General features: G+C 71.7%; 46 protein-coding genes and 1 pseudogene (2 of these 47 cut by a window edge). 25 read left to right on the top strand and 22 right to left on the bottom strand.

Going from position 1 to position 57,671, the window contains the following annotated elements; translation table 11 throughout:
• Positions 1-170, bottom strand: the 5' portion of a protein-coding gene (locus tag C8E87_RS32525) for an RNA-binding S4 domain-containing protein (RefSeq protein ID WP_133877290.1). The gene continues 43 nt to the left of window position 1, outside the view; only the first 170 of its 213 coding nucleotides appear in the window; it begins with the start codon at positions 168-170; its stop codon lies beyond the left edge, outside the window.
• Positions 171-240: 70 nt separating this feature from the next.
• Here C8E87_RS32525 and C8E87_RS32520 point away from each other — a divergent pair, with 70 nt between their 5' ends.
• The gene (locus C8E87_RS32520) at positions 241-1,074 is read left to right on the top strand and encodes a DUF1775 domain-containing protein (RefSeq protein WP_133877289.1); all 834 of its coding nucleotides are present in this window, start codon (positions 241-243) and stop codon (positions 1,072-1,074) included.
• Positions 1,075-1,221: 147 nt separating this feature from the next.
• On the opposite strand, the gene C8E87_RS32515 is transcribed toward C8E87_RS32520, so the two are convergent.
• Positions 1,222-2,160, bottom strand: a complete 939-nt coding sequence (locus C8E87_RS32515; RefSeq protein WP_133877288.1) for a DHH family phosphoesterase — start codon at positions 2,158-2,160, stop codon at positions 1,222-1,224.
• Between the two features lie 154 nt (positions 2,161-2,314).
• On the opposite strand from C8E87_RS32515, the gene zwf reads away from it, so the two are divergent.
• Positions 2,315-3,808 (top strand): glucose-6-phosphate dehydrogenase, encoded by a 1,494-nt coding sequence (gene zwf, locus C8E87_RS32510; protein WP_133877287.1) that lies wholly within the window; start codon positions 2,315-2,317, stop codon positions 3,806-3,808.
• 56 nt (positions 3,809-3,864) lie between these two features.
• On the opposite strand, the gene C8E87_RS32505 is transcribed toward zwf, so the two are convergent.
• On the bottom strand, positions 3,865-4,335 hold the full coding sequence (locus tag C8E87_RS32505) for a peroxiredoxin (protein ID WP_133877286.1): 471 nt from the start codon (positions 4,333-4,335) through the stop codon (positions 3,865-3,867).
• 134 nt (positions 4,336-4,469) lie between these two features.
• Here C8E87_RS32505 and C8E87_RS32500 point away from each other — a divergent pair, with 134 nt between their 5' ends.
• Positions 4,470-4,802: an STAS domain-containing protein gene (locus C8E87_RS32500; RefSeq protein WP_133877285.1), complete on the top strand. Its 333-nt coding sequence runs from the start codon at positions 4,470-4,472 to the stop codon at positions 4,800-4,802.
• Between the two features lie 30 nt (positions 4,803-4,832).
• Here C8E87_RS32500 and C8E87_RS32495 read toward each other — a convergent pair whose 3' ends face one another.
• The 3 genes from C8E87_RS32495 to C8E87_RS32475 form a co-directional block, all read right to left on the bottom strand.
• Positions 4,833-6,803 (bottom strand): PPC domain-containing protein, encoded by a 1,971-nt coding sequence (locus C8E87_RS32495; protein ID WP_133877284.1) that lies wholly within the window; start codon positions 6,801-6,803, stop codon positions 4,833-4,835.
• Positions 6,804-9,750: 2,947 nt separating this feature from the next.
• Entirely contained in the window at positions 9,751-10,938 is a 1,188-nt protein-coding gene (locus tag C8E87_RS32480) for an MFS transporter (RefSeq protein ID WP_133877283.1), read from the bottom strand.
• 61 nt (positions 10,939-10,999) lie between these two features.
• Positions 11,000-12,043, bottom strand: a complete 1,044-nt coding sequence (locus C8E87_RS32475; RefSeq protein ID WP_203720621.1) for an ROK family protein — start codon at positions 12,041-12,043, stop codon at positions 11,000-11,002.
• Between the two features lie 115 nt (positions 12,044-12,158).
• On the opposite strand from C8E87_RS32475, the gene C8E87_RS32470 reads away from it, so the two are divergent.
• From C8E87_RS32470 to C8E87_RS32460, 3 genes are all read left to right on the top strand, one after another.
• Positions 12,159-13,685, top strand: coding sequence for a DUF1800 domain-containing protein (locus tag C8E87_RS32470; RefSeq protein ID WP_133877281.1), 1,527 nt, complete (start codon positions 12,159-12,161; stop codon positions 13,683-13,685).
• The gene (locus C8E87_RS32465) at positions 13,682-14,920 is read left to right on the top strand and encodes a DUF1501 domain-containing protein (RefSeq protein ID WP_239080172.1); all 1,239 of its coding nucleotides are present in this window, start codon (positions 13,682-13,684) and stop codon (positions 14,918-14,920) included. The genes C8E87_RS32470 and C8E87_RS32465 overlap by 4 nt, the downstream gene beginning before the upstream one ends.
• A gap of 81 nt (positions 14,921-15,001) precedes the next feature.
• Positions 15,002-16,414, top strand: coding sequence for a DUF2252 domain-containing protein (locus C8E87_RS32460; RefSeq protein WP_133877280.1), 1,413 nt, complete (start codon positions 15,002-15,004; stop codon positions 16,412-16,414).
• A gap of 359 nt (positions 16,415-16,773) precedes the next feature.
• On the opposite strand, the gene C8E87_RS32450 is transcribed toward C8E87_RS32460, so the two are convergent.
• Positions 16,774-16,929, bottom strand: coding sequence for a hypothetical protein (locus C8E87_RS32450; RefSeq protein WP_166661353.1), 156 nt, complete (start codon positions 16,927-16,929; stop codon positions 16,774-16,776).
• A gap of 300 nt (positions 16,930-17,229) precedes the next feature.
• On the opposite strand from C8E87_RS32450, the gene C8E87_RS32445 reads away from it, so the two are divergent.
• Positions 17,230-17,634, top strand: coding sequence for a TIGR03618 family F420-dependent PPOX class oxidoreductase (locus tag C8E87_RS32445; protein WP_133879083.1), 405 nt, complete (start codon positions 17,230-17,232; stop codon positions 17,632-17,634).
• Positions 17,635-17,799: 165 nt separating this feature from the next.
• Here the strand turns inward: C8E87_RS32445 and C8E87_RS32440 are convergent, their stop codons facing one another.
• Entirely contained in the window at positions 17,800-18,237 is a 438-nt protein-coding gene (locus C8E87_RS32440; RefSeq protein ID WP_133877279.1) for a hypothetical protein, read from the bottom strand.
• 128 nt (positions 18,238-18,365) lie between these two features.
• A complete protein-coding gene (locus C8E87_RS32435) occupies positions 18,366-19,319 on the bottom strand; it encodes a pirin family protein (protein ID WP_239080173.1) in 954 nt (317 codons plus the stop codon).
• 690 nt (positions 19,320-20,009) lie between these two features.
• Between C8E87_RS32435 and C8E87_RS43940 the strand changes: the two genes are divergently transcribed.
• Entirely contained in the window at positions 20,010-27,047 is a 7,038-nt protein-coding gene (locus C8E87_RS43940) for a hypothetical protein (protein ID WP_166661358.1), read from the top strand.
• Here the strand turns inward: C8E87_RS43940 and C8E87_RS32405 are convergent.
• The 5 genes and pseudogenes from C8E87_RS32405 to C8E87_RS32385 all read right to left on the bottom strand — a co-directional run bounded on the left by C8E87_RS32405 (position 27,031) and on the right by C8E87_RS32385 (position 32,274).
• Positions 27,031-28,074 (bottom strand): GGDEF domain-containing protein, encoded by a 1,044-nt coding sequence (locus C8E87_RS32405; protein WP_239080174.1) that lies wholly within the window; start codon positions 28,072-28,074, stop codon positions 27,031-27,033. The genes C8E87_RS43940 and C8E87_RS32405 overlap by 17 nt on opposite strands.
• A 147-nt stretch (positions 28,075-28,221) precedes the next feature.
• Positions 28,222-29,091, bottom strand: a complete 870-nt coding sequence (locus C8E87_RS32400) for an EamA family transporter (protein WP_133877273.1) — start codon at positions 29,089-29,091, stop codon at positions 28,222-28,224.
• Positions 29,088-30,272: an ABC transporter permease gene (locus tag C8E87_RS32395; protein ID WP_133877272.1), complete on the bottom strand. Its 1,185-nt coding sequence runs from the start codon at positions 30,270-30,272 to the stop codon at positions 29,088-29,090. The genes C8E87_RS32400 and C8E87_RS32395 overlap by 4 nt, the downstream gene beginning before the upstream one ends.
• Positions 30,272-30,940, bottom strand: a pseudogene (locus tag C8E87_RS32390) (ABC transporter ATP-binding protein); the annotation flags it as partial. The gene C8E87_RS32395 and the pseudogene C8E87_RS32390, both read right to left, overlap by 1 nt.
• Positions 30,937-32,274, bottom strand: a complete 1,338-nt coding sequence (locus tag C8E87_RS32385) for an efflux RND transporter periplasmic adaptor subunit (RefSeq protein WP_239080175.1) — start codon at positions 32,272-32,274, stop codon at positions 30,937-30,939. The gene C8E87_RS32385 and the pseudogene C8E87_RS32390, both read right to left, overlap by 4 nt.
• 88 nt (positions 32,275-32,362) lie before the next feature.
• Between C8E87_RS32385 and C8E87_RS32380 the strand changes: the two genes are divergently transcribed.
• Positions 32,363-32,542, top strand: a complete 180-nt coding sequence (locus C8E87_RS32380) for a hypothetical protein (RefSeq protein ID WP_133877269.1) — start codon at positions 32,363-32,365, stop codon at positions 32,540-32,542.
• Positions 32,543-32,613: 71 nt separating this feature from the next.
• On the opposite strand, the gene C8E87_RS32375 is transcribed toward C8E87_RS32380, so the two are convergent.
• Positions 32,614-33,354: a L,D-transpeptidase family protein gene (locus C8E87_RS32375; protein ID WP_239080176.1), complete on the bottom strand. Its 741-nt coding sequence runs from the start codon at positions 33,352-33,354 to the stop codon at positions 32,614-32,616.
• 166 nt (positions 33,355-33,520) lie between these two features.
• Here C8E87_RS32375 and C8E87_RS32370 point away from each other — a divergent pair, with 166 nt between their 5' ends.
• Positions 33,521-33,796, top strand: coding sequence for a hypothetical protein (locus tag C8E87_RS32370; protein ID WP_133877267.1), 276 nt, complete (start codon positions 33,521-33,523; stop codon positions 33,794-33,796).
• Positions 33,793-34,137, top strand: coding sequence for a hypothetical protein (locus C8E87_RS32365; RefSeq protein ID WP_133877266.1), 345 nt, complete (start codon positions 33,793-33,795; stop codon positions 34,135-34,137). The genes C8E87_RS32370 and C8E87_RS32365 overlap by 4 nt, the downstream gene beginning before the upstream one ends.
• Positions 34,138-34,550: 413 nt before the next feature.
• On the opposite strand, the gene C8E87_RS32360 is transcribed toward C8E87_RS32365, so the two are convergent.
• Positions 34,551-34,994 carry a CAP domain-containing protein gene (locus C8E87_RS32360; RefSeq protein WP_133877265.1) on the bottom strand — a complete coding sequence of 148 codons (444 nt, stop codon included), beginning with the start codon at positions 34,992-34,994 and terminating at the stop codon, positions 34,551-34,553.
• Positions 34,994-35,401 carry a hypothetical protein gene (locus tag C8E87_RS45885; RefSeq protein ID WP_239080179.1) on the bottom strand — a complete coding sequence of 136 codons (408 nt, stop codon included), beginning with the start codon at positions 35,399-35,401 and terminating at the stop codon, positions 34,994-34,996. Before C8E87_RS45885 ends, C8E87_RS32360 begins: the two co-directional genes overlap by 1 nt.
• Between C8E87_RS45885 and C8E87_RS46855 the strand changes: the two genes are divergently transcribed.
• The 9 genes from C8E87_RS46855 to C8E87_RS32315 all read left to right on the top strand — a co-directional run bounded on the left by C8E87_RS46855 (position 35,313) and on the right by C8E87_RS32315 (position 46,583).
• Positions 35,313-35,858, top strand: a complete 546-nt coding sequence (locus tag C8E87_RS46855) for a hypothetical protein (RefSeq protein ID WP_369076863.1) — start codon at positions 35,313-35,315, stop codon at positions 35,856-35,858. The genes C8E87_RS45885 and C8E87_RS46855 overlap by 89 nt on opposite strands.
• Positions 35,859-36,013: 155 nt before the next feature.
• On the top strand, positions 36,014-37,351 hold the full coding sequence (locus tag C8E87_RS32350) for an acyltransferase family protein (protein WP_133877263.1): 1,338 nt from the start codon (positions 36,014-36,016) through the stop codon (positions 37,349-37,351).
• Between the two features lie 44 nt (positions 37,352-37,395).
• A complete protein-coding gene (locus C8E87_RS32345) occupies positions 37,396-37,890 on the top strand; it encodes a chemotaxis protein CheW (RefSeq protein WP_133877262.1) in 495 nt (164 codons plus the stop codon).
• Positions 37,887-39,308: a CheR family methyltransferase gene (locus C8E87_RS32340; RefSeq protein ID WP_133877261.1), complete on the top strand. Its 1,422-nt coding sequence runs from the start codon at positions 37,887-37,889 to the stop codon at positions 39,306-39,308. Before C8E87_RS32345 ends, C8E87_RS32340 begins: the two co-directional genes overlap by 4 nt.
• Positions 39,305-39,856 (top strand): chemotaxis protein CheW, encoded by a 552-nt coding sequence (locus C8E87_RS32335; RefSeq protein WP_133877260.1) that lies wholly within the window; start codon positions 39,305-39,307, stop codon positions 39,854-39,856. The genes C8E87_RS32340 and C8E87_RS32335 overlap by 4 nt, the downstream gene beginning before the upstream one ends.
• Positions 39,853-41,325, top strand: coding sequence for a HAMP domain-containing methyl-accepting chemotaxis protein (locus C8E87_RS32330; protein ID WP_239080180.1), 1,473 nt, complete (start codon positions 39,853-39,855; stop codon positions 41,323-41,325). The genes C8E87_RS32335 and C8E87_RS32330 overlap by 4 nt, the downstream gene beginning before the upstream one ends.
• Before the next feature lie 37 nt (positions 41,326-41,362).
• Positions 41,363-43,522 (top strand): hybrid sensor histidine kinase/response regulator, encoded by a 2,160-nt coding sequence (locus C8E87_RS32325; protein ID WP_133877259.1) that lies wholly within the window; start codon positions 41,363-41,365, stop codon positions 43,520-43,522.
• Entirely contained in the window at positions 43,522-44,592 is a 1,071-nt protein-coding gene (cheB, locus tag C8E87_RS32320; RefSeq protein ID WP_133877258.1) for a chemotaxis-specific protein-glutamate methyltransferase CheB, read from the top strand. Before C8E87_RS32325 ends, cheB begins: the two co-directional genes overlap by 1 nt.
• Positions 44,589-46,583, top strand: a complete 1,995-nt coding sequence (locus C8E87_RS32315) for a response regulator (RefSeq protein WP_133877257.1) — start codon at positions 44,589-44,591, stop codon at positions 46,581-46,583. Before cheB ends, C8E87_RS32315 begins: the two co-directional genes overlap by 4 nt.
• Positions 46,584-46,592: 9 nt before the next feature.
• On the opposite strand, the gene C8E87_RS32310 is transcribed toward C8E87_RS32315, so the two are convergent.
• Genes C8E87_RS32310 through C8E87_RS32300 form a run of 3 tightly spaced genes read right to left on the bottom strand, consistent with a single transcriptional unit; the run spans position 46,593 to position 50,550 of the window.
• Positions 46,593-47,225 carry a GNAT family N-acetyltransferase gene (locus C8E87_RS32310; RefSeq protein ID WP_133877256.1) on the bottom strand — a complete coding sequence of 211 codons (633 nt, stop codon included), beginning with the start codon at positions 47,223-47,225 and terminating at the stop codon, positions 46,593-46,595.
• A 41-nt stretch (positions 47,226-47,266) separates the two neighbouring features.
• On the bottom strand, positions 47,267-49,801 hold the full coding sequence (locus tag C8E87_RS32305) for an FtsX-like permease family protein (protein ID WP_133877255.1): 2,535 nt from the start codon (positions 49,799-49,801) through the stop codon (positions 47,267-47,269).
• The gene (locus tag C8E87_RS32300) at positions 49,798-50,550 is read right to left on the bottom strand and encodes an ABC transporter ATP-binding protein (protein ID WP_133877254.1); all 753 of its coding nucleotides are present in this window, start codon (positions 50,548-50,550) and stop codon (positions 49,798-49,800) included. The genes C8E87_RS32305 and C8E87_RS32300 overlap by 4 nt, the downstream gene beginning before the upstream one ends.
• A 151-nt stretch (positions 50,551-50,701) precedes the next feature.
• Here C8E87_RS32300 and C8E87_RS32295 point away from each other — a divergent pair, with 151 nt between their 5' ends.
• From C8E87_RS32295 to C8E87_RS32280, 4 genes are all read left to right on the top strand, one after another.
• On the top strand, positions 50,702-51,895 hold the full coding sequence (locus C8E87_RS32295) for a sensor histidine kinase (protein ID WP_133877253.1): 1,194 nt from the start codon (positions 50,702-50,704) through the stop codon (positions 51,893-51,895).
• A complete protein-coding gene (locus C8E87_RS32290; protein ID WP_133877252.1) occupies positions 51,892-52,530 on the top strand; it encodes a response regulator in 639 nt (212 codons plus the stop codon). Before C8E87_RS32295 ends, C8E87_RS32290 begins: the two co-directional genes overlap by 4 nt.
• Before the next feature lie 157 nt (positions 52,531-52,687).
• On the top strand, positions 52,688-53,347 hold the full coding sequence (locus C8E87_RS32285; protein WP_133877251.1) for a PilZ domain-containing protein: 660 nt from the start codon (positions 52,688-52,690) through the stop codon (positions 53,345-53,347).
• Positions 53,348-53,434: 87 nt separating this feature from the next.
• The gene (locus C8E87_RS32280) at positions 53,435-54,406 is read left to right on the top strand and encodes a hypothetical protein (protein WP_166661357.1); all 972 of its coding nucleotides are present in this window, start codon (positions 53,435-53,437) and stop codon (positions 54,404-54,406) included.
• Here the strand turns inward: C8E87_RS32280 and aceB are convergent.
• Positions 54,340-55,965, bottom strand: a complete 1,626-nt coding sequence (gene aceB / locus C8E87_RS32275; protein WP_133877249.1) for a malate synthase A — start codon at positions 55,963-55,965, stop codon at positions 54,340-54,342. The two genes, C8E87_RS32280 and aceB, sit on opposite strands and share 67 nt — an antisense overlap.
• Positions 55,965-57,254, bottom strand: a complete 1,290-nt coding sequence (gene aceA / locus C8E87_RS32270) for an isocitrate lyase (protein ID WP_133877248.1) — start codon at positions 57,252-57,254, stop codon at positions 55,965-55,967. The genes aceB and aceA overlap by 1 nt, the downstream gene beginning before the upstream one ends.
• A gap of 130 nt (positions 57,255-57,384) precedes the next feature.
• On the opposite strand from aceA, the gene C8E87_RS32265 reads away from it, so the two are divergent.
• Positions 57,385-57,671, top strand: partial view of an XRE family transcriptional regulator gene (locus tag C8E87_RS32265; RefSeq protein WP_239080181.1) — the 5' portion only. Its footprint extends 1,153 nt past the window's final position; 287 of the gene's 1,440 nt are visible here — the first part of the coding sequence; the start codon lies at positions 57,385-57,387; its stop codon lies off the right edge, out of view.

The following is a 57,671-nucleotide window of genomic DNA, read 5'->3' as shown; positions in this document are numbered from 1 at the left end:
ACGTCACCCGGGTGCAGCTGGCGGCCCCGGCGGGTGTCCACCTCGCCGTTGACCGCCACGTCGCCCGAGGCGATGAGGACCTTGCCCTCGCCACCGGTGTCGATGAGGTCGGCCAGCTTGAGGAACTGACCGAGTCTGATCATGTCGCCGTCGATCGCCACGTCACGCATCGGGACATCATCCGGCAAAACTTTTCCGGACGCGTTGAACCTTTGCGGCCTGTGATCCGAACTACCCCCCGTGAGGCACTCTCAGCTGGCCCGTCTTGCGGGCGTCCCGGTCGCCGCCGCAGCCCTCGGCATGCTCGTCGCCACCCCGGCCCTGGCCGACGTGACGGTGTCGCCGACAACCGCGTACCAGGGAAGCGGGCAGAACCTGACCCTGCGCGTCACCAACGACGGCGACAAACCGCTGCACACGATCACGCTGAAGTTCCGCGACGACACCCCCCTGGCCGAGGCGTACCCGCTCTCGGTGCCGGACTGGGCGCCAAGGATCACGATGCGGAAGATCTCGACCGCGCTCAAGACGGTGCACGGCGACACGACCACGACCGACGTCGCCGCGTCGATCACGTGGCTCGCCATGCCGGGCAAGGATCTCGCGCCCGGCAAGAGCGCCGATCTCTCCGTGGCGGTGGGTCCGCTGCCGACGCTCAGCTCCATCCAGCTCGACGTCGCCAGCACGTACGCCGACGGCAAGCCCGGCCCGGCGCTGACCCCGCCCACGCTGACGCTGACCCCGGACCCGACCGGTGAGAAGGCCGCGCACGCGCACAGCATCAACGGCGGCTCCGGCCCGGCCGCGGGCGAGCAGGCCGCTCAGGAGGCCCAGCTCTTCAAGAACGCGATCGAGGAGGCCGAGCGCGGCCCGTCGGTCTGGTCGATCGGCGGCTGGGTGGTCGCCGGCCTGGCACTGCTCGGCGGCGCGTTCGTGATGTGGCGCAGCCGGCACCGTGCCGACGACGAGTCCGACTCCCCGGTCGAGGACCTGCCCGACGAGGATCCCGCGGAGGAGAAAGAGCCGGTCACGGCGGGCAGCGGCACCAGCAGCAAGTGGGCCTTCAAGGGCTGAGAAAGACGCTCCCGCGCTGGTGGACGCGGGACGACAGTCGTGTTGACGCGCGTGGGGCGCGGCGCACGACCGGCGGGTGGGGTCAATGGGCATGATCCACGATCCGCGAACGGGGGGCGGGAGTCATCTTCCGCCCCCCGAGTATCGTCAGACCGAGACCGTACGCGGGGAGTTCAGCGCCTCGACGATCTCGCGCTCGACCCGCTCGGAGTCCTCGTGCGGCACCTGACACGTGCCGGCCGCGATGTGCCCGCCCCCGCCGTAACGCAGCATGACCTCACCCACGTCCACCGGCGACGTCCGGTCGAGGATCGACTTGCCGCAGGCGAACACGGTGTTGAGCTTCTGCCGGCCCCAGATGATGTGCACCGACACGCGGGCCTCGGGGAACAGCGCGTACACCATGAAACGGTTGCCGGCGTGGATCACGTCCTCATTCCGCAGGTCGACCACCACGACGTCGCCCTCGACGTGACTGACCCGCTTCAGCTGCTCGACGAAGAGGTCGTGCTGCGCGCGGTAAAGATCGGCCCGCTCGGCCACGTCGGGCAGGGCCAGGATCTCACGTACGTCGTTGTGCTGGATGCAGGCGTCGATGAGCTGCATCATCAGCTGGTAGTTGGAGATCCGGAAGTCGCGGAACCGGCCCAGGCCCGTACGGCTGTCCATCAGGAAGTTGAGCAGCGTCCAGCCCTGCGGGTCGAGGACGTCCTCGAGGGAGTAGTCGGCCGAGTCGGCCTGGTCGACGGCGTACATGAGGCCGTTGGAGACCTGGGGGAAGCGCTCCCGGCCGCCGTAGTACTCGTAGATCACCCGGGCGGCGGAGGGCGCATCGGCGTCGATCACATGGTTGCTGAGGTTGCCCTCGTTGCGCAGCGTCTCGGAGTGGTGGTGATCGAAGACCATGTACGCGCCCGGGGCGTACGGGAGGTTGGTGAGGATGTCGTTCTCGGTGACCTCGACCTCTCCGTCCTGCACGTCCTTGGGGTGGACGAACTTGATGTCGTCGATCATGTCGAGGTGGCGCAGCAGCACGGCGCAGACCAAGCCGTCGAAATCGCTGCGGGTCACGAGCCGGTACTTCACGGGGTCCCCCTATTAAGCGCATGGGTACAACCCAGTTTGCCACTTTTGTCGGTGTATCCCGGGTCGCATCGGGGGATGGATGTGAACCTTTCCGGCCCCACGCTGCGTAAAGTTTCCCCGGACGGTCCCAACGGTCGGAGGACACGCAGAAACCATGGACAACGCCCCTCAGCTCATTCAGGAGCGCAGCGCCCCACCCGCCACACTGGTGATCTTCGGCGCCTCGGGCGACCTGACCCGGCGCAAGCTCCTGCCGGCCGTGGAGAGCCTGGCCCGGCACAATCGCCTGCCCAGCCAGTTCGCCCTCGTCGGCGTCGCCCGCACGCCGATGGCCGACGAGCAGTTCGCCGCCAGCGCGCTCGGCGACCGCACCCTCAGCGACAAAGCCCAGCTTCAGGGCGGAATCAGGTACGTTTCGGGCGGCTACGACGACCCCGACACGTACAAGCGGCTCGCCGAGACCCTCGACGAGCTCGACGCCGTACGCGGCACGAGCGGCAACCGCCTGTTCTACCTCTCCACCCCGGCCGAGGCCTTCGAGCCGGTCATCCACGGGCTGGCCGGCGCCGGGCTCAACCGCGCCCGCGAGGGCTCCTTCGCCCGCCTGGTCATCGAGAAGCCGTACGGGCGCGACCTCGCCTCGGCCCGCGAGCTCGACGCCGTCGTGCACGGGGTGTTCGACGAGCCGCAGGTGTTCCGCATCGATCACTACCTCGGCAAGGACACTGTGCAGAACGTGCTCGCGCTGCGCTTCGCCAACTCGATCTTCCAGCCGATCTGGGACCGTTCCTGGGTCGACCACGTGCAGATCACGGTGGCCGAGACGCTGGGCGTCGGCACCCGCGGCGGCTTCTACGAGCACGCCGGCGCGATGCGTGACATCGTGCAGAACCACGTGCTGCAGGTGCTCGCGCTCGCCCTCATGGAGCCGCCCGCGTCGTTCGAGGCCGAGGGCCTGCGCAACGAGAAGGTGAAGCTGCTCCAGGCGATCCGGCTGCCCACCAACCGCGACATCGCCGACCTGGCCGTCCGCGGGCAGTACACGCGCGGCGGCACCCGCGACGACCTGATGGCCGGGTATCGCGAGGAGGTGGGCGTCGACCCGCTTTCCCGTACGGAGACGTACGCGGCCATGCGGCTCAACGTCGACAACTGGCGCTGGGCCGGGGTGCCGTTCTACGTCCGTACGGGCAAGCGGTTGCCGGCCCGTGTCACCGAGGTGGCCCTGCAGTTCCAGCGCCCGCCGCACCTGCCGATCCCGCAGGACCAGCTGACCGGGCTCGAGGCCGACGCGCTCATCCTGCGCATCCAGCCCAACGAGGGCATCTCGCTGCGGTTCGGGGCCAAGGTGCCGGGCCACTCGTTCCGCGTACGGACGGCTTCGATGGACTTCTCGTACGAGCAGACGTTCGCCGAGGAGTCGCCCGAGGCGTACGAGCGTCTGCTGCTGGACGCGTTGCTGGGCGACCCGACGCTGTTCATCCGCAGCGACGAGGTCGAGCACTCGTGGCGGATCGTCGACCCGATCATCGAGCACTGGGCGTCGGACAACTCGCCCATTCCCACGTACGAGGCTGCCTCGTGGGGACCGGCCGACGCCGACCGCCTGATCGGGCGGTCGGGCCGGGCCTGGAAGAACAGTATCTGAGCGGGCTTACGCGCCCTTTCTCGCTGCGAGGGCTAGCACAGTACTTGTAAGCGGGCTTACGCCTTTTTTCGCGCTGCGAGGGCAAGCAGAGCCCTCGCAGCGTGGTCGTTCATGTTCGTCTCGGAGTGGATGACCTCGAGGACGCGCCGGTCGGTGTCGATCACGAAGGTCATCCGCTTCGTGCTGAGCGGACCCAGCGGCAGCCTGCGCTTGACGCCCATGCGGGACGCGACGGCGCCGTCCGGGTCACTGAGCAGCGGATAGTCGAACGAGTGCCGGTCGGCGAACTGCTTCTGCTTGTCCGGCTTGTCGCGGCTGATGCCGACCCGCTGCGCGCCCGCCTCGCGGAACTCGGCGCCCAGGTCGCGGAAGCTGCACGCCTCGACGGTGCAGCCGCTGCTCATGGCGGCCGGATAGAAGAACAGGACCACCGGGCCGTCGGCGAGCAGGGCGCTCAGCCGGCGCGGCACGCCGTCCTGATCATCCAGTTCGAAATCGTCGACGACGTCACCGGCGTTAAGGCTCACATCTGCAACTTACTCCCGAGTAGCCGATTCGGCCATCGGGGCCCGGCTCGCCTAGGCTGAGAGCCACACCGATCCCGTCCGCCCCGACCCAGCAAGATTCACCTCCCGACGGCTCCACAACTGAAGGCGACACAATGCAGGTCTCGGTCGCGCACCACCCACCGAACACGGCCGTGCTGGTCCTGCGCGGTTCCCTCGACATCGACACCGCGCCCGTTCTCAAGGCGAACCTCGCCCGGCTCGTCGACCGCCCCTCCCCCCGGGTCGTCGTGGACGTCTCGGGGCTGGACTTCTGCGACTCGATGGGGGTCGGGGTCCTGGTCACCGCGCACGGCCGCGCCACCGAGCGTGACGGCTGGGTGCGGCTGGCGGCGCCGTCCGGATTCCTGCGGCGCCTGTTCGACACCTTGGGGCTCACCGACTACCTGGCGCTGTTCCCGGACGTGGAAACGGCTCTCAAGGATTAACCCCTCAAGAGCCGTTTCCCCGTACGTTTGTCAGCTCGTCACGGTGAACACGATGCGGCCGAGGGTGTCCTCGGTGCCGGTGAAGCCCTCGGCGGGCAGGAACGTGCTGTCGCCGAAGTCGACGTCGATGTCGTCCGCCGTGCCGCCGACGCCGTCCGGGCCCACGCCGAACAGGGTGCCGAAGCCGGTGCCGCCCGCGTCCATCAGGTTGGGCAGCGCGTCCTGGTTGTCGGTGTGGAAGTTGCCGAAGAAGTGCCCGGCCTCGTGCGCGATCACGTTGCTCAGGGCCTGCGCCACGAACGCGAGGCGGTCACTGGACGGCTCCAGGTACGTGTTGAGCGAGGCCGGCGTCGAATCGGCCGGCGAGCTCAGCACGTCGAGCAGCACCAGGGCGGTCTCCTCGGTTTCGAAGTTGCCCGGGTCGATGCTCTGGGCGATGCCGATCGTGTCGACACCCGACTCGTCGATCGTGCCGCCCACGACGACCCGGCTGACGTTCGCCTTGCCCCACGGGTCGGCGTTGTCCTTGCTGTTCGCGATCTTGATCTTGAACTTGGAGTTGAGGCCGCTCTCCTCGAGGTCCCGCTTGAGGCTCTCGCTGACCCCGTCGACCACCGCGTCGATCAACGCGTCCTCGTCGGCGCGCGTCAAGCCCCAGCTGGTCAGGAACGCCGCCAGCGGGCTCAGGTCCCGGTTTCCGCCGCCACCGAACACACCGGTGTTCACCCGGGCGCCGTCGAAGTCCAGATACAGCGTCTGCACGGGCTTGGCGCCCTGCAGCACCGGGCGATAGGCCTCAACAGTGATCCCGTACGCCCCGGAACCGCTCGCCACGCCGACGTAGTGCCATCCGGCCTTGGTGGCGACGTAATCGGTGACCGCGTTGCCACCCGCGGGCAGCGGCGAGTCGACCGGGTAGATGAACGACGCGTCCTGGCGCGAGCCGTGCGCCTCACGCGGCGCGGTGTCGTAAACCGTCAGGTACGTCGCCGAACCGGCCACCGAGGCGCCGATGATGTCGCCGGCCTTGAGCTTGATGGCGAAGAAGTCCTCGTCGACGCCGCCCGCGGTGGCGGTCAGCGTGTACGGGCCCTCGGTCGGCGGGGTCGGGTCGCCGATGCCGCCGCCGCTGCTCGAGTCGAACGGGTCGGCGGGCAGGCCACCGTACGCCGCCACGGCCGCGTAGAAGTCGCCACCGGCCGGCACCTTGAACGTGATCTTGCTGTCCAGGCCGTTGAAGTCGTCGTTCACGGCCAGCAGCGTGCCGTCCGGCGCGAACAACTGCAGGACGGTGTCCAGCGGCCCGGTCGGGGTGGCGGTCTGGACCGTCAGCACCTTGCCGGCCGCTGCCGTGATCTTGAAGAAGTCGAAGTCGTTGCTGCCGTCACCGGTCTGCCGGCCGTGCGGCCCGTCGCCGATCTGCGAACTGATCAGGGCGCCGCGCTGCGTGCCGACGCCGATCCCGGTGGCGCCGGCAAGCGTGATCGAGCCGTCGTCCTCGGGCGCCGGGGCAACCGTCGGCGTGCCCACCGTCTCGTTGTCCAAGCTGCCCAGCACGCGGATCTTCGAGTACTGGCCGGAGCCGGTGCCGAAGCCGGTGACGCGCTGCGCGTTGACCGGGATGTCGTTGCCGCCCGAGGTGCCGGGCAGCTCGTCCTCGTCGACCACGACGGGTGGGGTGGCCGCGGCCGCCTTCGCTTGAGCGCCCTTGGCCTTCGTACGGGTCGCCGCCTTGGCCTTGGACTGGGTCTTCATGTAGTTGGCCCAGCCCGAGTAGTCGACCTTGGCCGGATCGGCGACCTCGGCCAGGAACGGGTTGGGACCCTTGGGCTTCGCCCCGTACGGGGCCTTGGGCACGATCCCGACACCCGCGGCGAGCGAGGCCCGATCGGCCGGGCTCAACGAGTCACCGGGCGGCGCGGGTTCGGCGTGAGCGGCCCCCGGCGTGATCAACGCAAGGCCCAGAACAGCCACGGAGACGGTCGCGATGCTTCTTCGCATCAATTTCCCCCTTCAGCCCATCGGCGGCCCCCCGGCCGCGGACGGCACAACCGAACCTACTGAAGAAGATCGTCAATATCTACATATGTCGATCAGATGTAGCGACCCTTTACAAAGTCGCTTCTGTACGACAGAGCCCGTTGTGTGCGGTCCTCGTGACGAGGCCGGGCTCCGCGCCGGGTCGCTTGAGGAAGCCGGCCTCCACGCCAAGCCGCTCGACGCAGCCGGCCTCCACGCCAAGCCGCTCGACGAAGTCGGGCTCCGCGCCGGGTCGTAGCGCTCACAGAGGCGCCGTTCGCGGCGGCGTACTGGACGGCGGCGGAACCGACGCCCGGTCGCGCCGCTGACAGCAAGGTCTCACCCTGCTGCGGGGCAACTGTGTCGAGCGCGTCCACGGCAGCGGTCCCGGCCAGGCCCAGCGCACCTGCGACGGCCACGTCGACGCTCGGGCACCGCACCCTCGGGACGGCGGCCTGCACGTCAACCCGAACGTCGGCAGCGCATCGTCACCACGAGGTTTTCGCCTAACTCGGCCCGGACGGGCCGGTGGAGGACATCGCCCGTCGGGCCGGGGCCGGCGTCGGCACCCTCCACCGCTGCTTCCCGACGCGCGCCGACTCGTCGCCGCCGCGTTCGAGGCGAAAATGGCCGAGTTCCCCGCGACGGCCCGGCAGGTTTGCGAGTACTCACCCACATCAGCCCGTGCTGGCCCAACGCCTCCCTCGCCACCGGGTTGGATCTGGTCCTCAACGCCGGTGATCGGGTCGGGGTCGTCAGCCCGAACGGGTCCGGCAAGTCGACGCCGCTTGCCGCAAACGCCTCTTCGTGAACGGCTCTGCGCATCGGAAACACGGCGCAAACGGCGGAATTTGCACTACGAGCATAGAGCGTTCCTCCCCTTCTGAAAATTCTTGCAGCTGCGAAAACGTGCCATTCGGGCGCCGCCAGAATGGCACGATCGAATACTGACATCGCGCCCGGGGGATGGGGAAGAATAATGGCATGCGGCAGCTGTCATTGTTCAGCCGAGCAGAAATAACGTCGATGCGAGACCGAACGCGGCGCCGCAATTATTCCGCGGCCGCCGAAGAATTCCGGCGTGAGCACGAACGCCGCCGCGCATGGGGTCTGCAACAACGGCACGCGCGAAAGCTGAGCCGGCTCCGCCGCCAGGGAAAAGGCACTTCCCCCGCCGCGGGTTTGCCGCCGCACGCGTCAGAGCCGGCGTCACCGGCTGCGGCCGCTCACCCTGTCGTCCGGTTCCGCAAGACCAACGAGCACCGGTCGAGAGCCCCGCTGGACCCAGTCCTGTGCGGGTGGGACACCCCGCCTGAGCCGGGCACGAACACGCCACCTCAACACCACGTGCCCAAGCAGCAAGCCCGGCAGACTGAGGAACAGAACGCGGAAGTTAGGCCCGATTCCGTGCCCGCCGCCCCCGGAGCCTCACGTCCCCTGCCCAACCGCGTCCTCCCACGGCGCGCCGCCGGCAACCGCTGTCTGCAGCGACAACCGCCCGCCACCTGCTGCCCGCCGCGCCTGACCCACGACCAGCCATCTTCTGTCCGGCACGTTCCATCCACTATCAGGCGCCAACTACCCCGCCACGAGGCCCACCGCGGGGCACCCACCCCGCTTCACCACTCGCCGCCCGCCCCACCCCGCTTCCACTCGCCGCCCGCCCCTACCCCGCTTCCACTCGCCGCCCGCCCCTACCCCGCTTCAGCCTCCGCCACCTCGGGTGCGCAGTCCGGCCCCTGCCCAAGGCCTGCCGTCTGCTACCTTCCGCGGCACCTGGGGTCCACTGCCCGCGACCGAAATACCACCGTCGGGGTTGGCTCCCAAGTCCCGCGGGCCGACGGCTGCCACCCCGACGCCCGCTACGGCTGGCCGCCCCACCGATGTCCGCTACGTCCGGCCAGCCACCAACGGCCATCGCACCCCAACGGCCGCTTCGTGCTGCCGGTCAAAGAGGACCGCCGCCCCGCCCTGTTCGACGCCGTGCCCTGGGCCACCATCGCGATCGGGACACGAGAGCGCCGAGGCCGGGCACGGCCGCATCACCCGCCGGACCATCGGGCTCTGTCCCCGCCGCGCCCGGCCCGCCGTTCCGCACGTCAACCAGGGTCTGGCCGATCGAACGCCACGTCACCGCCGGGGACGCCAAACAGTCCGCCGCGGCGCGACTCGGCGTCACCAGCCACCCCGCCTTGAACGCTGGACCAGCCAAGATCGCCGCGTTCAACCGCGGCCAGGTGGGCTATCGAAACCCTGCACTTCGTCCGCGACACCTGCTACCAAGCGGGCCACTCCCGCGTCCCCACGAGCGGAACGTGTGTATTCGGGGTCCGGCCGTCCAAATCTCCGAGCCGATTGCGTCTTCCTGGGGACGTTCGTGTGCTTCCGCGGTGAAGGCCTTGGAGCGCTTGTGGCGGGGTTGGCGGGAGCACGTGTTGAACAGTTGCGCCCTTGTGCATTTTGAGAGAATTACTCTGGTTACTCTTCGAGGGTGGTTGCGGTGAATTTCCAGGCCGTTTATTGCCGGCGGCTGGGTGCAGCTCGTCATGCTGTGGTCAAGGCCGCATAACCAAAAGGCAAGTCCGCTATTTGGCACAGGTGGGATGAGAGCCACACCCTTGTGCATTGCCGAAAGGACTACTTTGGTTGCTCTTCGAGGGTGGTTCCGGTGAATTTCCAGGCCGATTATTGCCGGCGGCTGGGTGCAACTCATCATGCTGTGGTCAAGGCCGCATAACCAAAAAGCAAGCCCGCCATTCGGCACAGGTGAGATGGGGGTTGCGCCTTGAAAAGTTGCGCCCTTGTGCATTGCTGAACTTCTTTGGCTGCTCTTCGGGGTGGTTGCAGTGAATTCCAGGCCGTTTATTGCCGGCGGCTGGGTGCAACTCGTCATGCTGTGGTCGGGGCCGCAAACCCAAAGGCAGTTCCGTCATTTTGGCAGAAGGGGGGTGGGGGTGGTGGCGACGTTCGAATGTGTTGTGGGCAGGTGCCGTAGGGCGCGGACCACCGGGACTGTGAGCAGCAGGCCCAGCACGGGGATCAGGAAAGCCCAGCGCAAGCCGACCGGTTCGGAGAGGGCGCCCAGCAGCACCGCGCCGAGCAGGGCGCCCGCGTAGTTGAAGAGGTTGACTCGGGCCAGGACGGCGTCGCTGCGGCCGGCGGCAGCTTCGCCGGCTGCGCTGAAGGCGATGGGGATGAGCAAACCCACGCCGAGGCCGGTCAGGGCGAAGCCGGTGATGGCGGCGGGGACGGTGGGGACGAGGGTGACCATGAGGCAGCCGGCGGCGCAGACCAGCAGGGCCGCGGTCACCGCCGTGGTGCGGCCTACTCGGGGGACCAGGTGGTCGCCGGTCAGGCGGGAAAGCAGGACCATGGCCTGGTAGGCGGCGTAACCGAGGGGGACGATCGCGGCGGGGGCCGACAGGGAGTCGTCCAAGTAGATGGAGCTCCACGTGCTGACCGCGGAGTCGGCCAGGAAACCGGTGAGGACGAAAGCTCCGCAGATCCAGATGATGTGGCGGGTGCGGTCGGTGAGGGAGGCCGGCTCACCGGCAGGAACAACAGTGCGGTCCGGCACGAGGGCGTGCCAAGCGGTGAGGGCGTACGCGGCGGCGAACAGGGCTGCCACGCCCACGGCGAACGAGGCTCCGGCCCCGCCCGCGGCGAACGCTGACATGAGCAGGGCGGCCGTGATCGCGGCGGCGGTGTAGGCGGCGAACAGGCGGTTCATCACGCTGCGGCCCATGCGAACCTGCGCGAGGACGCCCTGCATGTTGAGGCTGGCGTCGACCGCGCCCAGGCCCACCCCGTACAGGATCAGGATCGCGGTGAAGGCGACGGTGGGGGTCCGTACGGTGATCAGGGCCAACGCCACCGCGATCGTGAGCAAGCCGCCGGCCAGGGCGTAACGGCTGCCCAGGCGGGCGGCCACCCGGTCGGCCACGACGGAGCCGGCGGCCGCGGCGACGCAGACCAGCAGCAGGATCACCGAGACGAACGTGTCGTCGACCTGCTGCCTGTCCTTGAGCTGCGGCAACGCCGTCACCAAGGTGGCGTAGCCCAGGCCCTGGGCCGCGTAACCCCCGGCAACCCAGGCCGCACGACGTCCACCTGTCACGTGACGCCCCCTTCAGCGAAGCAGGGAGACAGCATGGGGCAGCGCGGCCCCCGCGGCAAGATCAGGCGGACTGTACGGCTTCCAGCGCGGCCACCGCGGCACCCCGGGCGCCCGCCATGTCGAGGTCGGCGACCAGGGCGAACGTGGCCGCGGCCTGCTGCTCGGCGCGCAACTGCGTGTTCTCCCGTACGGTGTTGAGGAACCACTGCCGGAACTTGGGCGCCGCTTCCACGACTCCCCCGCCCAGCAGGTACGCGTGGGGATCGGTGAAGTTGGCGGCGATCGTGAACAGCTTGCCGATCGCCTTGGCCTGCTGCTCGAAGACCGCCAGGGCCAGCGGGTCCTCCTTCTCGGCGTACGTGCGCAGTTGTTTGGCCGCCTGCGGCAGGGGCTCCGAAGCGAGCGGGTGGCCGGGGAAGCGGGTCAGCCAGTACGGCAGCAGGTTCTTCTTGATGCCGGTGAGCGACGCGATGCTCTCGACATCGCCCTCGAAGCCGCAGTTGCACACGGGGACGGGCTGGCCCTCCTCGAGCACGCCGTGCAGCGGGACCTGCACATGGCCCAGCTCGCCCGCCATGCCCGCGGCGCCGCTGACCACCCGGCCGTCCTGCACCACGCCGCCGCCCAGGCCGGTGCCGACGATGGCGGCGACCGACGACCTGGTCATCGCCTCGGCGCCGAACAGCTGGTGATGCGCGTACAGGGCGGCCGCGTTGGCGTCGTTGAGGTAGTGGACGGGCAGGCCGATCCGCGCCTCGAGCGCGCTGCGGATGTCGAAGCCGTGCCACGAGACCATGCTGAAGTTGGTCGCGCCCTTGGACGAGATGACGCCGGTCGCGCTGGCCGGGCCGGGGGTGTCCAGGCCGACCGCGCGTACGAGGGTCAGCGGGGTCCTGGTGAGCTCGAGGATGTTGTGGAAGGCCTCGGCCAGCTGCTCGATCGCCGACTCGGGGCCCTCGGTGACCAGGCTCGGATTCTCGACCAGGCTGTCGACCAGATATCGACCGGTTGCGTCGAGAACGGTGGCGTTGTTGCAGGTGCCGCCGTTGTCGAGCCCGACGACGACCCAGGAGGCGGGGGTGCGTACCGATTCAGCCTGATCCACAGGCTTGAGGGTACGTCCGACTTCGTCCCGGCGGTACGGGTGCGAGGCGATTGCGGCGCCGTTAGTCATGGTTGCAGAAGCGACGGTCACCCCCGTACGGGCCGAAGGGTCGAGCATGACGACCCGACGCACGCTTCTCGCCGCCGGTGCCGCCACCGCTGTCGCCACTGCCGTTGCCACCGCCGTCGCCGCTCCAGCCGTGGCTGCCACCGCCCCCCTCGACGCCGCCACGCTGGTGGGCGCCGACCCGATCGCGCATCTGGTCCGCCGCGCCACGTTCGGCCCCACCCAGGAGTCGCTGGCCGAGGCCCGCAAGCTCGGCGCCGCCGCCTGGCTGGACCGCCAGCTCGACCCGGCCAAGATCGCCGACCCGGTCTGCGACGAGCTGATGACGCGCCTGCCGCTGGCCGGGATGAGCATCGCCGGCGTACGGGGAAAAATCGCCAAGAACTCGTACGACGGTTTCAAGCAGCTGGGCCGGGCCGCCGTGGCCCGTGCCGCGTGGAGCAACCGGCAGCTGTTCGAGACGACCGTCGCGTTCTTCGCCAACCACCTGCACGTGGCCGCGCCGTCGAGCCAGACCTGGGACAGCCGCTGCGACTACGACGCCCAGGTCATCCGCAAACACGCGTTCGGTCGGTTCGCCGACATGCTCAAGGCGTCGATGAAGCACCCGGCGATGCTGACCTACCTCGACAACCGCTCGTCGACCAAGTCGCACCCCAACGAGAACTACGCCCGTGAGCTGATGGAGTTGCACACCGTCGGGCTGATCTACAGCGAGGCCGACGTGGCCGCCGGCGCGCGGCTGCTGACCGGCCTGACCGTCGACAAGACCAACGGCACTTACCTGTACGACCCCAAGGCGCACGTCACCGGCGCGGTCTCGATCCTCGGGTTCAAGCACGCCAACGCCACCGCCGCGGTGGGTGAGGCGGCCGCCCTGGCGTTCGCCGACCACCTGGCCAAACACCCGGCGACCGCGCAGCGCCTGGCCACCAAGCTGTGCCAGCGGTTCGTGGCCGACGTGGCGCCCGCCTCGCTGGTCACCAAGCTGGCCAAGGTCTACCTGGACAACGACACCGCGATCAAGCCGGTGCTCAAGGCTCTGTTCACCTCGCCCGAGTTCGCCGCCGCGATCGGGCAGAAGACCCGTACGCCCCTGGAGGACCTGACCGCCACGATCCGGACGCTGGGGCTGGGACCGGAGAAGTCGGGCCAGCAGCTGCTCGACGCGCTCTACAACGGCCTGGTCAACGCGGGCAACGCGCCGTTCCGGTGGGCCCCGCCGAACGGCTACCCCGACGTGGCCGCGGCCTGGGCGTCGCCGTCCGGGTTCCTGATGCGCTGCAACAACCACCTGAACCTGGCCGCCGGCTGGTACCCGAGCTGGTTCACCCGTCCCGCCGACCTGCTGAAGTCCCTGGTCCCGACGTTGCCGGGCACCTACGGCGCGCTCGTCGACGCCCTCGCCGTACGGCTGATCGGGGCGAAGCTGCCGGCCCAGCACACCGCGGCCGTGCTCAGCGTCGCGGGCAAACTGCCGACCAGTCCTCTGACCGCATCCGACAAGTCGCTCGCCGGCCACGCGCCGTACCTGATCGCGCTGGTCCTCGACGCCCCTTCCTTCCAGGTGAGGTGATCACGATTTTTGACTGCGGAGAGACCACTCTGTCGCGACGTGGCCTGCTCGGCGCGGCCACCCTGGCCGGTCTGGCCGGGGCGGGCGTGTCGACCCAGCTCGCGTACGCCGCCCCGGGCTACACCGGCGACACGCTGGTGGTGCTGTCGCTGCACGGCGGGTTCGACGGCCTGTCGGCGCTGGCCCCGATCGGCGACCCCGACTACTACAAGGCGCGCCCCAACATCGGGGTGCCCAAGGCGCAGGTGATCGCCGGGGACGGCACGTTCGGCCTGCACCCGGCGCTGGCCCCGCTGCTGCCGCTGTGGAAGAGCGGCCAGCTGGCCGGCGTGCACGCGGTCGGCCAGTCCAACCCGACCCGCTCGCACTTCGCCGCCATGGAGGCGATGGAGAACGCGGCCCCCGGCACCTCGATCCGCAGCGGCTGGCTCGAGCGCATGCTCGGCGCGTCCGGTGCGACGGGCGCCCTGGCCGGGGTGTCGGTCGGGCACGCCATGCCCAACCGCCTGTTCGCCGGGCCCACGCCGTCGGTCTCGATGAGCTCGGTCGACAAGTTCACGCTGGCCGGTGAGTCGGCGAAGCGCCCGATGGCGGCGGCCCTGCGGACCATGTACGCCGACGCGCCGGTGCTGCAGTCGGCGCCGGCGCTCGCCGCGGACAGCGCGCTGACCGCGACCACTGCGGTTCGTGGCACCACGTACACGCCGGCCGCGACCTACCCGGCGACCGAGCTCGGCAACGCGCTGAAGGACGTCGCCCGCCTGATCAAGGCGAAGGTGGGCCTGGCCACGGCCGCTGTCGACTGCGGTGACTGGGACATGCACGAGGGCCTCGGCACGGCAGTCAAGGGCCAGCGCATGCACGACAACCTGACCGATCTGGCCCAGGCGCTCGCGGCGTTCGCGGCAGACCTCGGTCCCGAGGGTATGAAGTCGGTGACGCTGCTGACGATCAGCGAGTTCGGCCGGCGGGTGCAGGAGAACGGCTCGCGCGGCGCCGACCACGGGCACGGCAACGCGATGCTGCTGCTCGGCGGCGGGGTCAAGGGCGGCAAGGTGTACGCGAAATGGCCCGGCCTGGCACCCGGCAAGCTGGTAGCGGGCGACCTCGCGGCGACCACCGACTACCGCTCGGTGATCGGCGAGATCCTGCAGAAGCGCTGCGGTTTCGGGTCGTTGTCGCAGGTCTTCCCCTCGGTCGCACCATCGACGTTCGGTTTGGTGTCGGCGCGCTGACACCCGCGGTTGAACGAATGTTCACCCGGGTGCGGGGTACTGACATCAGAAGTTCCCACCTCTGCGTTAATGGTGGCCGTGATGGAACCAGCAACCGGGCATGTCGTCCTCAACAGCGCCATTGACGAGGGCTTTGCCTCGCTGCGGCTGCAGGCCCGACCGCGCGCCGAGCGCTATGAGCTGGGCCGATCGCTGCGGGAGCGTGCGCACCGGTCCGAGATGGCGTACTGGAAGGCGCCGGACGGGCGCGTGGACCCGGTCACGCAGATCATGCACGCCAACGCGGGCAGGCAGGCCTGGCTGGTGCCGGTGCGCGTCGGGCGGATGATCCAATCCCCGTACGCGTACCTACGCGGCTCGGCCAACGTGATGGCCGACGACTTCGCCTCCCTGCCCGCGACCGGGATCACCCCGGTCATCTGCGGCGACGCCCACCTGGGAAACTTCGGGTTCTACGCGTCGCCGGAACGCGAGCTGGTGTTCGACCTCAACGACTTCGACGAGGCGCACCCCGGCGCCTGGGAGTGGGACCTGCGCAGGCTCGTGGTCAGCGTGTACGTGGCCGGCCGGCAGAACGGTTACAAGGAAAGCGCCTGCGCCGACGCCGTGCACCACTGCGTCGAGGAATACCAGGTGCAGATCCAGCACCTCGCCGAGCAGCCGCTGCTGGCCCGCTCGTTCGACCAGATGGACGTCGAGCGGCTGCGCTCGGCGGCATCCCGGGCAGGCTTCCGCGCCGAGATCGACCGGGCCGCCCGCAGGGCCCGCCGCCGCACCAGCGACCGCGCCCTGCCCCGGTTCACCGAACGCCGCGACGGCACGGCCCGGCTCGTCGAGGAACCGCCGCTGATCACCCGGCCCACCGACGTGGAATACGACCAGCTGGCCGAGGCGCTGGACGGCTACCTCAACACGCTGCCACCGCACTGGGCGAGGATCCTGGCCGGCTACCGGATCGTCGACATCGCACACAAGGTGGTCGGCGTGGGTTCGGTGGGCTTGCGGGCGTACGTGGCGTTGTGCGAGGGCAGCAGCTCCTCGGACGTCGTCTTCCTGCAGCTCAAGCAGGCCCGCCGCTCAGTCGTCGCCCACCACCAGCACGGCGACGCGGCCTGGCACCGGCACCAGGGTCAACGCGTCGTCGAATACCAGCAGGCGCTGCAAACGGTCTCCGACCCGCTGCTCGGCTGGACCACAGTCGGCGACACCCAGTTCTATGTCAGACAGTTCCGCGACATGAAGGGCGCGATCGTCGTCGAGGACATCGACGCCCGGGCGCTGGCCGACTACGCCGGCATCTGCGGCTACCTGCTGGCGAAGTCCCACGCCCGAACCAGCGGCGCCTCCATGATCGCCGGCTACATAGGCGCCGGGGACAAGATGGCGGGGGCGCTGTGCCGTTTCGCCCGCTCCTACGCCGACCAGGTCGAAGCCGACCACGCCGAGCTGGTCGCGGCCGTCCACCAGGGCATCCTCCCAGCCGAAACCGCCTGACCCCGCCTACCCTCCCGCGTCCGCCCCGCCCGCTTCGCCGCTTCGCCGCTTCGCCGCTTCCCGCTTCGCCGCTTCGCCGCTTCCCCGCTTCCCCGCTTCCCCGCTTCCCCGCTTCCCCGCTTCCCCGCTTCCCCGCTTCGCCGCTTCCCCGCTTCCCCGCCTTGGCGCTCGCGTCCCGCTCCTGCCCAGGGCCACCACCGCACCGTCGCCGCCGCACCGCCCTTGCCCGCCGTCACCGCCCCAACGTCACCGCCCCACCGCCCTTGCCCGACCGTCCTTGCCCACCGCCCTTGCCCACCGCCCCTGCCCCACGGCCTTGCCTACCGCCCCTGCCCATCGCCCCTGCCCCACGGCCTTGCCTACCGCCGCTGCCCCGCTGCCCCGCTGCCCCGCTGCCCCGCCGTCACCGTCACCGTCACCGTCACCGTCACCGCCACCGCCACCGCCACCGCCACCGCCACCGCCACCGCCACCGCCACCGCCACCGCCACCGCCACCGCCACCGCCACCGCCACCGCCCTGATTTTCAGTGGCGCTTGCTGCTCTGCCCGCACTCCCGCGGCCAGTGACCCAACGACCGAGCATCCTAGGAACCTAGTTTGACTGCTTCAGGGTGGCTTCCGTTGGCCGAACCGGATACGCGCGGCGGAGCGTCCTCTGGTGTTCGTGGCCCTGCGACCAGGAACCGGATCCGCTTCCGATGCAGGCTCGGCGAGCGGCACACGATTCGGCAAGCAGAGTGGCCGGGCCGCCTGCCGGGTGGATGATCGCGCCGCGCATGATGGGTGGATGGGTGCATTGTGGGCGGGTCGGCGATGAGCGGCCGGATTGACATCAGCAATTCCGACTTGTACGCGTTTTGGACCGAGCGGCACCTTTGCACGCTCACGACATTGCGGGCTGACGGATCGCCGCATGTTGTTGCGGTCGGGGCAACCCTGGACCCGGCCGCCGGGATGGCGCGGGTGATCTCGTCGGCAGGGTCGGCCCATGTCCGGCATGTGCGCAACGGGCAGCAGCGCGTCGCGATCTGCCAGGTGGACGGGCCACGGTGGACGACCGTGGAGGGGCTCGCGGTCGTACGTGACGACCCGGAGTCGGTGGCCGAGGCCGAGAAGCGCTACGCAGCCCGTTACCGCCAGCCGCGTCCCAACCCGGCGCGGGTGGCCATCGAGGTGACGATCACCAAAATCCTGGGGTCGAGCCGCTTCACGGCGTGAGCGCTGCGCCGCCAGCGGCTTGGGCGGCCGGGTCGGACGCGACGTCGGAACCGCACAAGCGAGTCCACGGGACTTCGGCTGGTCAGATACGACCGTCGGAGGCGTACGGCCTGCGCGGGAGGTAGGAGCAACCCACAGCGCACAGGTGCACGAGACTCAGGCCGGTCAGATGCGACCGTCGGAGGTGAAGCGGCCTACGTGGGCCGGGAGGACCAAGCCGGCGGCGGCCAGCGACGTCAGCAGGTCGTGGAGTTGGCGGCGGGTCAGCATGTCGAGGGGGCCGAGCTCCGGGTGGGGCAGGCCGAGGGCCCGGGCGGCCTCGATGCCGCGGGCGCCGATGGCGGCTTCGACGGCCCAGAGGCGGTGCGCGCGCATGGCCAGGTGGGCCGAGGCGGTGAGCTCGCCGTGCAAGCGCAGGAGGCGGCGCAGGTCGGCGGCGAGTTGCTCGATCGGGGGACCGTACGGCTCCGGCGGTCTGGGGTGTGCCGCCTCCCACCGCTCGGCGATGAATTCGCACCACTTGGGCGCGTAGACCACGAGCGCGCCGAGCAGCGTCGGCGTGGCCACGATCAGGGCGAGTTTGCCCGCGTCCCAGAAGTCCACTGATGCTCCCTGCGAACGGCACGACACGGCCGGACCACTCGACCATCCGCCCGCGACCGCGCAGCGTCAACCGGAATGCCCCGTACGACGCACACCCCGTGCGCTGTTCGCAAAACCCGGCACAGAGGTCAGCGGACGCGGCCCCGCGGCACCAGGCGGGTGATCGGCATCGGCGGCGCGAGCAGGGGCGGGCCGTCGTAACCGTGGACCTCGCCGAAGCGCGGGGTGTGGTCGGACCAGTCGGCTCGCATCTGGACGATCTCGTCGTGGTCGCGGCCCACGAAGTTCCACCACATGACGATGCGTTCGTCGAACGGCTCGCCGCCGAGCAGCAGCAGGCGGGACGGGGAGGCGGTGGCGACCCGAACCGTTTCGCGGCCGGAGCCCAGGTAGAGCAGCGGACCGGGCTTCAGCGTGGCGTCGTCGACCGTGGGGGCGCCGTCGAGCGCGAGCAACGCGTACTCGAAATCGGGTCTCAGAGTCAACGTGGACGCGGCGCCCTGGCCGAGGGCGAGCTCGGCCCCGACCAGGGGTGTGTAGCAGCGGGCGGGTGACGTGGCGCCGGCGAAGGCGCCCATGAGGACCGTGGTGGTGAGGCCGGCCCCGGTGACGACGGGCAGGTCGGCGTGGTGGGCGAAGGCCGGGGCGACATCACGTACGGCGTGTGGCAGCGCGACCCAGAGCTGGACACCGTGCAGAACCGGCGTGTGCTCGACGGGTGTTTCCTCGGAGTGGGAGATGCCGCGGCCGGCGGTCATCAGGTTGAGCTGGCCCGGCCGGATGAGCTGCACACTGCCCAGGCTGTCGCGATGCAGCACCTCACCGGCGAGCAGCCAGGTGACGGTCTGCAGGCCGGTGTGCGGGTGCGGGCCGACACGCATGCCCTCGGAGGCAGCGAGATCATGAGGTCCGTACGCGTCGAGGAAGCACCACGCGCCCACCATGCGCCGCTGCCGGTTGGGCAGGGTACGGGTGACGGCGAAGCCACGGGGACCGCCGAGCGCGACCGGGGCGCCCTCAAGCAACTCCATGGCGGCCGGCGCGGACAGGCCGACCTCGGGATCTGCTTCGAAGCTACTCACGAGAAGAAGCTACCGCCCCGGTGTGACAAAACCCGAGGCGGCGAGACGGCGACGGGGAGTTACCCCCGCCGCCGTCTCGTCCCGGCACAGCCGCGCAGGCACGACCTCACACCGGCATGGGGGGCAGGACGATGTGAGCGTTCGCGTTGAGTGTGCGCGGTGGCGGCCATCGAAACGGGGGGCGGCGGCCGCCGGCCGGGGAGTTGAGGCTCTGCACTCCCGGGTGCACATCCACCGTGACACCACAGGGCACCATGATCCGTCTCCGGACGACGTGTGGTTCGCCACTGCCGGGTGGCGCGGTTACCCGTCCGTATCGTCAGAACGGGTTTAAGAGTTGCTTAAGTTCGCGCAACCACCGACGGTGACGGCTTGTCCCGGCCATCGAACGATCTGTACATCAGCCGACAGGATTTGAACTGTTCGCCGCGGCTACGCGTACTCTCCGCCGAGGAAACATGTCCGGCACAGCGACGAGCCGGGGCCATCACGCGGTCCCGACCCGGCGCACGGTCGTGAGAAGCGCTCCCGGGGGTGGTGGCGCGGCTCGCAAATCCGTGGTTAACCTTCCACATCCACCGCGTGGAAGCCGACCATCCGGGCACGCGTGACGATCGGGGGGCGAGGCATGCGGCGATGGGGTGATCGGCACCTCCCCTGCCGCCGTACGCACGCTCCGGGGACAACGGTATGAGCTTCGAGGACGACGAATACTGGGAAGAGGAGTACTCGGAGTATTCCATCGTCCCCAACACGGCGGTCGTGCAAGAGCGCCAGTACGAGCGACGCGACATCCCGGATCCGGTGATTCCGACCCGCCGCGGCGGCGGCCCCGGCGGCCCGGTCGACGAGCTGGCCGCACGCCGTCAGCGCCGCGCCACCGGCAGCTCCGGCGGGCAGCCTGCCAAGCCGCAGGCCGCGTTCGACTCGCAGCGGCCGAGCTGGCTCGACGACCCCGACTTCGTGCCGATCGACACGTCCCAGCCCAACCTGGCCGGCGACGACTTCGACGAGGTCGACTTCAACCGGCCCGAGCTGGGGGCCGACTTCGACGCGCCCGACACGACATACGCACGGCGTGACGACCGGTACGACCCGCACGACGACATCGACGAGCCGTTCGATCACCGCGACCTGGAGGCGTACGGGCACGGGCCGAACCCCGGTGTGAAAACCGTCAGCCGCAGCGACGACGAGGAGCGCCCGTCCGGCCGGTGGCGTCAGCGGCGGCCGCAGCAGCCGCCTCGCTCGGAGCCGCAGCGACCCGGGCCGACGCGATCCGGATCGCAGCGGTCCTCGTCGCAGCGGTCCGAACCGCAGCGGTCGGACCCGTCGCGGTCGCAACCTCCGCGTATTCGCCGGCCCGAGGAGGATCGCCCCGCCGCGTCCGCCGCCAGCGGGCGGGCCCGGGTGCCGCAGGACGATCCTTATCGCCGCCCCGACGCCCCGCGCCGGCGTGACGACGCGTACGAGTACGACGAGCGCCGCCGCCCCCCGAACCCCGACGAGGGGGTACGCCGGTCCGGCGAACGCGCCGCGATGATCTGGGACGAGCTGCCTGTCGACGGCCGGGACCAGCGGCGCGGCGACTACGACGAGCGCCGCCGTTACCGCGGCGAATACGCCGAACGGCCCGAACCGCGCCGTGACCTCGATCGCGACTTCGACGAGCGCCGTCAGTGGCCCGCCGAGGCCGACAACCGCCGTGGCCGGGTTGCGCCGCGCGAGGAGCCGCGCACGATCGACGGCGAGATCCTCGACGAGCGCCCGCCGCGCACCATCGAAGGCGAGATCGTCGCCGATCGCCGCCGCCCGGCCTGGGACCACGGCGTGCCGGTCGGTGGCCAGGGCTGGACCACCGACGACCAGCCGGCCGGCTTCGACTCCGAGCAGGGCTGGGTCGAAGAAGCGCCGGCGGTCTCCGGCTCCGAACGCTGGGCTGCTGAGGCGCCGGCGGCCCGCGGCTCCGACCAGCGCTGGGCCGAAGGGGCACCCGCCGCTGCCGGCTCCGGGGCGGCGTCGTCCGACGACGACTCGGAGTCCGAGCTCGACGACGGCCCCCGGGTTGTCGGCAAGGCCACGCCGCCCGCCGCGCCCCGGGTCATCGGCAAAGAGGAGCCTCCGCCCGTCCCGCGCGTGGTCAAGAAGGCGGAACCGCCCGCCCCGCCGCGGGTGGTCGGCACACACGCCCCCACCCCTGCCGCCCGGGTGGTCAGCCCTCCCCCGGTGCCCGCCACGCCGGTCAATCGTCCGCCGTCCGTGCCGCCGCGGGCTCCGGCCCAAACCCCGCCGGGCCAGACCTCGCCGGCCGCGGTCGAGACGCCGTCGTCGCAGCAGGCCCCGGCCGCGCGCGCGGCCGCTGCCGCCCCGCCGTCCGCCCCCGCGACACCTGCGGGCCGCCCCTCGGCGCCGCAGCGCCCCGATCAGGGCGCCGAGCGTGGTCCCACCGCTCAGCCGGGCCGCGCTCCGGCGTCGCCGAAAGCGCCCGCCGATGGTCACGACCGCGGCGAGGTTCCGCCGCAGGGGCGCGGACAGGTCCCTGGCCCCGTTCCGCAGCAGAACCGCGGTGGCGTCACGCCGCAGGACCGCGCTCCCGTTCCGCCGCAGAACCGCGAAGGCGTTCCGCCGCAAGACCGCGCTCCTGTTCCGCCGCAGAACCGCGAAGGCGTTCCGCCGCAGGACCGCGCTCCTGTTCCGCCGCAGAACCGCGAAGGTGTTCCGCCGACGCAGCAGCGACGCGGTGGGTCGCAGCGGCCCGGCGATCCATCGCTCTCCGAGACCGATCCGCGGCTTGAGATGCCGCGCTCGCGGCGCAGCCCGCGGACTGCGCACGTCTTCCTCGCCGAGGGCGACGACCCGTGGTCGATGGTGCCGGACGACGCGCCTCCGGCTGCCCTGCCGAGCAGCGGTTTCGGCCGCCCGGTATCGCCGGGCGCGCCGGCTTACCCCGGCCAGCCCGCCTCCGTGCCGCCGGGCGAGCAGCCAGCGGCTCACGGTCCGGTGCCGGGTGCTCCGGTCCAGCCTGCGGGCCCGCCGCCGGGTGCTGCTCCTCGACCTTCGGGTCCGGTCCCACCGCGGGCTCCCGCGTCCGTCCCGCCCGCGGCGGCAGGCCCGCACACCCCGCCGGGCCACGGCTCAGGACCGCGGCCCGACATGGCGCAGGGACCCGCCTCGCACACGCCGCCCGCGGCGCCTCAGGGCCCGATCTTCGGCGCCCAGGTTCCCCCGGCCGCGCAGGGACCGGCTCCTGGTGCTCAGGTGCCGCCCGCCCAGCGGATGGCGGAACCCGGCCGGTCCGAGGCGGAACGTGGCGACCCGTCGTCGCGCCAGTTCCCGACGTCACCGGCTGCGCCGCAGCACGGCTACGCCGCCGCAGCCCCGGGTCACTCGGCTCAGGCCGGGCCGCTCCCGGCCTCCTCGGCGAATGCTGGTCCCTCGCCGGCACCGGTCAGTCCGGGGGCGCCCCACAAGAGGCCGCCCGCCCCGCAGAACGGCTCTGTCGCGCCGCCGCACCCGCAAGCCGGTCCTGTCGCGCCGCCGCACCCGCAGGCCGGTCCTGCCGCGCCGTCGCACCCGCAAGCCGGTCCTGTGACGCCGTCCGGCTCGCATTCCGGGCCTTTCGCGTCGCCGGTTTCGCCAGGAGCTCCGGCGGTTTCCCCGGTGTCTCCGGGTCAGCCTGGCGTCAGGCCGTCGCCGCCGCCTCCCGCGCAGAACCGCGGATCGGTGCCGCCGGACGGAGACCAGGACTTCCCCGGGTGGCCGGCCGACGAGTCGGCCCGGATGCGACCGCCGACGGCGCCGGGACGGGATCCGCACCCATCCGCGCCGGCGTACGGTCCCGACCAATCGGCCCGGTGGCCGGAACAGGCAGCCGGTGCTCCGTCGGTGCCGGTGCAGCGTGGCCCTGCCCAGCCGGGTTCGGAGCAGCACGCTCCGGAAACACCCGCCGCTTCACCCAAATCCGGGGGCGGTGTCCTTCGCCGGGCGGTCGAAAAGCTGCTCGGCCACGGCTCGGACAAGCAGGAGCCGGCCCGCGACCCGCAGCCGTCCGCCGAGCCGGGGTCGCGTCCCGGGCCATCGGCCCAACCGCAAGCCCGTCGGCCGGAAACTCCCGGCGGGCAGGCTCCTGGTCAACACCAGCCCGCCCAGCAGCTCGCCGGCCAGCAGTGGCCGGGCCCGCAAGAGCCGGAGCACTTGGCATCGGGCCAGCACATGCCCGGCCAGGACGCGCCCGGCCACAACGCGCGCGCTCAGAACGGTGCAGATCGGCAGGCTCCGGCCCAGCAGTGGCCCGGGGGCCAAACGGCTGACCAGCAATGGCCCGGAGAACACGGGCCCGGCCAGCAAACCCCGAGCCGTCGCGAACAGGCGCAGCCCTATGCCGGTCAGCCCGCCCCCGAACAGGGCACACCGGACTGGCGCGCTCCGGAACAGCGCGCCTTCGGTCAGCAGACGCCCGGCTCGCACGAGCACGACCAGCACGCGGCAGGTCAGCCGGCCCCGGTCGAGCGCGCTCAGGTCTGGCATGGGCCGGGCCAGCAAGCGCCCAACCAGCACGGTCCAGCCCAGGCACCGGACTGGCACGGGCCAGCCCAACAGGCACCCAACCAGCACGGACGAGCTCAGCAATCACCCGACCGGCACGGGCGGGGCCAGCCGGCACCCGACCGGCACGGGCCGGGCCGCCAGGCACCCGACCGGCACGGCCCGAGCCAGCAGGCACCCAACCAGCCCGGACCAGCCCAGGCACCCAACCAGCACGGGCCGGGCCAGCAGGCACCCAACCAGCACGGCCCGAGCCAGCAGGCACCCAACCAGCCCGGACCAGCCCAGGCACCCAACCAGCACGGGCCAGCCCAACAGGCACCCAACCAGCAGGGACCAGCCCAGCAATCACCCGACCGGCACGGGCCGGGCCGACAGGATGCGGGCCGGCAGGATGCGGGTCGGCAGCCGACCGATCGACCATTCCCGGGTCAGCGGCCGCCCGACTCGCATGCGCCCGAGCAGCACCCCTCCGCTCAGCGGGTCAGTGGGGAGCGCACACCCGACGAGAGCTACTCGGACCTGCGCGCACGCGCGGGGCAGATCGCCGACGAGCGTGAACTCGATCAGCAGGGTCGCGGGCAGCGGCAGTCCGGCCAGTTCACGCCTGGTCGGCCGATCCCCGGCCTGACCACACCCCAGCAGCAGCCGGCCGACAACCGGAGCCGTGACCAGCACGTGCCCGGGCACGAGGCTCCCGCGTGGCATGAGCCCGGCCACCCCGTTCCCGAGCAGCGTGAGCCCAGCCGGCCCACGCCTGGCCAGTACGTCGGTCAGCAGCACACGCCAGGGCAGCAATCGCCGGTCGACGCGGACCACGTTCGGGCGGGCAATCCGTTCGCACCTGGTCAGCACACGGGCGGGCAGCCTGACCCCGGGCCGATGGGCTCGCCGGGTGCCGCAGAGCACGCGCGGTCCGATGCTCGGTTCGCGTACCAGCAGCACGACACCACCGCCGCGCAGCACGGTCAACAGCAGGGTTGGCCGGAGAGCACGACGGCCGAACAGTCGTCGTGGGCGCCCTCGCGGGTGGACGGGGGCCGGCCCACCTCGCTGGCTTCGGCACCCGTGAGCGCGCCCGCCGGGGAGCGGGTCAGGCCGCAGAGCCCGGCCGTTCCGCGGCAGGTCAGCCCGGCGGCGGAGCAGGCGGTGCCGACCCAGCAGCCGACCCAGCCGACCCCACCACCGACGGCTGAGGCCGGGTCGCAGGGCGCGGCGCAGATCAGCCTGCCGCTGCGGACGCGGCCGGCTCCCGCTGGTGAACAGGGAACGCCGGCCGCTCCGGTTCAGCAAACGCGGACCGGCGAGCAGGAAGTACCAGCTCTCCCGGCTCAGCAACCCCCGGCCGACAAGCGGGAAGTGCCAGCTGACCCGGCTCAGCAACCCCGGACCGGCGACTGGGAAGTACCGGCTGACCCGGCTCAGCAACCCCGGACCGGCGACTGGGAAGTGCCAGCTGTCCCGGCTCAGCAACCCCGGACCGGCGAGCGGGAAGTGCCAGCTGACCCGGCTCAGCAACCCCGGACCGGCGAGCGGGAAGTACCAGCCGACCCGGCTCAGCGGCCCCTGGCGGGCGAGCCGCCGGTCAGGACGTCTCGGCACGCCGGTCCGGACGAGCCGACCGGTTCGGGGGCACTCGACGACCCGGACCGAATGGGGGCGCACGCCGCGCCGTACATGGATGCGGACGGCACGCTGCACAACGTACGGCCGATAGGGCGTCTTGCGGTGTCGGGGCCGGATGCTCCGGTTCGGACGGCGGAGACCGAGTTCGGCGGCATGTGGTTCGGGGGTCAGGGCGGCGGCTCGAGGCAGCTCACTACCGGGCAGTCCGACGCGTCGCGGCAGTATCGCGAACAGTCCGAAGCGGCTGGGCAGGCCGAGCGTACGCAGCAGCCGGCGACGGCCCCGCAGCAAGGGCGCACGGAGCAACCACACGCCGCCAGCCAGCAACCCGAGCGAACCCCGCAAGCGGGACAGCCGGAGCGATCGGAACAAACGCCGCAAAACGGTGGACAAAGCCTGGGGCAGTCCCAGGACGAAAGGCAAGCCGACCGTCGCCAGGCGAACGCACCGGCCCAGCAGCAGGCCGCCCACGCTCAGGCGCCGCAGAACGGCCTCGTCGACCCGGGCCCGCCCAGTGACGGCGTGGTCATCGACATGGACGTCACGGGCCTGTTCCGGGGACGCCGGCCGCCGACCGAGAACAAGCCGGCCGAGGACAGGCGGGCCGAGGACAGGCGGGCCGAGGACAGGCGGGCCGAGAACAGGCGGGCCGAGAACAAGCCGACCGCGAACAGGCCGGCCGAGAACAAGCCGACCGCGAACAGGCCGGCCGAGAACAAGCCGACCGCGAACAGGCCGGCCGAGAACTGGCCTGCCGCGGACAAGCACGGGGACAAGCTCGCAGGAGACAAGCCGGCCGAGGACAAGCCGCTCGACCCCACCGCCGTACGGGCGAAAATCGACGAGCGCATGGCGGCGCACCACCCCCGGCGCCAGGCGGACCCCGAGCCGGAGGCCGAGCGCCCGGCCCTGTCCGCGGCCGACCTCGAGGCCATCCGGTGGCGGCTCGACGGTGGCACGCTGCGGGAGGTTGTCGACGACCGCGACGCCCTGCGTGAACTGGGTGAACGCCTCGACGGCCCGCTCGCCGACGAGGTCGACAACGTGGCCAAGGCGGGGCTGCTCAGCGTACGGGCCGAGGTGTACCGCCTGCTCGGCGAGCTGGGCATGGCGGCCGCGGCCAGCCGGTTGGCGCTGGCGCACGCCGAGTCGGCGCGGGACCTGCAGTCCGAGGTGATCGCGCAGGCCGAGCTGGCGCACATCCTGCGGTTGCGGGGCGACTTCAAGGAGGCCGACCGCCTGTTCGCGAAGGCGACCGGCTCCGAGGTCCCCGAGACGTTGCGCAGCGTGGTGCACGAGAACGCCGGTCGGTGCTGCTTCGACCAGGGGCGGCACATGGAGGCCCTGGATCATTTCGCCCGGGCCGTACGGCTGGGCCGGCCGGACGACACCGAGCTGGCCGCGCGGGTCGGGGTGTGCCTGGAGGCCGTCTACATCCACGTGCTGCGCGACGGCTGGGGCCCCTACCCCCGTACGCGGGAGGACATCCTGGGCCTGACCAAGAACCCGGCTCTCGACGAGACCACCGCCGAGCAGCCGATCATCCAGCCGCGCTGACCGTGGGCCGCGACGTGGGCGGGTGGGCCATCGCCGTACGGCCGCGCCCGCCCTGTTTGGCCGCGTAGAGCGCGGAGTCCGACGCCGCCCGCAGGTCCTCGGCCGTGGCGGCGTGGTCGGGCACCAGCGCGATGCCGATGCTCAGCCCGGGCGTGCCGCACGGCAGGTCGACGGCCGACAGGACCGCGCGCACGTCGTCGGCGGCCGCGCGGGCGCCCAGCCGGTCGGTTCGCAGCAGCACGACGAACTCGTCGCCGCCGAGCCGGGCCACCATGTCGTTCTCGCGCCGGGCCACCGTACGGAGTCCGGAAGCCACGACCTGCAGAGCACGGTCGCCGACCCCGTGGCCCCACGTGTCGTTGATGTGCTTGAAGTGGTCGATGTCGACGGTCAGCAGGGCCAGCGGTTCGCCGCTCCCCCGCGCCCACGCCACCGAGCGGTCGAGGTGCTCGTCGAAGGAGCGCCGGTTGGCCACGCCGGTCAGCGGGTCGGCCAGGGCCTGCGACTCGAGCACCTCGCGGAGCCGGTCGTTGCGGTTGCGCAGCGAGGCCACGACGATCGCGGTGAGGCTGAGCGCGACGGTCACCGACACCCAGTCGGCCAGCCCGAGCGTGAACCCGCGCACGTCGAACGCGACCGACGCGTGTCCCGCCGACACCAGCACGAGGATCGCGGCGGTCACCCGGTTGCTGAGGAAGTTGGCCGTGTACAGCACCGGCCACAGATAGAACAGCTGGGAGCCCGCGCCCGCGTCGTGCGAGGCGAAGTTGAGCCCGGCGATCGTGCCGACCCCGACGAACGGCACGAGCAGCCAGAACACGCGCGGCACGACCTGCGGGCGCCGCCAGGCCAGCCATCCCCCACCGGCCATGAACACGACGGTCACCGAGATCGCGACGACCCATTCGACCGGGTGCTCGTCGGGCAGCACCAGGCCGGTGAGCGCGACAACCGGCGCCGCGGCCAGCATCAGTTGCGCGACGCTGCGCGTGGCCCCGTGCTCGTCGCGCAACTGATAACGCATCATCTTCCGAAGGTTCGGCGGAAGACCCGAAGACCTGAGGATCCCGTACGCCTCGTCACCTCCGGCAAACGCACCAGCGCCGAACCGGGGGTGACGGCGAGCTCGGTGGGTGGTTACGGCCGTAGCGCCCGCACGGGATGTTGCCGGTGGTCACGCCGAGGACGCCACTGCCTCGGCCTGCTTGCGCGACTCCCGGCGGGCCAGTGTGACGCCCGCGCTGGCCAGCGTGACCAGCACCAGCGCGACGACCTCGGCCCAGCCCAGCCGCTGGTGCAGGATCACCAGCCCGGCCAGCGCGGCCCCCGCCGGTTCCAGGCTCATCAGGATGCCGAAGACGCGAGTCGGGATGCGGCGCAGGCTGTGCATCTCGAGCCCGTACGAGAACACCGACGACAGCAGGGCGACCGCGGCCACGCCGACGAGCAGCGACGGGTGGCCGACGACGCCGGTCGCGCCGCCGGCGCCGAACGGCAACACGAGCAGGGCGCCGACGGCCAGCGAGACGGCCAGGCCACCGGTTCCGGGAACGAGGGAGCCCACGCGGGCGCTCAGCACGATGTAGGCGGCCCAGAACAACCCGGCCAGGAAGGCGAGCAGCAGCCCGCTGAGCGGGGCCGAACCGGTGCTGTCCAGGCCCAGCAGCAGCACCCCGGCCGCGGCCAGCCCGGCCCAGAGCAGGTCGACCAGGCGCCGGGTCTGCACCAGCGACAGCAGCAGGGGGCCGAGGAACTCGACGGTCACGGCCATGCCGAGCGGCACCGTCCGCAGGGACAGATAGAAGATCAGGTTCATGCCGGCCATGGCCACGCCGAGCAGGGCCGCCGATCGCCAGGCGGCCGCCGACCACCCCCGTACGCGGGGACGGGTCACCACGGCCAGGATCAGCGCCGCGATGGCCAGGCGCAGGAACGTGACACCGGAGGCGCCCAGGTCGTCGAAGAGGCCCCGGGCGATGGCGCTGCCCACCTGCACGGACGCGATGGCGGTGAGGACCAGCAGGGGTGCGGGCGGCGTCCTCATTCGGTGCGCAGCGCCACGACGGGGTCGAGGCGGCCGGCGCGCTGGGCGGGCACGACCCCGAAGACGATGCCGACGACCGCGGACACACCGAAGGCCAGGGCCAGCGACCACCAGGTGATCGCGGCGGGCACCGGCGAGAAACGGTCGACGAGCAGCGCGGCGGTGACGCCCAGGGCCATGCCGAGCACGCCGCCGATGGTGGTCAGCAGCACGGCCTCCAGCAGGAACTGCACCCCGATGTCGCGTGGACGGGCGCCGACGGCCTTACGCAATCCGATCTCCTTGGTTCGTTCCCGCACCGAGACGAGCATGATGTTCGAGACACCGACGCCCCCCACGAGCAGGCTGATGCCGGCGATCGCGGCCAGCACCCCGGTCAGCACGCCCAGGATGTCGCCGAGCACGCCGAGGATCTGTTCCTGGGTGACGGCGCTGAAGTCGGTGTCCGGGTGCCGCTCGGTGAGGGTCTCGGTGACGGCGGTGGCGAGCTCGTTGATGCGTTCGCGGTCGGGCGCGCGGATGGCCAGCCCGTCGATGCGGTCGGTGCCGAGCAGGCGCTGCGCGGCGGTCACCGGCACGTGCACCTCGCTGTCGCGGTCCACGCCGAGGCTCTGCCCGAGCCGTTCGAAGGTGCCGATGACCCGGAACCGGACGCCGCCGATCGTGATCTGCCGGCCGATCGGGTCACGGTCGCCGAACAGGGCGGTGGCCGTGCCCGCGCCCAGCACCGCCACGCGGCGGCCGGTTGTCACATCCGTACGGGTCAGGTAGGAACCGCGGTCGAGGTTGCGCACGAAAACTGTGGGTGTGGTCTCGAGGACGCCCTGCATGCTGGCGAAGGCCGACCGGGAGCCGGCGCGCACGGTCTCCCCCGACGCGATCGTCACGGCAACCCGGTCGCGGTCGCCGACCACCCGGGCCACGGCCTCGGCGTCGTCCATGGTCATCGTCGACGCGGTGGGGGCCGAACCCGCCTCGAGCCGGCCCGGCACGACCAGCAGCAGGTTGGAGCCGAGCCCTTCGACCTGCTGCTCGATCTGGCCCTTGGTGCCCGTGCCGATGCCGACCAGCGCCACCACCGCGGCCACCCCGATGACGACGCCGAGCATGGTCAGGACGCTGCGCAGCCGGTTGGCGCGCAGGGCGTCCAGGGCCACACGCCAGGCCTCGGCGATCCTCACACGATCACGCCGTCGCGCATGACGATCTGGCGGTGCGCGCGGGCGGCCACATCGCGGTCGTGGGTGACCAGCACGACGGCCACACCCTCGTCGTTCAGCGACTCGAGCAGCGCCAGCACCGACTGGCCGGTCGCCGAGTCCAGGTTGCCGGTGGGCTCGTCGGCCAGCAGCACCGACGGGCTCGTGACCAGGGCGCGGGCGATGGCCACACGCTGCTGCTCGCCGCCGGACATCTGGTTGGGGCGGTGGTCGAGGCGGTGGGACAGGCCGACCCGTTCCAGCATCGCGGTGGCGCGTTCCCGGCGCTCGCGGCGTCCGACCCCGCGATAGACCAGCGGGAGAGCCACGTTGTCGCGGGCCGTCGTACGGGCCAGCAGGTGGAACGACTGGAAGACGAACCCGATGGTCTCGTTGCGCAGCTTCGCCATCTCGGCCGGGTTCAGCGTCGACACGTCACGGCCGCCGATCAGCAGCGTGCCGCCCGACGGCCGGTCGAGCCCGCCGAGCAGGTGCATCAGCGTGGACTTGCCGGAGCCGGAGGTGCCGACGATCGCCAGGTAGTCGGAGGGCTCGATGGTCAGCGACACGCCGCGCAGGGCGGGCACCGAGACGCCGTCGAGGTCGTACGTGCGGCTGACGCCGGTGGCGACTATGGCGGGCGCTGTCATGCGGGCCGGTCGCCGGGCTGGATCTCGTCGGCGCCCGAGACGGCGATCCGCTGTCCCGCGTCGAGCCCGTCGGTCACCTGGACGACGTCCTCACCCTGCACACCGAGCGTCACCGGCACCCGCTCGAAGCTGTCGCCGCGTACGGCCCAGACGGTGTCCTTGCCGTCGACGTTGATGATGGCCGAGGCGGGCACGGTGACCGCGTCGTCGGCCTCACGCACCTGCAACCGCACCACGGCGCTCATCCCCGGTCGCGGCGTGGGCGCCGGCTCGCCGTCCGCGCCCTTCCCGCCACCCAGATCCAGGCGCACCTTGTACGACACCCCGCCGCGGCTCGACGTGGTCGGCAGCAGGTCAATGGCCCGTACGGTGGCCGGATAGCTCGCGCCGGTGGCGGCGTCCAGCTCGACGGTCGCCATCACCCCTGCCTTGACGAGCAGCACGTCGGTCTCGTCGACCTCGGCGGTCAGGCCCAGCCGGCTCACGTCGACCACGGTCAGGATCGGGGTTCCGGCCGCCACGTACGCGCCCCGGGGCACCGCTTCGTCGACGCCGGGCAGTGTGTTGCCGCCCCCTGCCGACTGCGGGGCGGCCGGTCCCCCCGCAGCGAGCAGGTCGCTGAGCGAGGAGCCGCCGCTCGACGTGCCACCCAGCTGCACCACCCCGGCCACCGGCGCGCGCAGGGTGAGCGCCTCGACAGCGGCGTCGGCCAGCTCGTACGCCTGCTGGGCCTGCAACCGCTGCGCCGCCGAGAGGGAACTGACCGCTTCGCCGAGCGACGCCACCCCCTGCTGCACCGAGCGCAGGGCTGCCCCAGCGGCGGCCGAGGCGGCGTCGTACTGCTGCTTCGCCGCGTCGACCTGCTTGAGCAGCACCTCACGCAGGGCCGGGTCGGTGATCTTGCCAGCGGCGTCACGGGCCTGGTCGAAGGCGTCCGCAGCCTGCTTGTCCGTCTTGCGGCGGACGGCGGTGAAGCCCGAGGTGCCGCCGATGCGCGGGCCGCCGCGGGACGCCTCGTCGAGCGCGCGTTCGGCCGACCGGCGGCGGGCCTGCACGTCGGGGGCGTCGATGACGGCCAGGACCTGACCTTTGCTGACCCGCTGCCCCGACTCGACGCGCAGGTCGTCGAGGGTGCCGGCGGAGGGCGCGCTGACCGTGGCCGCGGCGCGGGCCGTCACCGAACCGGGCGCCTCGACGATCTCGGACACCGTGCCGCGGGCGGCTTCGCCGAGGCGTACGCGCGTCTCTTCTTCACTGCAGGACGCGGCGGTCGATGAGACAAGGAACAAAACGGCCGCTGCCACGACCAGCGAGCGAGGGGGTTTGGCAGACACGCACGCCACTCTATGCCGACGTGCGGATGAACCAGCCGGGCAGCCGCATCCGTATGACCGGGCGCACCACAACCGAAGGACGTGAGCCATGCAGGCAGCCGACGAGCTGATGGTCGTGCACCACGACGACACCGTCAGCCACTTCCTCGACGTGCGCTACACGCTGGGGCGCGAGGGTCTGCGCGTGATCACCGCGGCGGGCGGGGAGTGGCTGATCCCGCGGCACGAGGTCCTGACCACCCACGCGAAAAGGCGGGCCGCTCTCTGAGGAGAGGCCCGCCTTCCCGGTGGTTGCCCGATGGTTGCCCGGTTGTCGCTCAGTTCCCGGGCGACTGTCGCTCAGGTTCCCGGGCGACGTCCGATGACCTTGACCGTCATCCCGATCTTGCCGACGGTGTAGTACGTCTGCGCGTCCTGCTTGAGCAGGTTGACGCAGCCGTGCGAGCCCCGCCACTTGTCGTGGATGTAGGTCGTGGTCTGGTGGAAGCCCATCCCGCCCTTGAAGCGCTGCCAGTAGGGCAGCCACACCTCGTACGGGTCGGACCACTCCTTCTTCGTCCGCTTATTGATCTTGAAGGTCCCGGCCGGTGTGCGGTAACCCTTCATGCCCGTCCGGACGACGGTCGGGTTCGTGTGCCGCTTGCCGTTCTTCATGATCCACGCCGTCTGTTCCGTCAGATTGACGCAGAACGTGATGCCGGACTTCTTGGCCTTGCAGGCCCCCACCTTCGTACGGCCGAGCCGGCTCGCCACGTCGTACGTGGTCGGACCGGCCAGGCCCTGCGCGGGCTGGATGCCGTACCGCTTCTGGAACTTCTTGATGGCCGCACAGTCGGCGGCGGACTGCTTGCCGTCCACCGTCGTCTTGCCGAACCCGCCGAGCTTGTGGAGCCACCACTCGACCTGCTTCTGATACTTGCCGGTCGAGCAACCCGCGGCTGCGGCCTTGCTGACCGTCAAGGTCACCGGCGTGCCGACCGCCGCACCGGCGCCTGCCGGTGACAGCGCCACCGCGCCAAGACCGCCGCCGACCAGGGTCGCCAAGACGACCCCGGTGAGGCGGGCGCCAACCCGTCTCACTCTCACTGTGTTCCTCCCCAGGAAACTTGTCCGCACATAGAAGCACAGCGAAGCGATGCACAGCTCCTGCGGAGGGAGCGTGGCGCGAAACCGGTAGGCCAAATCGTCGCCCGCTACGGCCTCTTGAGCCTTTTGCGGCGTATTACGCGCGTAGTACGCTGGCCGGGTGCCGTACGAATGGGAAGAGTGGGCGCTGGCGGCCCTGCTCGGCATCGAGCCCCGCGAGGTGCGGCAGGCACTGGAGGCCCGCCGGCGATGGCCGCGCCGGGCAGTCAGCGCCACCGGTGTCCCCGTGCTCACCGTCTGGGGCCGCACGGCGGCGGGCCGGCCACTGATCGTGGCGGTCTACCACACCGCCGGTCACACTTGGAGAATCATCGGCGCGCGCGACATGACGGACGCGGAACTGGTGGAGTTCAGCAGGTGGGAGGAGACCCGATGAGTCACGACGACGCAGTGCCGCAGACACCCGAACAGCTCGCCGCCTTCATGGAGGGGTTGACCTTCGAGCCGCCCCCGCCCGCGCGGGACGAGCAGGCTTTGCTCGACTCCCTGCCCCCCACGGGATCATCGGTCATGGTGGTGCGCTCGCTGCGCCTGCCGATCGAACTCGACCAGGCCGTCGCCTCCGCCGCCCAGGCCGCCGAGGTCCCCAAGACAGCGTGGATCCGCCAGGCAATCGAAATGGCCCTCGCCGTCCAGGCCGACGACGACCAGCCCATCTCCCGAGCCGAAGCGCTGCGCGCCCTGACCCTGCTCCGCCCGGCCCGCCACGTCGCCTGACCCCGCCACCTGATTCCGGCCCGCTCCGTGGGGTCGCGGCCACCAAACGAACAGCCGTCGCCAACCCGCCAGGGGAAGCGGGGACTGTGGCCATGCACAGAGCGCGACCGCCGGCCCGCCAGCCCGCCAGCCCGCCAGCCCGCCAGCCCGCCAGCCCGCCAGCCCGCCAGCCCGCCAGCCCGCCAGCCCGCCAGCCCGCCAGCCCGCCAGCCCGCCAGCCCGCCAGCCCGCCAGCCCGCCAGCCCGCCAGCCCGCCAGCCCGCCGAGGATTGTCAGGCAGGTCACGGGTCTGAGCCTGTGGACAACCACGATTTGTCGTTTTCCAGTGGCGTATTTTCAGGCCGGCCCCCGGGTGGGAGGGGTAGGGCTGGTTGGGGGCGCGAATCGGGCGATTGCCTGAAAAGACGCGCGGGTCATGACTCGGGAGTGGCGAAGTCCTGCACCCAGTACGGGGTGCGGTCGTGGGAGATGGCGAGGCCGATCCCCATCTGGTGGAGGCGGCAGTCGAGGATGTTGCGGCGGTGCGTGGGGCTGTTCATCCAGCCGTTCACCACCTCCCAGGCGCTGTCAGCGCCGCGGGCGATGTTCTCTCCGTAACGCTTCCAGCGGTAGCCTCGCTCGCTCACCCGGTCGCCGGCACGGTCGCCGTTGGGGGATTCGTGGGCGAAGTAGCGGCGGCGGGCCATGTCGGCGGCGTGGTCGTGGGCGGCCAGGATCAGGCGGCGGTCCAGGGTCAGCGAGCCGCATCCGCCGCGGCGTCGGTTCTGGTTGATCAGAATGAGGACGCGCTGCTGCACTGGGGCTGAAGGGCTGGCCGAGACGTCGCGGGCGGTGACGGCCTGGCGGGCGCCGGCCATCACATCGGCTGCGGGGCGTTGGGCTGCGGGCGCCCGATGCTGAGCCGCGGGTCGCTGCCGCTGAGCGGCCGGCTGCCGGCGCTGAGCCGCGGGCGCCTGCCGCTGAGCCGTTCCTCCCGGCCGCTGCTGAGCCGCGAAGCCAGGCCCAGCCGCGAAACCAGGCTGACCGATACCGGGCTGACCGGCGAAACCAGGCTGCCCCGCGAAGCCGGGCTGCCCGAAACCTCCCGAACCGGGCCGCCCCACCGATCCAGGCCGACCCGCCGAACCGGGCTGACCGGAATCAGCCTGAGCGGAACCCTGCTGACCGGAACCAGCTTGACCGGCACCAGGCTGACCGGCACCAGGCTGACCGGCACCAGGCTGAGCGGGCTGAGCGGCACCGGGCTGACCGGAATCGTGCCCACCCGCCGAACCAGGCCGAGCCACCGCATCGGGCCGCGCGGCGGAGCCGGGCAGCCCGTCGCCGGACGACCCTCCCGGCTCCTCCCCCGGCCCGTCGTCGAGGTCGGGACGCTCGTGCACCCCCCGGTCGGCGAACGGCTCCTCCACCGTCCCCCCAGCGAGGTCGTTCCCGGACCCCGGCGATCCGAACAGGCTGGGCCACCAGAAGTCGCTCCAGCCGGCCCCGTCCGGCCGCTCGTCGGCGTCGGCCGACGTCGCCACGACACCGCCCGCGAGCAGGAGCGCCGAGGCCGCCGTACAGACCACCACGAGTGGTTTCCGCATAACCCGTCAATCCCATCGCTGCTCGTGGCGCCCAGCCGTTCCGGGCCGCCTACGTCGGGGGTCAACGTCACAGTCCCGCCAAGGTCACTTCGCGGTGGGCGCCGACGTCCGGCACGCACTCGTCGACGTCGCTGACAAAGGGCCTCCCAGCTGCGGGTTCGGATACACGGAGGCCGCACAGTCGCACAGACAAAACGGACAGTTCATACGTACGGGGTAAGCTCGTGGTTCTTTCTTCGATGTCCGGGCGGTGGTCCCGGGCCGCGGGCTCGGCTGGCAACCTCGTCGCGGTGCGCAATCGATACCTGGATCTGCTCCGTGCCGCCGCGATCGTCCGGGTGATCGTCTACCACCTCTTCGGATGGCCCTGGTTGTCGATCGTGCTGCCGGCCATGGGTGTCATGTTCGCGCTGGCGAGTTCGCTGACCGCGGCCTCACTCGAGAGGCGCGAGGCCACCAAGGTCGTCACTTCCCGGCTGCGGCGCCTGCTCCCGCCGCTGTGGCTGCTCGGCCTGGTCGCCGTGCCGGTCATGCTGGTCGCCGGGTGGGCGCGGGAGAGCGACGGCGAGCACCCGTTCAGCCTGCCGCGGCTGCTGTTCTGGCTGTTCCCGATCGGCGACCCGCCCGGCAGCGACCAGGCGATCGACGTGTGGGAGCCGCTCTGGTACATCCGGGCGTACGTCTGGTTCGTGCTCCTGTCCCCGGTGCTGTTCGCGCTGTGGCGGCGGTTCGGGTGGGCCACGGTCGCGTTGCCGCTGCTGATGCTGGCCGGGCTCGACCTGACCGGGCTGGAGCTGCCCGGCACGGCCGACGCCGCGTTGTGGGACTTCGCCACGTACGGGGCGTGCTGGATCGCCGGTTTCGCCCACCACGACGGCCGGCTGGCCCGGCTGAGGCCCTGCACGGCGTACCCGGTCGCGCTGGTGCTGGCCGCTGCCGCGCTCTGGTGGGCCCGCGACCAGGGCAGCTTCGACCTCAACGACATCTCGGAGTCGCAGGCGCTGTGGTCGCTCGCGTTCGTGCTGATCGTGTTGCGGTGGCAGCCGCCGATGGGCTGGCTGGGCCGGGCCGGGCCGCTGGACCGGGCGGTCACGCTGATCAACGCGCGCGCCGTGACCGTCTATCTGTGGCACAACATCGCCATCGCGGCGGTGTGGCCGGTGCTGACCGTGCTAGCGCTCGACGACCTGGCCGACCGGCTCGGCCCGGCGGCCGACCTGGTCGCGGCGCTCGCGTTGACGTTGCTGGCGGTGCTCGTGTTCGGCTGGGCCGAGGACCTGGCCGCGAAGCGGCGCCCCCGGATCTGGCCCCCGGCAGCACCCCCGCGAACGGAGCATGCACCCCCGCACAACGCAGCACCCCCGCGAACGGAGCATGCACCCTCACACAACGCGGCGGCCGCGCGCAATGAGACGGCTCAGCACAACGCGGCAGCCCCGAGCGAGGACCCCGAGCCCGAGAGATCGGTCCTGCCCGCCGAGACGCCCCACCACAGGTCGAACGCCGCCGCGGCGATGATCCGCACCCCGCGGAACTGGCCGCCCAAGCCGCCGCACCTGCATGATCCGGGGCTGCCGGTGGCCGGCCGCCGTGCCGAGCCGCTCGACGAGGAGCAGCGACCAGTGTGAAGGAATCTCAGCTATGCCGGATAAAGTCTGGCTAATCTGAGCGAATGCGGCAGTACGGACAGGCGCCCACGGACCCCGACGAGGGCGCCGGGATTGCCTCCCTCGTCTTCCGGGCCGGACCGCTGCTGTGCGCGCTGCGCCTCGAAGAGGTCATCGAGACCATGCGGCCGCTCGAGACACGGACCCTGGCCGGCACACCCGCGTTCGTCCGGGGCATCACCGTGCTGCGGGGCGTGCCCGCCCCGGTGATCGACGTGTCGCGCCTGCTCGGGGGCGGTCCCGGCGAGGCCGAACGCTACCTCGCCGTCCGCACCCGACGCGGCGCGGTCGCGTTGGCCACCGGCGAGGTGCTGGGCATCCGGACCGTCGAGGCGGAGCCCACCGGCGGGCACCCGGCCCTGCTCGGCGGCGGCAACACCCGTCTGGTGGCCGGCGTCGGCACCCTCGGCGCCGAGCCGCTGCTGCTCCTGCAGAGCATGCGGGCGGTGCCGGACGAGGTCTGGGAAGCGGCCGCAGCCGCGGCGGGCGTGCCGTCATGAACGGCCAGGGCGAGATCGGCCGCTTCCAGGACCTGCTCGCCCGGAAGCTGGGCTGGGGCTCCGCCGGCAACGACGCCGGCCGGCTCGCCGAGCTGCTGCGGGACCGGGCCGCCGAGCACGGCCTGCGCCGGGACGACTACCTGACCCGGCTGGCCGCGCGCCCCTGGGACGCCGAGCTCACCGAGTTGATCGAGCGGCTCACCATCACCGAGACCTACTTCTTCCGGCACGGCGAGCAGTTCGCGGCGCTGCGCGAGGACGCCCTGCCCGAAAGGCTCGCGGCCCGGGCCTCGCAGCGCATTTTGCGCATGTTGTCGGTGGCGTGCTCGTCGGGTGAGGAGGCGTACTCGCTGGCGATCACGGCCCGCCAGGCCCGTCCGAGCCGGGATTGGCTGATCGACGTCACCGGTGTCGACGCGAACCCGCAGATGCTCCGCAAGGCCGAGAACGGCTGGTACTCGACCTGGTCGCTACGGGAGACGCCGGACCCGGTGCGCCGGCGCTGGTTCCGGCAGGCCGACAGCGGTTACTGGGTCGCCGACGAGATCCGGCAGCTCGTACGGTTCCAGCGCACCAACGTGGCCGAGCCGGACGACGAGCTGTGGCGCCCCGAGCAGTACGACGTCGTGTTCTGCCGCAACCTGCTGATGTACCTCACCCCGGCGGTCGTGTCGGCCCTGGTCGAGCGGATGACCACGGCGCTGGCCCCGGGCGGCTTCCTGTTCCTGGGCCACACCGACTCGCTCGGCAGCAACCCGGCCGGGCTCGAGCTGCGCCGCAACCACCGCTCGTTCTTCTATCGCCGCCCGGGTGGGCCCACCCCGCAGCAGCGAGCCGCCCCGCCCGCGCCCGTCAGATCAACCCCTGTTTCCCCGTACGCGGCACCGCCCGGCCCGCCGCCCACCGAGTTCGACGGGGAGCAGGCGTACAACCGCGCTCTCGACCTGCTGCGGCAGGAACAGTTCGCGGCCGCGCTGGAGCTGATCGCCGCGCCCCGGGCGGCCCCGATGCGCCCCCGTGACCAGCTGTTGCACGGCGTGCTGCTGGCCCAGGCCGGGCGGCTGGACGAGGCGGTGGCGCTGGCCCGGGGGCTGAGCGACGAGAACGGCCTGAACCCGGACGCCCATCAGCTGCTGGGGCTCTGCCTCGAGGACGGCTCCGCGGTGGCCGAGGCGGTCGGGCAGTACCGCCTGGCCGCGTACCTGGATCCGGGTTTCGCCCTGCCACGGATGCGGCTGGGCCAGCTGGCGAGGCGTCAGGGCGACGACCGCACCGCGGCTGGCGAGCTGGAGCGTGCGCTGGAGCTGCTGGCGCGGGAGAGCGAGCAGCGGATCACCCTGTTCGGCGGCGGGTTCGGACGCATCGCCCTGACCGTCTTGTGCCGTTCCGAGCTCGACGCCTGCGGGGTGCGCCCGTGAGCGCGGGGACGGTCGACCGGCGGCTGCGGCGGCTGCGCCGGGACTTCGACCAGTCGTTCGCCGAGCCGGCGCGCAGCCACGACGAGGAGGATCTCGAGCTGCTGACCATCCGGGCCGGTGGCCGCCCGTACGCGATCAGGCTCTCGCAGACGTCGGGCGTGCACCCGGACCGCCCGGTCACTGCGCTGCCCGGCCCGCAGCCCGCCCTGCTCGGCCTGGCCGGGTTCGCCGGGGCCGTGGTGCCCGTGTACGACCTCGCCGCGCTGCTCGGCCATCCAGTCGCCGACGTGCCCCGCTGGCTGGTGCTGGCGGCCGGTTCCCCCGCGCTCGGACTGGCCTTCCACGCGCTCGACGGGCACGTGCGGGCGACCACCGCCGACATCGTCCGCGATTCGGGCGAGCCGGCCCGCGCGGGCCGCCGGGGCGGTCTGCGCGGACTTGTCGACCTGCCCGGCGGGAGCCGGCCGATCATCGACATCCCGGCCACGCGGGCCATGGTGCACGCGCTGGCCGGGCACACCCCAGCCGCAGAGGAGAACGCACCATGATGGCCGGACGCACCTTCGGCACCAAGCTGGCCGCCGGTTTCGGCCTGACGCTGCTGCTGACTCTGCTGATGACGGCGACCTCCGTGGCGACGCTGCGGTACGTGCTCAGCACCCAGAACGAAGTGATCTCGTCGGCGCGGGTCAACCTGGTCGGCGCCGAGGCTCTGAGCGCGGCCATGGAGTCGCGGATCGCCGACTATCGCGGGTATCTGCTCACCCGCAACGACGAATACCTCGAGGCCACCAACGCCGACCGCAAGCAGTTCCTCGACCAGATCTCGCTGCTGCGTACGGCGGTCACCGACCCGGCCTCGAAGGAACTGCTCGACATCGTCGCGGACGCCGAGACCAAACACGCCGCGGCCCTGGCGCCGGTGATCGAACAGCGCTCCCGCATGTCCACCCTCACCAACGTCAATCAGCTCTCCGGCAACGAGGAGGTCAAAGCGGCGCGGATAGCCGTGCAGAAGGCGATCACCGACCTGATCGCCCGGCAGACGATTGTGGTGGACAACCGCCGGGACGCGTCGGCGGAGCGGGCGCTGCAGGGAATGGTCTTCATCATCGTGCTCGGCGTCCTGCTGATCGTGGCGGCCGCCCTGGTGTCGTGGAAGCTGAGCCGCGACCTCAAGCGTGAGGTGGGCGCCGCGGTCGGGCACATCCAGAGCTCGTCGGCCCAGCTCGAGGCGGCCGCGGCCCAGCAGGCGTCGGGCGGCCGCGACCAGGCCAGCGCCATGAACGAGATCACCACGACGATCAGCGAGCTGCTCATCACGTCCCGGCAGATCGCGGACAGCGCCCAGCGCGTCTCCAAGATCGCCGAGGAAACCGCGGAGGCGGCCCGGACCGGCGACGCCACCATCGACCAGACCCGGGCGTCGATCACGGCCATCCGCACCCAGGTCGACCAGATCGTGCAGCACATGCTGGCCCTGGGCGAGAAGTCGCAGCAGATCGGCGGGGTCGTCGAGCTGGTCAGCGAACTGGCCGAGCAGACCAACATCCTGGCCATCAACGCCACCATCGAGGCCAGCGGGGCCGGCGAGTGGGGTCGCCGGTTCGCCGTCGTCGCCGAGGAGATCCGCAAGCTGGCCGACCGTACGGCGGGCTCGGCCAAGGAGATCCGGGCCCTGATCGAGGACGTGCGCGGAGCGGTCAACACGACCGTCATGGCGACCGAGATCGGGGCCAAGGCGGTGGACGCGGGCTCCCGGCAGTTCGACGACGCCACCAGCTCGTTCCGCAAGATCGCCGGTCTGGTCGCCACCACCAGCGACGCCACTCGCGAGATCGAGCTGTCGACCAAACAGCAGACCACCGCGGTCGAGCAGGTCAACGTGGCCGCCTCGGACACCGCCCGGGTCAGCCGCGAGACCGAGGCCAGCGCGGTGCAGACCAAACAGACCGCAGCCCACCTGACGAATCTCTCCAGCGAGTTGCTGGACCTGGTCGGCACCGGACGGCACTGATGGCCGGCGCCCCGCCCGACCCTCACCGCGGCCGGTCATGAGCAGCGACCCGCTGCGCTACTTCCGGATCGAGGCCCGCGAGCTGGTCGACCAGATCAGCGCGGGCGTGCTCGACCTGGACCAGCAGCCGGGAACCGACCTGGTGGCCCGCCTGCTGCGGTTCACGCACACGCTCAAGGGCGCGGCCCGGGTGGTCAAGCAGACGGAGATCGCGGACCGCGCGCACGAGTTCGAGGAGGTGCTGGTCCCGCACCGCGACGAGAGCCCGCCGGCGCTGCCCGCCGACGAGATGCGCGAGCTGCTGCGTCTCAACGACGAGATCGCGGGCTTCGTCGACGCGCTGTCCGGTCCGCGGCCGGAAGCGGCGACCGTGCCCGCCGAGCCCGAGGCCCTGCCGGAGCCGGCCCACCCCGAGCAGGTGCGCACCGTGCCCGTCAACGAACCCACCACCCAGGCCGAGGTCGACCAGGCCAACGTCGAGGCCGACCTGGCCCGGGGCGCGGAGGCGGCGGCGGACCGGCAGCCCGAGCGGGCGGCCACGGCCGACCTGGACGAGCTGCTCGACGCCATCGGCGAGGCCAGCGCCCGGATCGCGCCGCTGCGGGACGGCCGGCGCACCCTGGCCCGCCTGCACCGCAACGTCGAGACGCTCAGCGACCGGATGCGCGTGGGCCGCACCACGGTGTCGGATGCGGCCGCCCGGACCGCTGTGCGTCGGCTCGCGGGTGAGCTGGGCGCCCTCGGACGGCGGCTCACCGACGCCGTCGACCAGGTGGAACGCGAGCTCGACGAGGTGCGCGGCAGGGCCGAGGGCCTGCGTCTGGTGCCGGCCGGCTCGATCTTCACGGTGCTGCGCCGGGCGGTACGTGACGCCGCCGACGCCGAGGGCAAACAGGTCCGGTTCCAGGCCAGCGGGGCCGACGTGCGCATGGGCCCGAACCTGCTCAACCTGATCAGCGGCGCGTTCCTGCACGTCGTACGGAACGCGGTCGTGCACGGCATCGAACCCGCGGACCGGCGGGTGGCCGCGGGCAAGCCGGCCGAGGGCACGGTCAGCGTGCACGTCGAGCGCCATGGCCGGTACGCCGAGTTCCGCTGCGCCGACGACGGGCGTGGTTTCGACCTGGACGCGTTGCGCCGCACCGCCGAGGAACGCGGGCTGCTGCCACCCGGGGCCGACGCCGGTCCGCAGGCCCTGATCGACCTCGTGCTGCACGGCGGGATCAGCACCGCGCCCGGGGTCACCGAGGTGGCCGGGCGCGGCATCGGCATGGACGTGGCCCGTGACGTGGCGCAGCAGCTGGGCGGCGAGGTCTTCATCGACAACCGGCCCGGCCAGGGCGCCACCGTACGGCTGGTGGTGCCGTTGACCCTGCTGAGCATCAACGGGTTGGTCGTCGAGGCGGGCGGGACGACCACGACGATGCCGCTGGACGCCGTGCGCCGCTGCGTGCGCCTGGCCGCCGACGAGATGGCCGCCGCCACGGCCACCGCCCGGCTCGCGCATGAGGGCGAGGTGCTGCCGTTCCTGCCGCTGGCCGCCGCCCTGCACGCCGTCCCGGACGAGGACGCCGATCCCATTTCGGGGGTGGCGGTGGTGCTCGCGGCCGACCGGGACACCGTGGCGATCGGCGTCGACCGGCTGGCCGGCATCACCACGCTGGTCGCCCGCCCGCTGCCCGAGCTGGCCCCGGCCGACCCGGTGGTGGCCAGCGTCTCGATCGACCTGGACGGCAACCCGCGACTCGTGCTGGACGCGCACGGGCTGGTCGCCGAGGCCCGGCAGGAGAGCGCGGCGGCCCGCGGCGAGAACGCGGCCGCCGCCCGGCCCAGGATGCCGATCCTGGTGGTCGACGACTCGCTGACCACACGGATGCTCGAACGCAGCATCCTGGAGTCGGCCGGGTACGAGGTCGACCTGGCCGCCTCGGGCGAGGAGGGTCTGGAGCGGGCCCGCAACCGCGCCTACGGGCTGTTCCTGTCCGACATCGACATGCCCGGCATCGACGGCTTCACGTTCGTCGCGCGGGCCAAGGCCGACCCGCAGCTGGCGCACGTCCCGGCCATCCTGGTGAGCTCGCGGGCCGACGCCGCGGACAGGCGCCGGGGCGAGGAGGCAGGCGCGTCCGCGTACGTCATCAAGAGCGAGTTCAACCAGGAGGAACTGCTCGCTCACATCCGGAGGCTGATCCTCTGATGATCCGTGTCCTGCTCGTGGAGGATTCCGCGACCATGCGTCACCACCTGCGCGAGTCGCTCGCCGGCGACCCGGAGCTGCGGGTCGTGGGCGAGGCGACCGACGGCGGCGCCGCGGTCGAGATGGTGGCCCGGCTGCGCCCCGACGTGGTCACGATGGACATGATGCTGCCCACGACGAGCGGCCTGGTCGCGACCGAGCACATCATGGCGGAGCACCCGACACCGATCCTGGTCGTCTCGTCGGCCGACCGGCGCGAGCTGTTCAGCACGTACAACGCGCTGGCCGCGGGGGCGGTGGACGTCCTCGAGAAGCCGCGCGGCGACGCCACCGACGCCGACTGGGGGCGGCGGCTGTGCGCGGCCGTACGCCTCGTCTCGCGCATCCGGGTGATCACGCACCCGCGGGCCCGGCTCGACGGCCGCGACCGGCCCGGGAGCCTGCAGACGGCGCCGGTCCTCCCGTCTCCGCCGCTGCCCCAGGAGGCCCTGCAGGCGGTGGCGGTGGGCGCGTCGACGGGTGGGCCGGGGGCGCTGACCGACCTGTTGCGGGCGCTCCCGGCCAGGTTCCGCCCGCCGGTCCTGTGTGTGCAGCACATCGCGGCCAGCGAGCCGTTCGCGGTGGCGTTCTCGGACTGGCTGGCCGGGCAGACCGCCCGCGACGTCAGCTACGCGCGGGACCGTACGCCGCTGACGGCCCTGACCGGCCGGGTGTTGCTGGCCCCGCCGGACCGGCACATGCTGGTGCGCGACGGCATGGTCCGGCTCAGTGACGCCCCGCCCCGCCATTCGTGCCGCCCGTCGGTGGACGTGCTGTTCGAGTCCGTCGCCGCCGAGCTCGGCCCGGCCGCGGCCGGCTGCCTGCTGACCGGCATGGGCCGCGACGGCGCCGAGGGCCTGCTCACCATGCGGGCCCGGGGCGCGGTGACGTTCGCCCAGGACGAGGCGAGTTGCGTCGTGTACGGCATGCCTCGCGAGGCGGCCCTGATCGGCGCGGCCGCGTACGTGCTGCCGCCGGTCAAGATCGCGGCCCGCCTCGCCGACCTGCAGCTCGCCGGGAGCCGGCGATGAACCACGAGGTGCTCATCGTCGACGACAGCCTCACCGTGCGCATGGACCTGCACGAGGCGTTCGAGGCCGACGGCTTCGGCACGATCCTGTGCGCGACCGGCGCAGAGGCGCGCGCCGCGTTCGCGACGGCGTACTTCGACGTGGCGGTGCTGGACGTGCTGCTGCCCGACGCCGACGGGCTCGAGCTGCTCACCGAGCTGCGCGGCATGCCGAGCCGGGCCGGCGTGGTGACGGTCCTGCTGAGCAGCGTGGACGACGTCGCCGACCGGCTGGCCGGGCTGCGCACGGGTGCGGACGAGTACGTCGGCAAGCCGTACGACGCCGGCTATGTCGTGGCCCGGGTCCGCCAGCTGCTCGGCGACGGCCCGGCCCGCACCGACGACCGCACCCAGGTGCTGATCATCGACGACAGCCTGACGTTCCGCGAGCAGCTGCGCGAGTTGCTGGAGGGCGAGGGCTACGCGGTTCTGCTGGCCGCCAGCGGCGAGGAGGGCCTGCGGATGGCGGCCGACCGGCGCCCGCAGGCGGTGATCGTCGACGGGGTGATGCCCGGCATCGACGGCGCCACGGTGATCCGCCGGATCCGCCTCGACCCGGCGCTGCGCGACACCCCGTGCATCCTCATGACCGCGGCCGACGACTACGCCACCGAGTTGCAGATGCTCGATGCCGGCGCCGACGCGTTCGTGCGCAAGCAGCAGAACCTGGCGATCGTGCCGGCCAAGCTGAACGCGGTCCTGCGGCAGACCGCCGAGCAGCTGCCGATCGAGGTCACCGGCAGCCTGCACGGGCCGAGCAAGGTGCTGGCGCTCACCCCCGACCGGCAACGGCTGGCCGGCCTGGCCGCGGCGCTGCAGGGCGAGGGGTACGACGTGATCCAGGTGTCGAGCACCGACGACGCGCTGGACCTGCTGACCGAGCAGCCGGTGGACTGCATCGTGCTCGGGCTCGGTCCCGGCGGCGAGTTGGGCGGGCAGGCCTGCCGGCGGATCAAGGAGGTGCCCCGGATCGGGGAGACGCCGATCGTGATGACCGGCGCCACCGACGACGACTCGCTGGCCTGCCTGGCGTTCGGCGCCGACGACTACGTCCGGGCGGACGCGGCGGCCGAGGCGTTACGGGCCCACGTCCGTACGCAGATCCGGCGCAAGCAGTCGCACGACGAGAGCCGGCGCATCCGCGAGGAGCTGATGCGCCGCGAGCTGGACGCGGCCGAGGAACGCGCTGCCCGGCAGCTCGCCGAGACGCGGGCGGCGCTGGTCGAGGAGCTGGAGTGGCGCAACCGCGAGCTGGAGGCGTTCTCCGGCTCGGTGTCGCACGACCTGCGCGGCCCGCTGCAGGTGATCAGCAGTTTCGCCGAGCACATGCTCGACGACGAGGACGAGCCGCTGAGCGCCGAGGCGCGGCGCCGGCTCAGCCGCATCCAGGCCGCCGCGCACCGGATGGCCGACCTGGTCGAGTCGCTGCTGATCCTGGCCCGGGCCAGCCGGGGCGACCTGCGCCGGTCGGAGTTCGACCTGACCGCCACCACGTGGTCGGTGATCGGCGAGGTGGAGGCGCGCGGCCCCGGGCACAAGGTGGCGTTCGCCGTGCAGGAGAGCATGCGGGCCGACGCCGACGAGGGCCTGGTCCGGGTCATCCTGGAGAACCTGATCAACAACGCGGTCAAGTTCACCCGCAAGGTCGAGAGCCCCGTGGTCGAGGTGGGCCGGACGGCCGAGGCGTTCTTCGTGCGCGACAACGGCGCCGGGTTCCCGGCCGGCAAGGCGGGCGAGCTGTTCCGGCCGTTCGCCCGCCTGCACAGCGCCGAGGACTTCCCCGGCACCGGCATCGGGCTGACGACCGTGCACCGGGCCGTCGAGCGGCACGGCGGCGAGATCTGGGCCGAGGGGGACGACGGGCGCGGCGCCACGTTCTGGTTCACGCTGCCCGCGGCGGCCGGGCCGGCCACGGCGCCGGACCGCCGGGCCCAGGCCCGCCGGCACAGCTGACAGGGTTGCTCAGCCGCCCAACCCGAACCACGGCCGGCAGGGCGGGAAACCGGTCACCGTGGTGCCGGCGCCCGGCCACTCGGCGGCGGTCAGCCGGAAATGCTGGAGTTCAACCACGTCACCCCCGGTGTCGACGATGCGGCTGACACCGTTCTCGCGGTAGCCGACCCGGCGGGACACCCCCAGCGAGGCGGCGTTGGCAACCGTGGCCGACGTGATCGCGGCCACCGCGCCCAGCTCGCCGAACGCGAACTGCAGCATCGCCGTACGCATGGCCACCCCGACGCCCCGGCCGCGGGCCTCGCGCACCAGCCAGGACGCCGAGTCGACCGTACGCAGGGCCGGGAAGTTCTCACCCTCGAGGGTCTGCACGCCGACGTCCTCGCCGCGCCAGGAGACCACGAAGTGCAGCACCCAGGACGCCGGGTCCCAGGCGCCGAGCGACTTCCAGTAGCCCTGGCAGAACAGCCGCCGCTCGTTCTCGGCGAAGCTCTGCGACCCGAAGAGGGCCAGCCGCGGGTCGTGCCCCACGTCATCGGGCAGCACGGCCGCCAGATGAGGCAGGTCGCTCTCGCGCATCGGGCGCAGCACCACGTCGCGGAAGGCCAGCCGGAGCCCGAACAGGGGCCAGAACTCGTCCATGCCCTGCGGTATATCCGGCCGGCCGGCCTTCCGCACGTGAATTACTCCGCGCCGAGCGCCGCCACCGGGCTCACCTTGGCCGCGCGGCGGGCGGGCAGCACCCCGGCCAGCGCGGTCAGCGCGATGAGCACCAGGAACACGATCGCCAGCTGGCCGTAGGGCAGCGCGATGGGCGCGTTGAGCCCCAGGGCCTTGACGGCCAGCCACGCGTACGGGATTCCCAGCGCCAGCCCCACCGCCGCGCCGATCGCCCCGTAGAGCGCGGACTCGGTCGTCAGCATCGTCCGCAGCCCGGCCCGCGAGAGACCGACCGCGCGCAGCACCCCGGATTCGCGGACCCGCTCGACCACCGACAGCGCCGTCGTGGTGCCGACCCCGACCACCGCGATGACCACGGTGAGCCCGACCAGGCCGATCGCGATGAGCAGCAGCAGGTTGACGCTGTTGTTCAGCTGGTCGCGCTGGTCGGCCAGCACGTCGATCCGCCACTTGCCACCCGCGGCGACCTGCGCGTCCTGGATGGCCCGGTTGCCCTTCGTACGCCCGGACTCGCCCGGCTCCTTGGCGTTGGCCAGCACACCCGAGAACGTGGCGGCGGGGGCGCCCAGCTTGGTCAGGTCGTCCGGGACGAGCACCGCCGACGTGTGCAGCGGACCGTCCTCGGCGAACTGGGCCACCACGGTCAGTTTCACCGTACGCTTGCCGGCCTTGAGCTGGATCTGGTCGCCGACCGTCTTGCCGCTGATCTCCGCCCCGAAGTCCGACAGCGCGACCTTGCCCGGTCCGAGGTCGTCCAGCGAGCCGGCGGCGACGCCGACCTTCTTGAGCTCGGGCAGCGAGGTCATCGCCAGGTCGGTCGCCGACACACCCTCGTACGCGTCGAGGTCCACCGTCACCCGCCGGTACGGGGTGACGTCGGTGAGCTCGTCGCGCTGCTTGAGCTGCTCGGCCAGCGCGGCCGGGACCGGGGCCTGATCGATGCCGAGCATCTCGTAGTCGGCGGGCGCCGAGGCCGCGATCTCGCGGTCGGCCAGGACCCGCAACGACGCCCCGCCGACCAGCGTGCCGGCGATCAACGTGACACCGAGCGCGACCACGACCGAGACGGCGGCGGCGCGACGCGGGGCGGAACCCACTCCCCCGGCGGCCAGGCGGCCGACCGGGCTGGAGCGGCGCAGCGGCCACCCGATCAGCGCCAGCACCGGCCGGACCAGCACCGGCCCCAGGGCGACCAGGGCGAAGAACGCGAACGCGCCCGAGGCGACCAGCGCCAGCAGCATCGGCTGCGGGTCGTAGTCCTTGGTGTCGCGGCCCGGCAGGTTGTTCACGATGTACCCGGCCGTCATGGCGGCGCCGACCAGGAACAGCAGGCCGGTGGCCCAGCGCAGCTTGCCGATGTCACGCCGCGCCCCGGTGGTGCCGGCGCCGCGCAGCGCCTCCAGCGGCGACACCCGCGACGCCGAGGCGGCCGGGGCGAGCACCGCCACCGTGGTCAGGAAGACGGCGAGCAGCACCGTGAGCAGGGCCGCCAGGAGCGGGAAGCCGGGCCCGAAGACCGACTTGCCGAACCAGCCGGCCACAACCGGGAAGAGATGCCCGGCGCCGAGCGCGATCAGCACCCCGGCGACGCCGGTGACCAGGCCGGTGAGCGCGCCCTCGGCGGCCAGGGCCCGGGTGATCGGGCCGCGTCCGGCGCCGACCGCCCGCAGCAGGGCGAGCTGGCGCATGCGCTGGGCGAACACGATCCGGAAGGTGGAGGTGGCGACCAGACCCGCGGCGACCACGGCGATCGCGATGAACATGGCGATCACGGCGAAGATCGAGTTGATCTCGGACGCGGCGGCCTCGGCCTCCTCGTGCCGGACCGTGTCGCCGTCCTGCACCTGGGGACGGTCCTCCGCCTTGATCTTCGTCGAGGCGGTGATCATCGTGTTGATCCGGTCCATCACCGCGGACGCGTCGGTCCCCGGGGCCAGGCGCAGCTCGATGCGGCTGAGCCCGTCGTAGCCGCCCAGCTTCATGATCGAGTCGGTCGGCCCGTACGCCTGGAAACCGAAGTCGTCGCGGACGTCCACCACGCCGACCACCGTCAGCTTCGACGACTCGAGGGGCTTGCCGTCCTCGTCGTAGCGGATCTGCCCGGTCACGGTCTTACCGAGCTGCAGGCCCATCCGCTCGACCGTGCGCGGGGTGACCGCGATCTCGCCCGGCTTGGACGGGTAGCGCCCCTGGGCGACCGTGACCTGGGACAGCGGGCCGGTCCCGGGGTCGCTGAGCAGCGAGAGGTACTCGCCGCCGATCTGGGCGCCGTTGTCGACCCGGCCGACCGTCTCGGCGACGCCGGGGATCTTCTGCACCGCGGCCAGCTCGGCCGAGGTGATCATGCCGCTGTGCACGACCACGTCGGCCGCCTCGGGGGTGCCGCTGAGGCTGTTGAGCACCGTGCGCTCGGTGATCTGCTGAGCCAGCACGGTGGCGTACACGACGAACGAGACGACCAGCACGGCCAGGCCGGTCAGCAGCAGGCGGGACGGGCGGCGGGCGACGCCGCGGAGCTGGGTCCGGAGCACGCTCATCGCGCGACCGCCAGGCTCTGCAGGGCGTCGGTGACCGAGGCGATGTCGGGATTGTCCAGCTCGCCGGCCACGCGGCCGTCGGCGAGCAGCACAACCCGGTCCGCGTACGCGGCGGCGCCCGGGTCGTGGGTGACCATGACGATCGTCTGGCCCAGTTCCCGTACGGAGTTGCGCAGGAACAGCAGCACCTCGGCGCCCGACCGGGAGTCCAGGTTGCCGGTGGGCTCGTCGGCGAACACCACCTCGGGCCGCGACACCAACGCCCGGGCCAGTGCCACACGCTGCTGCTGGCCGCCGGACATCTCACCCGGCCGGTGACCGAGCCGGCCCGTGATGCCCAGCGTGTCGGTCAGGTGCGCGTACAGCTGCGGGTCGGGCTTACGGCCGGACAGCTCCAGCGGCAGCGCGATGTTCTGCGCCGCGGTGAGCTGCGGCAGCAGGTTGAACGCTTGGAAGACGAAGCCGATCCGCTCGCGGCGCACCTTGGTCAGCACCTTGTCGCTCTGCTTGGTCAGGTCGGTGCCGCCCAGCAGCGCCTGCCCCGACGTGGCCGTGTCGAGACCGGCCAGGCAATGCATCAGGGTGGACTTGCCCGACCCGGACGGCCCCATGATCGCCGTGAACTGGGCCCGGGAGAACCCCACCGTCACCCCGTCCAGCGCCCGGACCGCGGTGTCGCCGCTGCCGTAGACCTTGACCAGATCCACAGCGGCGACCGCGGCCAACGTGTCCACGTTCTGCGTCAGCATTTATGTCTCCCACTCGATGCGTCGATGTCGAGGAAGATCATGGGTGCAGCCGACCGGCCGGCACATCGGCCCGGGGCCAGGCTCACGGACGGCGGCGGATCTGTCTTTCGGCCGATGGGACGCCCCGCACCAGCGCATACATTGGGTGACGATGCAGAACAACTCGAACCGGAGGGTGCTCCGCCGCCTCGCCCAGCTCGCCGCGCTGGGAGCGATGGCGCTGCTGGGCATCCTCGACGTGGCCCAGGGCATGCTCCGCAGCGAGGCGCTGGGCCTGGTCAAGGTCTTCCTGGCGATCGCGGCCGCCGCGGTGTGGCTGCCGAAACACCAGTCCCGCTCCACCCGCCTGCCCAAGGCCGCCATGGCGCTCGGCGGCCTGTCACTGCTGGTCACCCTCGCCTCGGCCGCGGTGACGTCGCCGGACAGCTACGCGTACGGCGAGACGTGGGGTCTCGCCGAGTCGGCCGCGCTCCTCGGGGTTTGTTACGTGGTGGCGCGGCGCTCCACCGCCGGTCTCGGGTTCTCCGCGCTGGTGGTCGTGGGCGCCGCGGTCAGCTTCGCCCCGCTGCGGGCCGGGCAGGACTACGCGTTCGTCATCTTCGGCCTGATCCAGGCGCTGGCCGCCGCGGCCGTCATCGGTCTCGCGATCTACATACGCATCATCGAGAGCTCCCGGCAGCGGGCCTTCGACGCCGTACGGGCCGAGCAGCGCGCCGAGTTCGCCCGTGACCTGCACGACTTCATCGCCCACCACGTGACCGGCATCGTCGTGCAGGCCCAGGGCGCCAAGTTCATCGCCGAGCAGGACCCGAAACGGGTGCTGCAGGCGCTCGACCAGATCGAACAGGCCGGCGCCGAGACGATGGCGTCGATGCGCCGCATGGTCGGCGTGCTGCGCGACCCCGACTCGAAGCCGGACGCGCCGCTCGCCCCCGTGGCCGGGGTGCACGAGCTCGGCCCGCTGCTCGAGCAGTTCAACTCGGCCGGCGGCGCCAAGGCCCGCATGCACCTCGACGGCGACCTCGACGGGCTGCCGGTCGAGGTCTCCACGTCGGCGTACCGGGTGGTGATGGAGGCCCTGACCAACGTGCGCCAGCACGCCCCGGCGGCGACGGCGGCCGACGTCTGGATCCGGCGCACCCCCGAGTGGCTGCTGGTGCGGGTGGCCAACGACGGCGTGGTCCCGGCCCGTACGCCCGCCCCCCGTGACCGGGCAGGGTACGGTCTCGTGGGCCTGACGGAACGGGTCCGCGCGGTCGGCGGCCGGATCTCGGCCATGCCCGGTATCGAGGGCGGCTGGGTCGTCGACGCCGCGTTCCCGATCGACCCGAGGACGAGCACATGATCCGCGTACTGATCGCCGACGACCAGGCCATGGTCCGCACCGGCTTCGGCATGATCATCGGCGCGCAGCCCGACATGGAGGTCGTGGGCGAGGCCAACGACGGCGTCGAGGCCGTGGCCATGGCCCGCAAACTCAAGCCGGACGTGGCCCTGCTCGACATCCGCATGCCCAAGATGGACGGCCTGGAGGCCCTGCGCCTGCTCTCCGGCCCCGGCGTGACCGACCCCGTCAAGGTCGTCGTGGTCACCACCTTCGACCTCGACGAGTACGTCCACCAGGCCCTCCGCAACGGCGCGGCCGGCTTCCTGCTGAAAGACTCGGGCCCGGCCCTGCTGATAGAAGCCGTCCGGGCCGCCGTGTCCGGCGACGCCCTGATCAGTCCCTCGATCACCGTCCGCCTGCTCGAACACCTGTCGTCCCCGGCCCCCGCCAACGACGACGGCGGCCTGTCGCCGCGCGAACTGGACGTTGTGCGCCTGGCCGCCAAAGGCCTGACCAACGCCGAGATCGCGGCCCAGCTGTTCATCTCGATCGGCACCGTCAAAACCCACGTCGGCAGCGTGATGACCAAGCTCAACGCCCGTAACCGCGTCGAGATCGCGGCCTGGGCCTGGGAACGCCGCCTTCTGGGCTGAATCCGCCGCGCACCTGGGAAAGGTCTTCGGCGACGCCGGGCGCACGTTCGGTGTCCGCCTGGCCGGCCGGACACCGTCCGGACGCCTCAGATGCCGGCCGGATCGGCCGAAGAGGCTGCAGAAGGCTCCGTGCGGACGACGTTCGAAAAGGTGAGTGATGGGTGCTCGAGCTCGGTCCGAGACGGTCGCGCTGCCGGGAAAGGGCACGCCGCTCTTCCTCGTCACAGCGGAGGAGGCCAGCGTCACCTCGCGGCTGGAATCGGTCGACGGCGACACGTTCAACGTGATGCGCCCGGCAGGGCTGACCGAGCAGCTGGAGGAGGGCGCGGAACTCGACATCTTCTGGACCACTCCGAACTCCCGCGTGGTCGTTACGTGCCGGCTCCTGGACTCCGGTGAGGACCCGTCGCACTGGCGGTTCGCGCCGACCGGCCCCGCCCGCTCGGACAACCGCCGCCAGTTCCCGCGTGGAGGGGCAGGCGCCGCCGTGCGGCTCATGGCCGCCGGGGACGGCGGGCCGGCGGCCGGCGCGCTGCTCGACATCAGCGAGGGCGGGTTGCGGTGCTGGATCGATCCGTCGCTGTCGTTCGCCCAGGGCGACCGGGTCCGGGCCACGCTGTGGCTCGGCACCGGCGAGGTCGAGCTGGACAGTGTGGTGCACGCCGTCCGCGAGACCCGCCCCGGCGACCTGGGCCGGCACCTGATCCTCACCTTCGCCCCCGACGACAAGGCCGCGAATCTGATCCGGCAGTACGTGAAGGCGTGGGAGATCGGCGAGCGGCGCCGTGAGCTCAGGGAACGACCCAGCACCGCCTGACCGTGAGCCGCGGAGCCGAACTGCGTCGACATCCTGCGGTCGCTGGGGTGCAATGGCGGCATGCGATCGCCTTTGCAGGGTGGGCTCTTGCCCGCCGGAGCGGGGACCGGGCCGCTGGTGCGGATCGCCTGTGACGAGTCGGGGTTCTCGGGGACCAACCTGCTGCACCCGGGCATGCCGACGATCACGCACGCGAGCGTGGACCTGAGCGTGGACGAGGCGTCCGATGTGCTCGCGCGGCTCGGGGTCCGGGGCAGCTCGCCCGAGTTCAAGGCGGGGCGGTTCCTGCGGGGCGGCAGCCACGACTGGTTCCTGGCGGCGCTGCGCGGGCGGGCGTTCGTGCATGTGATCGACAAGCGGTTCTTTCTCGTCACGCGGATCGTCGACCTGCTGCTGTACGAGCCCTCGTACGCGGCGGGCACGCGTCTCACGCAGGATCAGCGACCGGCTGCCGTCGCGCTGCACGACGCCGTACGGGAGAGCTCGGGGTTGCTGACGGCGTTTGCCGACCTTGTGCGCACCAAGCGGCGGCGACCGGCGAGCGAGACCGCCGAGCGTTTCCTGAGGGCCGCGAAGCCCGTCATCGAGGTGGAGCCGGCCCGGGTCAGGAGGCTGGCGGACCGGCTCGACCAGGACGACCGCACGGTCCCGCCGCCGTTGGAGCCGTTGCTGCCGGCGCTGGCCGAGACGGTGCTCACCTGGAGCGGGGGGACAAGGCGGGTGCTGGTGACGCACGATGAGCAGAGCGCGCTGACCGCCGACCGGCTGAGCCGGCTGCAGCGGGCGCTGGCCGCCGGCGACGGGGTGTCGCCGCTGGCCGGGTTCGTGATGGCCGACTCGCGTGACGACCCGCGGGTGCAGGTGGCCGACCTGCTGGCGGGGGTGGCCCGGCGCCATGGGGTCGGCAACGACTTGCTCACACCTACTTCGTGGAGGAACACCGAAGGGCGCGGCCCCTTGTCCGAGGGGACCGCGCCCTTGCCCGGGGCCGATCAGACGGCGACAGGCGCCTCATCGGGGACCGGGGTGGCTGACCCGCCGGACAGGTGCCGAAGGTAGGCCGGCAGGGTCAGGAACTCGGGGCACGTGCGCTCGGTCAGCAGCACCGTGAGCAGGGTCCGGGCCTGCCCGAAGCGCCGGGCCGAGTCCTCGTCGAGGGCGCCGGTCTCGCTGAGCACGTCGAGTTCCTCGCGCAGCATCCGGATGACCAGCGCCGAGCTGACCGGAACCCCGTAGTCGGTCGGGGTGGCCGAGTGGATCCATTGCCACAGCTGGGCTCGGCAGATCTCCGCGGTCGCCGCGTCCTCCATCAGGCCGCCGAGCGCGACCGCGCCGCGCCCGCCCAGCCACGCGGCGATGTAGCGCAGCGCCACACTGACGTTGTTGCGCAGCGCGACCTCGGTGACCTGCACGCCGGGTGTCCGCACATCGAGCAGCTCGACCGCGGTCACCTTGACGTCCTCGCGCTTGCGCACGATCTGGTGCGGCTCCTCGCCGAGCCACTGGTCGAACACCTCGCGGCACGTCTCGACCAGACCGGGGTGCGCCACCCAGGAACCGTCGAAGCCGTCGCCGACCTCACGCCGCTTGTCCTGGCGCACCTGGTTGAGCGCCCGCTTGGCCGCCACCGGGTCCTTGCTGGGCACGACCGCCGCCATACCGCCGATGGCGTGCGCGTTGCGGCGGTGGCAGGTGCGCACCAGCAGCTCGGTGTACGCCCGCATGAACGGTGTGGTCATCGTGACCTGCGACCGCTCGGGCAGCACCATGTCCGGACGGTTCTTGATCATGCTGAACAGGTAGTCCCAGCGGCCCGCGTTCAGGCCGGCCGAGTGCTCGCGCAGCTCGTACAGGATCTCGTCCATCTCGAACGCGGCGGTGATCGTCTCGATGAGCACGGTCGCGCGGATCGTGCCGCGCGGGATGCCCAGCGCCTCCTGCGCGAAGACGAACACGTCGTTCCACAGCCGCGCCTCGAGGTGCGACTCGAGCTTCGGCAGGTAGAAGTAGGGTCCGCTGCCCCGGTCGAGCTGCCGCTGCGCGCAGTGGAACATGTAGAGCCCGAAGTCGAACAGCGCCGCCGACACCGCCCGGCCGCCGATGCGCAGGTGGCATTCCGGCAGGTGCCAGCCCCGCGGCCGCACCATGATGGTCGGCGTCCAGCCGTTGACCTTGTACTGCTTGCCCGACGGGTCGGTGAAGTCGAGCGTGCCGTCCAGCGCGTCACGCAGGTTGGCCTGCCCGAGCACCACGTTCTCCCAGGTCGGGGACGTGGCGTCCTCGAAGTCGGCCATCCACACCTTGGCGCCGGAGTTGAGCGCGTTGACCGTCATCTTGCGCTCGGGCGGCCCGGTGATCTCGACGCGCCGGTCGAGCAGGTCGGGCGCCGGCGGGGCGACGGTCCAGGTCGAGTCCTCACGGATGTGCGCCGTCGAGGGCAAGAAGTTCAGTTCCCCCGTACGGGTGGTCCGCCTGCGACGCCGGCGCTCCAGCAGCTGGACGCGGCGCGCTCCGAACTCCCGGTCGAGCGCCACGACGAACGCGACGGCCTCGGGGGTCAGGATCTCGCCGTAACGGCCCTCGGTCGTACCGGTGATGGTGATCTCTTCGCCGCCCATCAGAACTGCTCCGTCTCGGTCGAGCCCTTGAGGGCGGTGGTCGAGCTGTCCGGGTTGAGTGCGGTGGAGACGGCGTCGAAGTAGCCGGTGCCGACCTCGGCCTGGTGCTTGGTGGCGGTGTAACCGTCGAGCTCGGCCGCGAACTCGGCCTCCTGCAGCTTCACGTACGCGGTCATCCCGGTCTGGGCGTAGCCGCGGGCCAGCTCGTACATCGAGTGGTTGAGCGCGTGGAAACCGGCCAGCGTGACGAACTGGAACTTGTAGCCCATCGCGCCGAGCTCCTTCTGGAACCGCGCGATGTCGGCGTCGTCGAGGTTCTTCCTCCAGTTGAACGACGGCGAGCAGTTGTAGGCGAGCATCTTGCCGGGGTGCTGCTTGTGGATGGCCTCGGCGAACGACTTGGCGAACTCCAGGTCGGGCTTGCCGGTCTCGACCCACAGCAGGTCGGCGTAGTCGGCGTAGGCGATGCCGCGCGCGATGGCCGCCTCGGGCCCGCTGCGCACCCGGAAGAAGCCCTCCGCCGTACGCTCCCCCGTGAGGAACGGCCGGTCACGCTCGTCGACGTCGGTGGTCAGCAGGTCCGCGGCCAGCGCATCGGTCCGCGCGATGACCAGCGACGGCACGCCCAGCACGTCGGCCGCCAGCCGCGCCGCGTTCAGCGTGCGGATGTGCTGAGCCGTCGGGATGAGCACCTTGCCGCCGAGGTGGCCGCACTTCTTTTCGCTGGCCAGCTGGTCCTCCCAGTGCACGCCGGCCGCACCCGCCGCGATCATGGCCTTCATCAGCTCGAACGCGTTGAGCGGGCCACCGAAACCGGCCTCCGCGTCGGCGACGATCGGCGCGAACCAGTCACGCTCGTGCTTGCCGCTCGCGGTGTCGATCTGGTCGGCGCGCATGAGCGCGTTGTTGATGCGCCGCACGACCGCGGGCACCGAGTTGGCGGGGTACAGCGACTGGTCGGGGTAGGTGGCGCCGGCCAGGTTGGCGTCGGCCGCGACCTGCCACCCGCTCAGGTAGATGGCCTTGAGCCCGGCCCGGACCATCTGGGTGGCCTGGCCGCCGGTCAGCGCGCCGAGGGCGTTGATGTAGTCCTCGGTCTGCAGCAGCTCCCACAGCCGCTGTGCGCCGCGCTCGGCGAGCGTGTGCCGCTCCTGGACGGTGCCGCGGAGCTTGACCACGTCGTGCGCGGTGTAGCTGCGCTTGATGCCCAGCCACCGGGGATCGCCGGCCCACGCCCGAGTGAGGTCCGCCGCGGTACCGCCCCTGACTTCGGTCAGCTGATCAGTCATCTGATTCATCCCTTCCGTGCCCTGTCGCTTGTGCTGCTTGGGAAGAACTCGACTATCACCGACCGCACAAGCCCCTCTGAAGGCGTTTGTGAGCAGAAGAAACGCAAAATTTCTGCTAACGTCAAATCCCGTGAGCGATTCACCCACCGTCGACCTCGTGACCCTCGGCCAGCGGCTGCGTCACCAGCGCAAATCGAAGAACATGACCCTTGAGCAGCTCAGCGAGGCGGTGGGAAGAGCGCCGTCGCAGCTGTCGCTGATCGAGAACGGCAAGCGCGAGCCCAAGCTGTCGGTGCTGCAGGCGCTCGCGGGCGCGCTCGAGGTGCCGCTGCAGGAGCTTCTGCGACCCGAGGCGCCGTCACGACGGGCCGGACTCGAGATCGACCTCGCACATTTCCAGCAGTCACCGGCGTACGC

It is taken from the genome of Paractinoplanes brasiliensis (assembly GCF_004362215.1).
GTDB lineage: Bacteria > Actinomycetota > Actinomycetes > Mycobacteriales > Micromonosporaceae > Actinoplanes > Actinoplanes brasiliensis.
The sequence above is the reverse complement of the archived record's forward strand: the minus strand, read 5'-3'. Positions and strand labels throughout refer to the sequence as shown.

Excerpts from the sequence above, each read along its gene's own strand:
- zwf (WP_133877287.1), top strand. The coding sequence starts at position 2,315 with ATGGACAACGCCCCTCAGCTCATTCAGGAGCGCAGCGCCCCACCCGCC.
- C8E87_RS32500 (WP_133877285.1), top strand. The coding sequence starts at position 4,470 with ATGCAGGTCTCGGTCGCGCACCACCCACCGAACACGGCCGTGCTGGTC.
- C8E87_RS32495 (WP_133877284.1), bottom strand. The coding sequence starts at position 6,803 with ATGCGAAGAAGCATCGCGACCGTCTCCGTGGCTGTTCTGGGCCTTGCG.
- C8E87_RS32470 (WP_133877281.1), top strand. The coding sequence starts at position 12,159 with ATGACGACCCGACGCACGCTTCTCGCCGCCGGTGCCGCCACCGCTGTC.
- C8E87_RS32460 (WP_133877280.1), top strand. The coding sequence starts at position 15,002 with ATGGAACCAGCAACCGGGCATGTCGTCCTCAACAGCGCCATTGACGAG.
- C8E87_RS32445 (WP_133879083.1), top strand. The coding sequence starts at position 17,230 with ATGAGCGGCCGGATTGACATCAGCAATTCCGACTTGTACGCGTTTTGG.
- C8E87_RS43940 (WP_166661358.1), top strand. The coding sequence starts at position 20,010 with ATGAGCTTCGAGGACGACGAATACTGGGAAGAGGAGTACTCGGAGTAT.
- C8E87_RS32405 (WP_239080174.1), bottom strand. The coding sequence starts at position 28,074 with ATGATGCGTTATCAGTTGCGCGACGAGCACGGGGCCACGCGCAGCGTC.
- C8E87_RS32400 (WP_133877273.1), bottom strand. The coding sequence starts at position 29,091 with ATGAGGACGCCGCCCGCACCCCTGCTGGTCCTCACCGCCATCGCGTCC.
- C8E87_RS32380 (WP_133877269.1), top strand. The coding sequence starts at position 32,363 with ATGCAGGCAGCCGACGAGCTGATGGTCGTGCACCACGACGACACCGTC.
- C8E87_RS32365 (WP_133877266.1), top strand. The coding sequence starts at position 33,793 with ATGAGTCACGACGACGCAGTGCCGCAGACACCCGAACAGCTCGCCGCC.
- C8E87_RS32360 (WP_133877265.1), bottom strand. The coding sequence starts at position 34,994 with ATGGCCGGCGCCCGCCAGGCCGTCACCGCCCGCGACGTCTCGGCCAGC.
- C8E87_RS32345 (WP_133877262.1), top strand. The coding sequence starts at position 37,396 with ATGCGGCAGTACGGACAGGCGCCCACGGACCCCGACGAGGGCGCCGGG.
- C8E87_RS32340 (WP_133877261.1), top strand. The coding sequence starts at position 37,887 with ATGAACGGCCAGGGCGAGATCGGCCGCTTCCAGGACCTGCTCGCCCGG.
- C8E87_RS32330 (WP_239080180.1), top strand. The coding sequence starts at position 39,853 with ATGATGGCCGGACGCACCTTCGGCACCAAGCTGGCCGCCGGTTTCGGC.
- C8E87_RS32325 (WP_133877259.1), top strand. The coding sequence starts at position 41,363 with ATGAGCAGCGACCCGCTGCGCTACTTCCGGATCGAGGCCCGCGAGCTG.
- cheB (WP_133877258.1), top strand. The coding sequence starts at position 43,522 with ATGATCCGTGTCCTGCTCGTGGAGGATTCCGCGACCATGCGTCACCAC.
- C8E87_RS32315 (WP_133877257.1), top strand. The coding sequence starts at position 44,589 with ATGAACCACGAGGTGCTCATCGTCGACGACAGCCTCACCGTGCGCATG.
- C8E87_RS32310 (WP_133877256.1), bottom strand. The coding sequence starts at position 47,225 with ATGGACGAGTTCTGGCCCCTGTTCGGGCTCCGGCTGGCCTTCCGCGAC.
- C8E87_RS32305 (WP_133877255.1), bottom strand. The coding sequence starts at position 49,801 with ATGAGCGTGCTCCGGACCCAGCTCCGCGGCGTCGCCCGCCGCCCGTCC.
- C8E87_RS32300 (WP_133877254.1), bottom strand. The coding sequence starts at position 50,550 with ATGCTGACGCAGAACGTGGACACGTTGGCCGCGGTCGCCGCTGTGGAT.
- C8E87_RS32295 (WP_133877253.1), top strand. The coding sequence starts at position 50,702 with ATGCAGAACAACTCGAACCGGAGGGTGCTCCGCCGCCTCGCCCAGCTC.
- C8E87_RS32290 (WP_133877252.1), top strand. The coding sequence starts at position 51,892 with ATGATCCGCGTACTGATCGCCGACGACCAGGCCATGGTCCGCACCGGC.
- C8E87_RS32285 (WP_133877251.1), top strand. The coding sequence starts at position 52,688 with ATGGGTGCTCGAGCTCGGTCCGAGACGGTCGCGCTGCCGGGAAAGGGC.
- aceB (WP_133877249.1), bottom strand. The coding sequence starts at position 55,965 with ATGGGCGGCGAAGAGATCACCATCACCGGTACGACCGAGGGCCGTTAC.
- aceA (WP_133877248.1), bottom strand. The coding sequence starts at position 57,254 with ATGACTGATCAGCTGACCGAAGTCAGGGGCGGTACCGCGGCGGACCTC.